This is a genomic window from Salicola sp. AFF1, from assembly GCF_056783195.1.
This window is the reverse complement of record NZ_JBXAYL010000016.1, coordinates 1-57,671: the sequence shown is the minus strand read 5'-3', so window position 1 is coordinate 57,671 and position 57,671 is coordinate 1. Positions and strand designations below refer to the sequence as shown.

General features: G+C 60.7%; 55 protein-coding genes (1 of these 55 running past the window's edge). 7 read left to right on the top strand and 48 right to left on the bottom strand.

Translation table 11 applies throughout. From position 1 onward, the window contains the following. Together AC1RQI_RS11690 and AC1RQI_RS11685 are read left to right on the top strand one after the other, a co-directional pair. A protein-coding gene (locus tag AC1RQI_RS11690) for a response regulator (protein WP_481904912.1) crosses the window boundary here: on the top strand, positions 1-669 show its 3' portion. It extends 372 nt beyond the left edge of the window; the window shows 669 of its 1,041 coding nt (coding positions 373-1,041); its start codon lies off the left edge, out of view; it ends in the stop codon at positions 667-669. After that, positions 666-1,643, top strand: a complete 978-nt coding sequence (locus AC1RQI_RS11685) for a GGDEF domain-containing protein (protein ID WP_481904911.1) — start codon at positions 666-668, stop codon at positions 1,641-1,643. The genes AC1RQI_RS11690 and AC1RQI_RS11685 overlap by 4 nt, the downstream gene beginning before the upstream one ends. On the opposite strand, the gene AC1RQI_RS11680 is transcribed toward AC1RQI_RS11685, so the two are convergent. Further along, positions 1,633-6,498 carry an NAD-glutamate dehydrogenase gene (locus AC1RQI_RS11680; RefSeq protein WP_481904910.1) on the bottom strand — a complete coding sequence of 1,622 codons (4,866 nt, stop codon included), beginning with the start codon at positions 6,496-6,498 and terminating at the stop codon, positions 1,633-1,635. The two genes, AC1RQI_RS11685 and AC1RQI_RS11680, sit on opposite strands and share 11 nt — an antisense overlap. Positions 6,499-6,724: 226 nt before the next feature. Between AC1RQI_RS11680 and AC1RQI_RS11675 the strand changes: the two genes are divergently transcribed. Beyond that, positions 6,725-8,389: a BatD family protein gene (locus AC1RQI_RS11675; RefSeq protein ID WP_481904930.1), complete on the top strand. Its 1,665-nt coding sequence runs from the start codon at positions 6,725-6,727 to the stop codon at positions 8,387-8,389. Here the strand turns inward: AC1RQI_RS11675 and ccmI are convergent. Genes ccmI through ccmA form a run of 9 tightly spaced genes read right to left on the bottom strand, consistent with a single transcriptional unit; the run spans position 8,386 to position 15,168 of the window. Next, a complete protein-coding gene (gene ccmI, locus AC1RQI_RS11670; RefSeq protein WP_481904909.1) occupies positions 8,386-9,318 on the bottom strand; it encodes a c-type cytochrome biogenesis protein CcmI in 933 nt (310 codons plus the stop codon). The two genes, AC1RQI_RS11675 and ccmI, sit on opposite strands and share 4 nt — an antisense overlap. A 21-nt stretch (positions 9,319-9,339) precedes the next feature. Next, on the bottom strand, positions 9,340-9,810 hold the full coding sequence (locus AC1RQI_RS11665) for a cytochrome c-type biogenesis protein (protein WP_416634251.1): 471 nt from the start codon (positions 9,808-9,810) through the stop codon (positions 9,340-9,342). After that, complete coding sequence (locus tag AC1RQI_RS11660) at positions 9,785-10,318, bottom strand: DsbE family thiol:disulfide interchange protein (protein ID WP_416634250.1); 534 nt, start codon at positions 10,316-10,318, stop codon at positions 9,785-9,787. The genes AC1RQI_RS11665 and AC1RQI_RS11660 overlap by 26 nt, the downstream gene beginning before the upstream one ends. Next, positions 10,315-12,318, bottom strand: coding sequence for a heme lyase CcmF/NrfE family subunit (locus AC1RQI_RS11655; protein ID WP_481904908.1), 2,004 nt, complete (start codon positions 12,316-12,318; stop codon positions 10,315-10,317). Before AC1RQI_RS11655 ends, AC1RQI_RS11660 begins: the two co-directional genes overlap by 4 nt. Positions 12,319-12,354: 36 nt before the next feature. Further along, positions 12,355-12,843 carry a cytochrome c maturation protein CcmE gene (gene ccmE / locus AC1RQI_RS11650; RefSeq protein ID WP_481904907.1) on the bottom strand — a complete coding sequence of 163 codons (489 nt, stop codon included), beginning with the start codon at positions 12,841-12,843 and terminating at the stop codon, positions 12,355-12,357. Next, the gene (ccmD, locus tag AC1RQI_RS11645) at positions 12,827-13,042 is read right to left on the bottom strand and encodes a heme exporter protein CcmD (protein WP_416634247.1); all 216 of its coding nucleotides are present in this window, start codon (positions 13,040-13,042) and stop codon (positions 12,827-12,829) included. The genes ccmE and ccmD overlap by 17 nt, the downstream gene beginning before the upstream one ends. Positions 13,043-13,059: 17 nt before the next feature. Beyond that, entirely contained in the window at positions 13,060-13,797 is a 738-nt protein-coding gene (locus tag AC1RQI_RS11640; RefSeq protein ID WP_416634246.1) for a heme ABC transporter permease, read from the bottom strand. 20 nt (positions 13,798-13,817) lie between these two features. After that, positions 13,818-14,543, bottom strand: coding sequence for a heme exporter protein CcmB (gene ccmB / locus AC1RQI_RS11635; protein WP_416634245.1), 726 nt, complete (start codon positions 14,541-14,543; stop codon positions 13,818-13,820). Next, the gene (ccmA, locus tag AC1RQI_RS11630; protein ID WP_481904906.1) at positions 14,533-15,168 is read right to left on the bottom strand and encodes a cytochrome c biogenesis heme-transporting ATPase CcmA; all 636 of its coding nucleotides are present in this window, start codon (positions 15,166-15,168) and stop codon (positions 14,533-14,535) included. Before ccmA ends, ccmB begins: the two co-directional genes overlap by 11 nt. A gap of 115 nt (positions 15,169-15,283) precedes the next feature. Between ccmA and fliK the strand changes: the two genes are divergently transcribed. Both fliK and AC1RQI_RS11620 read left to right on the top strand, forming a co-directional pair. Next, positions 15,284-16,726: a flagellar hook-length control protein FliK gene (fliK, locus tag AC1RQI_RS11625; RefSeq protein ID WP_481904929.1), complete on the top strand. Its 1,443-nt coding sequence runs from the start codon at positions 15,284-15,286 to the stop codon at positions 16,724-16,726. After that, on the top strand, positions 16,719-17,015 hold the full coding sequence (locus AC1RQI_RS11620) for an EscU/YscU/HrcU family type III secretion system export apparatus switch protein (RefSeq protein WP_481904905.1): 297 nt from the start codon (positions 16,719-16,721) through the stop codon (positions 17,013-17,015). Before fliK ends, AC1RQI_RS11620 begins: the two co-directional genes overlap by 8 nt. Here the strand turns inward: AC1RQI_RS11620 and AC1RQI_RS11615 are convergent. From AC1RQI_RS11615 to AC1RQI_RS11440, 36 genes are all read right to left on the bottom strand, one after another. Continuing rightward, positions 17,012-17,434: a DUF2802 domain-containing protein gene (locus AC1RQI_RS11615; RefSeq protein WP_416634242.1), complete on the bottom strand. Its 423-nt coding sequence runs from the start codon at positions 17,432-17,434 to the stop codon at positions 17,012-17,014. The two genes, AC1RQI_RS11620 and AC1RQI_RS11615, sit on opposite strands and share 4 nt — an antisense overlap. A gap of 23 nt (positions 17,435-17,457) precedes the next feature. Continuing rightward, positions 17,458-17,952, bottom strand: a complete 495-nt coding sequence (locus AC1RQI_RS11610) for a chemotaxis protein CheW (protein WP_416634241.1) — start codon at positions 17,950-17,952, stop codon at positions 17,458-17,460. Positions 17,953-18,044: 92 nt separating this feature from the next. After that, entirely contained in the window at positions 18,045-18,998 is a 954-nt protein-coding gene (locus tag AC1RQI_RS11605; RefSeq protein WP_481904904.1) for a chemotaxis protein CheW, read from the bottom strand. A 21-nt stretch (positions 18,999-19,019) separates the two neighbouring features. After that, a complete protein-coding gene (locus tag AC1RQI_RS11600) occupies positions 19,020-19,829 on the bottom strand; it encodes a ParA family protein (protein WP_481904903.1) in 810 nt (269 codons plus the stop codon). Between the two features lie 155 nt (positions 19,830-19,984). After that, positions 19,985-20,719: an OmpA family protein gene (locus tag AC1RQI_RS11595; RefSeq protein WP_481904902.1), complete on the bottom strand. Its 735-nt coding sequence runs from the start codon at positions 20,717-20,719 to the stop codon at positions 19,985-19,987. A 10-nt stretch (positions 20,720-20,729) separates the two neighbouring features. Then, positions 20,730-21,473 carry a flagellar motor protein gene (locus AC1RQI_RS11590; protein ID WP_416634237.1) on the bottom strand — a complete coding sequence of 248 codons (744 nt, stop codon included), beginning with the start codon at positions 21,471-21,473 and terminating at the stop codon, positions 20,730-20,732. Further along, positions 21,473-22,663 carry a protein-glutamate methylesterase/protein-glutamine glutaminase gene (locus tag AC1RQI_RS11585; RefSeq protein WP_481904901.1) on the bottom strand — a complete coding sequence of 397 codons (1,191 nt, stop codon included), beginning with the start codon at positions 22,661-22,663 and terminating at the stop codon, positions 21,473-21,475. The genes AC1RQI_RS11590 and AC1RQI_RS11585 overlap by 1 nt, the downstream gene beginning before the upstream one ends. A gap of 63 nt (positions 22,664-22,726) precedes the next feature. Next, entirely contained in the window at positions 22,727-25,033 is a 2,307-nt protein-coding gene (locus tag AC1RQI_RS11580; protein ID WP_481904900.1) for a chemotaxis protein CheA, read from the bottom strand. A gap of 11 nt (positions 25,034-25,044) precedes the next feature. Continuing rightward, the gene (locus AC1RQI_RS11575; protein ID WP_481904899.1) at positions 25,045-25,830 is read right to left on the bottom strand and encodes a protein phosphatase CheZ; all 786 of its coding nucleotides are present in this window, start codon (positions 25,828-25,830) and stop codon (positions 25,045-25,047) included. A 16-nt stretch (positions 25,831-25,846) separates the two neighbouring features. Then, positions 25,847-26,218, bottom strand: a complete 372-nt coding sequence (cheY, locus tag AC1RQI_RS11570) for a chemotaxis response regulator CheY (protein ID WP_481904928.1) — start codon at positions 26,216-26,218, stop codon at positions 25,847-25,849. 110 nt (positions 26,219-26,328) lie between these two features. Next, positions 26,329-27,060, bottom strand: coding sequence for an RNA polymerase sigma factor FliA (locus tag AC1RQI_RS11565; protein WP_481904898.1), 732 nt, complete (start codon positions 27,058-27,060; stop codon positions 26,329-26,331). A gap of 46 nt (positions 27,061-27,106) precedes the next feature. Next, positions 27,107-27,913: a MinD/ParA family protein gene (locus tag AC1RQI_RS11560; RefSeq protein ID WP_416634230.1), complete on the bottom strand. Its 807-nt coding sequence runs from the start codon at positions 27,911-27,913 to the stop codon at positions 27,107-27,109. A 61-nt stretch (positions 27,914-27,974) separates the two neighbouring features. Next, complete coding sequence (gene flhF / locus AC1RQI_RS11555; RefSeq protein ID WP_481904897.1) at positions 27,975-29,267, bottom strand: flagellar biosynthesis GTPase FlhF; 1,293 nt, start codon at positions 29,265-29,267, stop codon at positions 27,975-27,977. Between the two features lie 26 nt (positions 29,268-29,293). Further along, complete coding sequence (gene flhA / locus AC1RQI_RS11550; protein WP_481904896.1) at positions 29,294-31,471, bottom strand: flagellar biosynthesis protein FlhA; 2,178 nt, start codon at positions 31,469-31,471, stop codon at positions 29,294-29,296. Between the two features lie 104 nt (positions 31,472-31,575). Then, positions 31,576-32,712: a flagellar biosynthesis protein FlhB gene (flhB, locus tag AC1RQI_RS11545; RefSeq protein ID WP_481904895.1), complete on the bottom strand. Its 1,137-nt coding sequence runs from the start codon at positions 32,710-32,712 to the stop codon at positions 31,576-31,578. A 15-nt stretch (positions 32,713-32,727) separates the two neighbouring features. Further along, entirely contained in the window at positions 32,728-33,507 is a 780-nt protein-coding gene (fliR, locus tag AC1RQI_RS11540) for a flagellar biosynthetic protein FliR (protein WP_481904894.1), read from the bottom strand. Positions 33,508-33,511: 4 nt separating this feature from the next. Further along, entirely contained in the window at positions 33,512-33,781 is a 270-nt protein-coding gene (fliQ, locus tag AC1RQI_RS11535; RefSeq protein WP_416634225.1) for a flagellar biosynthesis protein FliQ, read from the bottom strand. 15 nt (positions 33,782-33,796) lie between these two features. Continuing rightward, positions 33,797-34,549, bottom strand: a complete 753-nt coding sequence (fliP, locus tag AC1RQI_RS11530; protein ID WP_481904893.1) for a flagellar type III secretion system pore protein FliP — start codon at positions 34,547-34,549, stop codon at positions 33,797-33,799. Between the two features lie 11 nt (positions 34,550-34,560). After that, positions 34,561-35,031 carry a flagellar biosynthetic protein FliO gene (gene fliO / locus AC1RQI_RS11525; RefSeq protein WP_481904892.1) on the bottom strand — a complete coding sequence of 157 codons (471 nt, stop codon included), beginning with the start codon at positions 35,029-35,031 and terminating at the stop codon, positions 34,561-34,563. Continuing rightward, complete coding sequence (gene fliN, locus AC1RQI_RS11520) at positions 35,028-35,561, bottom strand: flagellar motor switch protein FliN (protein WP_481904891.1); 534 nt, start codon at positions 35,559-35,561, stop codon at positions 35,028-35,030. The genes fliO and fliN overlap by 4 nt, the downstream gene beginning before the upstream one ends. Then, entirely contained in the window at positions 35,554-36,552 is a 999-nt protein-coding gene (gene fliM, locus AC1RQI_RS11515; RefSeq protein ID WP_416634221.1) for a flagellar motor switch protein FliM, read from the bottom strand. The genes fliN and fliM overlap by 8 nt, the downstream gene beginning before the upstream one ends. A 33-nt stretch (positions 36,553-36,585) precedes the next feature. Next, a complete protein-coding gene (locus AC1RQI_RS11510; protein ID WP_481904890.1) occupies positions 36,586-37,083 on the bottom strand; it encodes a flagellar basal body-associated FliL family protein in 498 nt (165 codons plus the stop codon). Between the two features lie 95 nt (positions 37,084-37,178). Next, complete coding sequence (locus AC1RQI_RS11505; protein ID WP_481904889.1) at positions 37,179-38,387, bottom strand: flagellar hook-length control protein FliK; 1,209 nt, start codon at positions 38,385-38,387, stop codon at positions 37,179-37,181. Between the two features lie 87 nt (positions 38,388-38,474). Further along, positions 38,475-38,822, bottom strand: a complete 348-nt coding sequence (locus AC1RQI_RS11500; RefSeq protein WP_481904888.1) for an Hpt domain-containing protein — start codon at positions 38,820-38,822, stop codon at positions 38,475-38,477. Positions 38,823-38,842: 20 nt separating this feature from the next. Further along, positions 38,843-40,561, bottom strand: coding sequence for an ATP-binding SpoIIE family protein phosphatase (locus tag AC1RQI_RS11495; RefSeq protein ID WP_416634217.1), 1,719 nt, complete (start codon positions 40,559-40,561; stop codon positions 38,843-38,845). Next, positions 40,551-40,859: an STAS domain-containing protein gene (locus tag AC1RQI_RS11490; RefSeq protein ID WP_416634216.1), complete on the bottom strand. Its 309-nt coding sequence runs from the start codon at positions 40,857-40,859 to the stop codon at positions 40,551-40,553. The genes AC1RQI_RS11495 and AC1RQI_RS11490 overlap by 11 nt, the downstream gene beginning before the upstream one ends. Before the next feature lie 83 nt (positions 40,860-40,942). Beyond that, on the bottom strand, positions 40,943-41,398 hold the full coding sequence (gene fliJ, locus AC1RQI_RS11485) for a flagellar export protein FliJ (protein ID WP_416634215.1): 456 nt from the start codon (positions 41,396-41,398) through the stop codon (positions 40,943-40,945). 10 nt (positions 41,399-41,408) lie between these two features. Further along, positions 41,409-42,788 carry a flagellar protein export ATPase FliI gene (gene fliI, locus AC1RQI_RS11480; RefSeq protein WP_416634214.1) on the bottom strand — a complete coding sequence of 460 codons (1,380 nt, stop codon included), beginning with the start codon at positions 42,786-42,788 and terminating at the stop codon, positions 41,409-41,411. After that, on the bottom strand, positions 42,775-43,644 hold the full coding sequence (locus AC1RQI_RS11475) for a flagellar assembly protein FliH (protein ID WP_481904887.1): 870 nt from the start codon (positions 43,642-43,644) through the stop codon (positions 42,775-42,777). The genes fliI and AC1RQI_RS11475 overlap by 14 nt, the downstream gene beginning before the upstream one ends. Beyond that, a complete protein-coding gene (fliG, locus tag AC1RQI_RS11470; RefSeq protein WP_416634212.1) occupies positions 43,645-44,679 on the bottom strand; it encodes a flagellar motor switch protein FliG in 1,035 nt (344 codons plus the stop codon). Then, on the bottom strand, positions 44,672-46,396 hold the full coding sequence (gene fliF, locus AC1RQI_RS11465) for a flagellar basal-body MS-ring/collar protein FliF (RefSeq protein WP_481904886.1): 1,725 nt from the start codon (positions 46,394-46,396) through the stop codon (positions 44,672-44,674). The genes fliG and fliF overlap by 8 nt, the downstream gene beginning before the upstream one ends. 52 nt (positions 46,397-46,448) lie before the next feature. Next, positions 46,449-46,826: a flagellar hook-basal body complex protein FliE gene (fliE, locus tag AC1RQI_RS11460; RefSeq protein WP_416634210.1), complete on the bottom strand. Its 378-nt coding sequence runs from the start codon at positions 46,824-46,826 to the stop codon at positions 46,449-46,451. 219 nt (positions 46,827-47,045) lie between these two features. Then, positions 47,046-48,491, bottom strand: coding sequence for a sigma-54-dependent transcriptional regulator (locus AC1RQI_RS11455; RefSeq protein WP_481904885.1), 1,446 nt, complete (start codon positions 48,489-48,491; stop codon positions 47,046-47,048). A 27-nt stretch (positions 48,492-48,518) separates the two neighbouring features. Continuing rightward, complete coding sequence (locus AC1RQI_RS11450) at positions 48,519-49,760, bottom strand: sensor histidine kinase (protein WP_481904884.1); 1,242 nt, start codon at positions 49,758-49,760, stop codon at positions 48,519-48,521. A 153-nt stretch (positions 49,761-49,913) separates the two neighbouring features. Then, positions 49,914-51,347, bottom strand: coding sequence for a sigma-54 dependent transcriptional regulator (locus AC1RQI_RS11445; protein WP_416634206.1), 1,434 nt, complete (start codon positions 51,345-51,347; stop codon positions 49,914-49,916). Positions 51,348-51,486: 139 nt separating this feature from the next. After that, entirely contained in the window at positions 51,487-51,774 is a 288-nt protein-coding gene (locus AC1RQI_RS11440; RefSeq protein WP_481904883.1) for a hypothetical protein, read from the bottom strand. 131 nt (positions 51,775-51,905) lie between these two features. Between AC1RQI_RS11440 and AC1RQI_RS11435 the strand changes: the two genes are divergently transcribed. After that, the gene (locus AC1RQI_RS11435) at positions 51,906-52,199 is read left to right on the top strand and encodes a hypothetical protein (protein WP_416634204.1); all 294 of its coding nucleotides are present in this window, start codon (positions 51,906-51,908) and stop codon (positions 52,197-52,199) included. A 14-nt stretch (positions 52,200-52,213) separates the two neighbouring features. Then, on the top strand, positions 52,214-55,075 hold the full coding sequence (locus AC1RQI_RS11430; RefSeq protein ID WP_481904882.1) for an insulinase family protein: 2,862 nt from the start codon (positions 52,214-52,216) through the stop codon (positions 55,073-55,075). On the opposite strand, the gene sbcB is transcribed toward AC1RQI_RS11430, so the two are convergent. Both sbcB and AC1RQI_RS11420 read right to left on the bottom strand, forming a co-directional pair. Beyond that, entirely contained in the window at positions 55,059-56,504 is a 1,446-nt protein-coding gene (sbcB, locus tag AC1RQI_RS11425) for an exodeoxyribonuclease I (RefSeq protein ID WP_481904881.1), read from the bottom strand. The genes AC1RQI_RS11430 and sbcB overlap by 17 nt on opposite strands. 71 nt (positions 56,505-56,575) lie before the next feature. After that, on the bottom strand, positions 56,576-57,439 hold the full coding sequence (locus AC1RQI_RS11420; protein WP_481904880.1) for a DUF6160 family protein: 864 nt from the start codon (positions 57,437-57,439) through the stop codon (positions 56,576-56,578). Positions 57,440-57,671 lie beyond the last annotated feature (232 nt).

The following is a 57,671-nucleotide window of genomic DNA, read 5'->3' as shown; positions in this document are numbered from 1 at the left end:
GCCACCGCAGAAGAAGCGGCGCCGGCAACAACCACTGCTGGCCCGCCCTCCAGCAGCGAGGTTCCCTGGCAGGATGCCCTACAGGAGATTGCCAACGTCGCCATGGGCCAGGCGGGGGACCTGCTCGCCCGGCTTCTGGATGTCTTTATCAAGCTGCCCGTTCCCCGCGTTAACATGCTCGCCGCCTCCGAGCTGAGAATGGCGCTCAATATCACCGAATCCGGCTCCAGCTGGTCGGGGGTCTGCCAGGGATTCATTGGTTCCGGGATCGCTGGGGAGGCGCTACTGCTGTTCAATGATGCCCGGCTGGATACCATGTCCCGGTTACTTGGGCATCCGGAAGAAGAGGATGCGAACCGCGAGCTGGAGGCGCTTATGGATATGTCCAGCATTATGGTGGGCGCCTTTCTCCGGGGCTTCGGTGAGCAGATGGACAGGAAGTTCGGACTCAGCCATCCGGTTGTATTGGGCACTCATGTTGACATCAGCGAGTTGTTGGAGCCCGGCCAATCCTCCTGGCAACACATACTGACGATTGAGCTCAACTACGCCATTGAGTCCCATGACATCAATTGTGACCTGCTGCTGCTGTTCAGCGAGGAATCCGTGACACCATTGCGCGAGGCTCTCAGCTGGCTTTCCGATCAAGGCGCCGAGGTGACGGCATGACCGAATCACAGAATGACATGCATGAGTTCCACTGGCTCATGGACATGCTCCAGACCATTGAGGTTGGACTTGTGGTCCTGGACCGAGAATGCACCATCCGGCTCTGGAACGGATTCATGGAAAACCATAGTGGCCTCAGTGCCACCCGCGTCCATGGCAACTCCCTTTTCGAGATTTTTCCCTCGATCCCTGAGAACTGGATCCGCCGCAAGGTTGAAACGGTTCTGACGCTGAATACGAGGACCTTCACGACCTGGGAGCAGCGCCCCAACCCGTTCCCTTTCCGCAACGCGCGCCCGATCACGGGCACGGAACCCTACATGTACCAGAACATCACCTTCAGCCCCCTTACCAGTGCCTCAGGGGAGGTGGACCATGTGTGCCTGCTTGTCTACGACGTAACGGATTCTGCCACCTCCCGACTGCGGATGGAGCGCACCAACGCCCAGCTGGAACAGCGCAGCCAGACCGATGGGCTCACCGGTCTTCTCAACCGCAGCGCATGGGAGTCGCTGTTGACCAGCGAATTCGAACGGTTCCGGCGCTACCAGAGTGTCGGGACGCTGCTGATGTTTGATATTGATCACTTCAAGCACATCAACGATACATGGGGCCATCAGCCCGGGGATGACGTGATTCGGGCGATTGCTCGCGTGATCATGGAGAATCTGAGGCAGACGGATATTGTCGGGCGCTATGGCGGTGAAGAATTCGCCGTCATACTGCCGGAAACGGACATCACAGGCGGCCAGATCCTGGGAGAGCGGCTCCGGAAGCAAATCAGCCAGATGGAGGTGACCACCGAGGCAGGGGTGCTTGAGTGCACCATCAGCCTGGGCGTTGCCCAGGTCACCGATGCCATGGCCGACCACCAGCAGTGGCTGTCTCAGGCCGACCACGCGCTTTATGCGGCCAAGACCAATGGCCGCAACCAGATCGCACTCGCCGGGAGTGAACAGCCCCTCAGCAGCTGACCCCCAGATAGACGGTACTCTGCGCCAGGTCCAGCAGTTCCCGCAGGGCCACGGAGAACATAGCGTACTCGGGAGCATTGTGACTGCGCAGCTCCCCCAGAATGCTATGCCAGCGTTCAATCAATCCCGCATGCTCATTCATCCACGTCTGGAGAGTGGTTTCCAGATCCACGCCCGAGGTCCGAGAACGCAGGATACCGGTGGTCAGGGCCCGCTGCTGCCAATTGAGGTCCTCGCGGAAGCTTTCCCGGGCCAATGCCTCCCAGTGGCTGTGCGGCACAAGAGCGGATATGGCGCCGGCGAACCAGTCGAGCTCCAGCTCGTCCCCAACCGCGAAGTACAGATGCGCCACCTCCCTCAGGTCGAGGCCGGTCTCTTCACGGGCATCAATGATGCCAAGACCGGAAAGCAGGTGCCCGCTGCCGGCTACCACGCCCGCCAACGCCTCCGGCACGCCCTGGTCCACCAGACGATCCCTTTCCTGCTGCCATCCGCCCTGGGCGCGTTCGCCGATATAGGACGGCAAATCCTCCACCATGACATCCAGTCTTTCTTGAAAGCGCTCGACCTGGGTCGGCATGTCGATCTCGCTCCGGCGGTTGCGCAGCAGCCAGCGTGTCGCCCGGCGTACCAAACGCATCAGCTCGCTCTGTAGTTCAATCTGCAGGCTGCTGGGGAGGTGATAGTCCAACGCCTCCACCTGCTCCCACCAATAATCCAGCCGGAAAATGGTCTTGGCCGTCAGATAGGCGCGCGCAATGGACGGAAGCGCGGCACCGGTGGACTGCTGCAGGCGCTCCACAAAGGTCATGCCCATGTGGTTAACCAGGTCATTGGCAACACGCGTGGCAATGATCTCACGCCGCAACTGATGGCGCTCAAGCTCGCCACCAAAACGCTCCACCAGTTGTGATGGGAACATGTCCCGGATCACTGGCTTGATGCCGGCATCGTCCGGCAGATCACTGTCAACAAGCACCTGCTTGAGATCCGCCTTGACCACCGCGATCAGCACGGACAGCTCCGGACGTGTCAGTCCCTGGCCCGAGACCTGGCGCTCGCCCAGAACCTCTTCATCCGGCAGATTCTCAAATGCTCGATCAAGGAGCCCCCGGCTTTCATAGCGAGCCATCAGGCGTCGGTACTCCTCAAGCCTGTCAGCGCCTTCCGAGTTCGCAATGGAAATGGCCTGGGCCTGACGGTAGTTGTTGGCCAGCACCAGCCGCGACACATCCTCGGTCATGCTGGTGAGGAAATCGTTGCGTTGCTTGAAGGTCAGATCCCCCTGCGCCACGAGACGGTTGAGCAGGATCTTCATGTTGACCTCGCGGTCGGAGCAGTCCACCCCGCCCGAGTTGTCGATGAAGTCGGTGTTGCAGCGGCCTCCGTTCAGCGCGTACTCCACCCGTCCGGCCTGGGACATCCCCAGGTTGCCGCCTTCGCCCACAACCCGGCAGCCCAGTTCAGCCCCGTCCACGCGCAGGCCATCATTGGCCTTGTCGCCAACATCGCCGTGGGACTCCTGGCGGCTCTTCACAAAGGTCCCGATACCGCCCAGCCACAGCAGGTCGTGCTGCATCCGCAACAGGTGGGAAATCAGCATGTTCGGTGGCATGTGGTCCGAGCGGGTGCCCAGCAGCTCCTTCACGGTCTTGCTCAGCGGGATCGACTTGGCCGCACGGCTGAAGACCCCCCCTCCTTCGGAGATCAGAGACGTATCGTAATCCTCCCAGGAGGAGCCAGGCAGCGCGAACAGCCGCTCCCGTTCGCGGAAGCTGGCCTCAGCATCCGGATCCGGATCCAGAAAGATGTGTTGATGATTGAAGGCCGCCACCAGCCGGATCTTGCGGGACAGCAGCATGCCATTACCAAACACATCGCCAGCCATGTCACCCACCCCGACGACGCTGAACGCGTCGGTGTCCGTGTTCAGGCCCAGCTCGCGGAAATGGCGCTCCACCGACACCCAGGCGCCCTTGGCGGTGATCGCCATCTTCTTGTGATCATAGCCATAGCTGCCTCCGGAGGCGAAGCCGTCCTCCATCCAGAAGCCGTATTCATTCGAGATCTCATTAGCGAGATCGGAAAAGGTGGCTGTGCCTTTGTCCGGTGCCACGACCAGATAGTAATCATCGTCATCATGGCGGATGACGTCGGGGGGCGGAACCACCTCGCCGTCGATGAAGTTATCCGTCACATCCAGAAGCCCCCGGATGAAGCAGCTGTAGGCGGCCCGACCAGCGGCCTGAACCTCCTGGCGGTCGGCCTCCCGTGGGATCTGCTTGGCCACGAAGCCACCCTTGGCGCCCACGGGCACAATCACTGCGTTCTTGACCTGTTGGGCTTTAGCCAGACCCAGGATCTCGGTGCGGTAATCCTCGAACCGGTCCGACCACCGCAGCCCGCCCCGTGCCACCTTGCCACCACGCAGGTGCACCCCTTCGACCTGCGTCGAATACACGAATATCTCATACACCGGCCTCGGGCGCGGCAGATCGGCCAGCTGCGAGGGATCAAACTTCAGACTGATGCAGCCCTTATCGTCCTCATCGCCGCGCTGGTAGAAATTGGTGCGGGTTGTGGCCTGCATCAGTTCCAGGAACAGCCGCAGCACGCGGTCTTCGCTGAGATTCGGAACATCGTCCAGGCTACTGCCGAACTCGATGGCGACCTTTTTCTGGGCCGCCGCACACTGGCGTTCGGTCTGGTAGCGTTCGGGATTGAAGCGGACATCAAAGAACTGAAGCAGCAGCGACACCAGATTGCCATGGCGGGCCAGTGTGCCGGCGATGAAGTTCTGGCTGTTGCTGATGCGGATCTGCTGCATGTAACGAGCATAGGCCCGAAGCAGTCCAATGGAACGCCAGTCCAGGTAATTGGCCAGGGCCAAACGGTTGAACTCATCGTTTTCCGTCTCGCCTTTCCAGACCCGCGTAAACAGCGATTCAAAAATGGGCTTGATGCGTTCAATGTCGATGGGCTTGCCGGAGCGCGATTGCAGCGCGAAGTCATGGATCCACTGGGTGTTGCCGCAGCGATCGGAGATCTCGAACGGATGCTCACCAATAACCCGGAACCCGATGTTCTCGAACACCGGAATCACATCGGACAGCGGCAGCTGTTCCCTCGGGTGAAACAGTTTGAAATGCAGCGTACTGGCCATCTCCTCCGGTTCCCGGTAGAAGCTCATGGCCATCTGACCGTTTTCGCGGATACGGTCCAGATAATCCACATCAATGGCCGCCCGCCGAGCCGAAAACATGTCCCTGTAGCCCGCAGGGAAAGCGTTCTCGTAACACGCGGAAAGCCGTGTTCCAATTTCCTCGCCGTGATGCTCAACCAGCGCCTCATGGAGGGTATTACGCCAGGAGCGCGCCAGCTCCACCAGTTTCTGCTGCAGCTCCTCCACCGGCAGCACCCGGTTTTCCTGGGGCTGCACCCGCACTGTGAACTGGGTCCGCGCCAGAACGGATTCCGAGAAATACGTCGTGAAATCGATGCCTTCCGCATCCAGCGCCTGCACAATGATGTCCTGCATGCTGACCCGGAGCTGGGTTGAGTACAGCTCGCGTGGCACAAAGACCAGGCAGGTCACGAACTGGCCATAAACATCCTCCCGCATGAACAGCCGGATCTTGCGCCGCTCCTGGATGTACAGGATCGACTTGGCCACATTCAGCAGCTCATCGCCTTCAATCTGGAACAACTGGTCCCTGGGATAGACGGTGAGGATCTGATCCAATTCCTTGCCCGCGTAGTCCTCGCGCGGAAAGCCGGACTGGTCAAGAACGTACTCGATCTTGCGCCGCAGCAGCGGAATCTGGTCCGGACGCTCGTGGTAAACGCGGGACGTATAGAGACCCAGGAAACGCCGCTCACCGACAACACGCCCCTCGGCGTCCAGCTTCTTGATGGCGATGTAGTCAGGATACGCCGGCCTGTGGATGCGGGAACGCTGGGCGGATTTGCCAAAGATGAACAGACTGCTGCTGTCCGTCATGGCCTGGCGGGTCTGGCGTGGCATATCCTTCATGCGGATGCTGCTGGGGCGCTCGTTATAGGTCCGCAGAATCCCCAGCTCGGAGTCAGCCACCTGGCGGATTTCCGTGCGTCGGTTCTCGCGCACAAAGTCATACTCGTCATACCCCAGGAAGGTGAAGCGATCGTCCACCAGCCACTCCAGGAATGCCCTGGCCTCGCTGACCTCCTCGGGTGACAGGGTCTGCGGCGGATCCGCCAGCTCCTCCAGGATCGCCGTGGCTTTGTCGCGCATATGCGGAAAATCCGACACCGCAATCCGCACCTCACTCAGGACCTGCTCCACATCAGCACGCAGCGCGCTTAGCGCGGCGCTGTCCGAGTGGCGGTCCACCTCCATCACGATCAACGCTTCCTCACCCGGGACCAGGGGCTTTTTGACCGCTTCGTTGAGCCGGATCAACGCCCCGTTGTCGTCGCGTTCGGGATTGAGGATGGTGTAATGAATGGTGTGGATGTTCAGTTCCCGGGCGTTAACCTCCATCCGCATGGAGTCGATCAGGAAGGGAATGTTTGGGTGCAGCACAAACATCACGGTGTGGCTTGATTCCCAGCCGTCCTTCTCCAGGTCCGGATTGAACACCCATACCCTCGCGGCTTCACCGGCTCCCTTCTGGATGAATTCCCAGGCTGACAGCACCGCCCCGTAGGCATCCATGAAGCGCTGCTGCACCAACTCGTCGAAGGGCATATGTTCGAAATATCGCTGCGCGAAATCGCTGATCCCGTCTGCCTGGTCCGCTGGCAGCCGCTCTCGCAGCGTTTCATCAAGTTTCTGCTGGAACTCCGCCATCGTGGAGAACGTTACGTCATTCATGCTGGCACCCTGTGGCCTTGGTTCTGCGTGTCCTCAGCATAGTCAAAACCTCGTCTTCTGGCCCATGCTTTTGCGGTAACTCCTTATGCCGACCCCATTGAATTACGATTTGGAAATAACCCGCCCCATCCGACGCTGATGCCCTTTTCGGCGCTTGAGCCTCACGTCCGGGTGCGCGAGGATGTGACACGGATTGCCCACCCGGACCAGGAGCTGCTGCGTCGTGATGCGGATCTTTCGGATGACCCTGTACCCCTTTGCTCTAATGGCGATGCTGACCAGCGGCGCCACCGCCGAGCAAGCGCAGCTTAGTGCCTCCGCCAACCCGAAGCGCCTCTACAGCAATGAGCTGGTCACCCTGACACTGGAGACCGAGACTGAGCTGGATTTCAGCCTGGGGTCGCTGCTCAATCCCACGGAGATGGAAATCCCCCATCCGGACACCACACCACTGACCGGTGATTTCCGGATCCTGGACCGCCACCAGCGAATGGCGATCCAGTCCGAGAACGGTGTCAACGAGGGCAAAGTGACCTGGACCTTCCTGTTGGCCCCGAAACACCCGGGGGACGTGACGATTCCGGCCCTGCGGTTCCAGGACATGCAAAGTGAGCCCATCGACGTGACCGTCAGGCCGGGGGTAGCGCCAGCGGACCGCGCAGAGCCGGATGCGAGGCTGGACATCAGCCTGAGCGAGGACGAAGTCTATGTTCAGCAGCAGATCATCCTGACCCAGAGGATCTACTACGCCCCCCCCCTTGTGAACGCAAACCTCTCCACGCCCACCATCCCGGGTGCCATGGTCAAACCTCTGGGCGAACAACGTGAATACAGGGCTGAAAGGGACGGTCGGGAGTGGCAGGTCGCGCAACGGCGCTTCGTGATTGTGCCCCAATCCGCGGGGACCATGATCATTCCTGAACAGCGCTTCGAGGCCCGCAAACAGACCCAGAGCGGCGACCTGGTGCCGGTAATCGCGACCGCGCCCGTCCGGCGCATCCCCGTCAATCCACCACCGGAGTCATTCAGCGGTAACGTCTGGCTGCCTGCCAAGAACCTGGAGCTGAGCGAGGAATGGTCAACCTCGCCGGGGTCCGTGCGAGCCGGGGACAGCATTCGCCGCGATATCCACATCCGGGCCGTGGGCGTCGCTCCCGAGGCCCTGCCACGACTAACCATCGAATACCCGGAAAGCGTCCGCGAATACCCCAGCCCCTGGCAGTCGGAATCGCGCTTGACCGGTGACAGCATTGAAGGACGGCTGCGCAAGCGCTCAAGCCTGGTACCCATTGAGCCGGGCCAGATCACGCTCCCCGTCATACGCATCCCGTGGTGGGATGTTGAGGCGGACCAGCAACGCGAGGCCGTGATCGAAGGCCATGAGATGAAGGTTGAGCCCGCCACTGGCGCCGAAACCAAGGGCGAAGGGGAGGAAAACGTCAAGGACTCACTCTCCAAAATGAATCTTTCCCGCCCAGGCAACACCCTGCCCCCACTGTGGCTTTGGCTGGCCGTCGTACTGGCCTCCGGGTGGCTGATCACGGGCATCGCCTGGTGGCGTAACCGCCGCAGCAACGGCAACAAAGCCGCACTGAGCGCAGAGGAAAAAGCCAACCGGGAACGTTTCCGGACCCTCTGCGAACATGCGCAGCGTGGCGAAGCGGACACCCTGACGCTGCTTCCCCAGTGGGCGGCCATGCATTTCAACCGCCCAGGGCTGCGCACAGTGGGTGATGTGACGGCCTACCTCAATGATCCCCAGCTGACCCGGGAACTCCAGGCACTGGAACGCCACCTCTTTGCCAAGCCGGACGAGCGCGAGCTCTGGGATGGGGATGAGCTGGTAGGGGTGCTGAGACGGCTCGCTGGCCGCCCCCGCAACAGCTCCTAGCCGCCGGTTTCCCCGTCCTTGTTGGCGGATTCCTGGCGCAGCCGCTCCGGCACCGGCTCGCCCAACTTGGAATAGGCGGCGGCGACCCCCTGCCGAATGCTGTCTGCCTGGGGATGGTCAGGCGCGATTTCCAGGATGCGTTCCCAATATTCCAGAGCCTTACGGTAATCCCCATTACGGAAGGCTTCCACGCCCAGGAGACCAAGGCTGTTAATTTCATCCGGGTTATTCTCGCGAGCCCGGCTAATGGCGCTTTGGACCTCCGGCGTCATTTGGCCCTGGTTGGCCATGAAAAGCGCCTGGGCCCGCAGCCCGATAGCGGCCGCGGGACTGCCATCGCCGGAACGCTCAATGGCACTGGCCAACTCCCCGTAGGCGTCAGCCGCCTTCTGGAAGCGCTCAAGCTGCATATAGCTGCGCCCCAGCATGGCCCAGCCTTCCGGGTTATCCGGGTCATTCTCCAGCCGTTCTTTAAGACTCTGGACCATAGCGTCCACGTCAGAGGCATCCATGCCATCCTGCATCATCTGCTGGCGTTTCTGGAACTGGGCCACTGCATCGCTGGCACCCAGCTCGTTATAGAGCAGGAAAGCACCAGCCGGCACAAGCAGGACCAGCGCCAGGGTCGTCGCCAGGATACCGCGGCGCGCACCACGACCACTGTTGCCGGTGTCTTCCTCTTCGGCCTCAACGTCCCGCAGCAGGCGCATCTCCAGCTCGTCCTTCATGGACTCAAACCCGGATTCATCCAGGATCCCCTCATCCCGTTCGCGTTCCAGCTCCTTCAGACGCGCACGGTAGGCAGCGAGGTTTTGATCCCGGTACCGAACCACTGGTTTTGTACCTCGGGCAAACAGCAGCGGATAAAGAACGAAGACCAGTGCAAGGACGATCAGAAGGGCTGTGGCAAGCCAGAAATTGAGAGGCATGGATGCTCACTTGGGTTGGATTCATTCATCGCGCAGCCACTGTTCCGCGCGGCGGCGCTGTTCGTCGGACAACTCGGCCTCATCCAGCTGCTGGCGCGCGCGGTTGCGGGCCACCAGCAACAGAACCACACCGACGCCAATCACAAGCAGGACAAAAGGACCAAGCCAGAGAGCCCAGGTGCGTGGCGAAAACTCAGGCCGGTAGCTCACAAAACTGCCGAAACGCTCCACCATGGCCTGGCGGATCGCCTCGTCGGAGGCGCCTTCCTCCATCATACGGCGCACGCGCTCGCGCATGTCTTCGGAGATGGGCGCACCGGATTCCGCAATGGACTCATTCTGACACTTGGGGCATCGGAGCTCGCGGGTCAGCTCGCTGTAGCGTTCCCGCATCTGCGGATCCTCAAAGCGCTCTTCGGCTATAGCCGGTATGGCAACAGCCAGCACCAGCAGCAACACAACGGTTTCAGCCGTCTTCACGGTAGCGTTCATAAAGCGGCTCAATTTCGGACTCCCAGACGTCTTGGTCCACCACGCCCACATGACGGTGGCGAACGATGCCATCGGCATCAATGAGATAGGTCTCCGGCGCCCCATAGACACCAAGATCAAAACCCAGGCTGCCTTCCGCATCATAGATCACCCGGGTATAGGGATCGCCACGCTCCTTCAGCCACTCCAGGGCTGCCCCTCGTTCGTCCTTGTAATTGAGCCCGACGATGGGGACTCCCTGTTCCGCCAACCGTTTGAGCTGCGAGTGCTCCACCCGGCACGCTGCGCACCAGGTTGCCCAGACGTTGAGCAACTGGACCTTCCCCTTCAGGATGCCGGGCCCGGCAGAGGCCTCGGCATCCCTCAGCATGGGAAGTTCAAAGGCAGGTACTTCATTCCCCAGAAGGGCGGATTCCAGTTCACTGGGATCCTCGCCCAGTCCCCAGTAGAGCACCACCCCCAGAGTCAGCGCCAGAACCAACGGCAGAAAAAGCCAGATCCGGTTCATGTGGCGGCACTCCCGGCCGCGGCATCAGCGGCCCGGGGTTTTTCGGCAACGGTCACGGTTTGGCGCTGGCGGACGCGGTAGCGCCGATCACTGACTGCAAAGGCACCGCCAAGCGCCATCACCAGCGCGCCGCCCCAGATCCAGCGCACCATGGGCTTGTACTGGATGCGCACACTCCAGGCTGTTTGGCCCTCCACGTTCTCGCCCAGTGCCACGAATAAGTCCTTGAGGATGCCCGGGCTGATACCAGCATCAGTCATAACATTGCTGCGCACCGGATAACGTCGTTTCTCGGGAAACAGGGTGGTCACCCGTTCGCCATGGCGATAAACGTCGAACTTGGCCTGCTGGGCCGTGAAGTTGGGCCCCTCCCGCTGTTTGAGATCCGCGAAATGCCATTCATACCCGGCGATCTCAAGACGATCGCCGGGGGCCATCCGCCGATCCTGCTCCACCCCGTGGATGGAGACCATAGTGGCCCCGGCAATCGACATGGCTAGGCCAAGATGGCCCAGAATCATACCGTTATAGCTGCGCGAGAGCCGGCGCAGGCCGTGCCAGCGTCCCTGGCGGGTGGCGGTTTTATCCCAGACATCCCTGAGCGTGGCAAACGCCACCCAGGCGGCGACCATCAGACCAATGACACTGAGGGCATTGATCTCCCCCACCATCAGCAATGGCGTCACCAGAGCAACGATCACACTCAGAACCGCCGGAACCATCAGCTTACGCAGGACCTGATCCACGGGGGTGCGTTTCCAGCGTGTCACCACGCCAAAGCCCAGGATCACGCCTGTCATCAGAGCAATCGGGACAAAGGTGATGTTGAAATAGGGCTCGCCCACCGACAGCGAACCGCCGCCCATGTAATCCAGGATCAGCGGGAAAATGGTGCCGAGCAGTACCACAAAGGTCGCCACCACAAGGAAGACGTTGTTCATCAGCAACAGCGCCTCCCTGGAAAACAGGGTAAACCCGGTCCGCCCCTGAACGGCGGGGGCACGGATGGCATAGAGCGCCAGGGAGCCGAGTACCGTCACTGCCAGCATCATCAGGATGAAGAAGCCACGTTCAGGGTCCGTGGCGAACGCATGCACCGAGGTCAGCACACCGGAACGCACAAGGAACGTACCCAGGATGCTGAGCGCGAAGGTCATGATGGCCAGCAACACCGTCCAGCTCTTGAAGACGCCCCGCTTCTCGGTCACGGCCAGTGAATGAATCAGGGCCGTGCCCACCAGCCAGGGCATAAAGGAGGCGTTTTCAACCGGGTCCCAGAACCACCAGCCGCCCCAGCCCAGCTCGTAATAGGCCCACCAGCTGCCCAGAGCGATCCCCAGAGTGAGAAAGGCCCATGCCACGGTCGTCCAGGGCCGCGACCAGCGGGCCCAAACAGCATCCAGGCGACCGCCAAGCAATGAGGCGATGGCAAAGGCAAAGACCACCGAGAAGCCTACATAACCCATGTAAAGCATCGGCGGATGAACAATCAGACCGAAATCCTGCAGCAGTGGGTTCAGGTCGGCACCGTCCTGCGGCACGTTCGGCAGCATGCGATCAAATGGGTTCGACGTAAGCAGTGTAAACAGCATGAAGCCGACCCCGATCAATCCCATGATGGACAGCACCCGCGCCCGCATTTCATCCGGCAGGTTACGGCTGAACATCGACACTGCCAGGGTCCATGCCCCCAGGATCAATACCCACAACAGCATCGAGCCCTCATGGCCGCCCCAGACGGCGCTGAACTTGTAGTACCAGGGCAGCATGCTGTTGCTGTTGTTGGCCACATACCCCACTGAGAAGTCGTCCACCATGAAGGACCAGGTGAGGCAGGCATAGCTGAGCACCAGCATCACAAACATGCCCGCCACCAGTGGCCGGTCAAAGGCCATCAGCCCCGGGTGGCGGATCGTCGCTCCCGTCATGGGCACCACCACCAGCGCCACTGCCAGAAGCAGCGCCAGGATCAGCGCGAAATTGCCGAGTTCAGGAACCATCGTTTCTCCTGCGTCAGAGTCGCTGCCACCGGCACCTCAGGTGCCGCTGTTGTTACCGTGATCAATGCCTTCCTTCGGGTACTCGCCTCCTTCCTTCAGGCGACCGGATTCCTCCAGGGCCTTCTTGACCTCCGGAGGCATGTAATCCTCGTCGTGCTTCGCCAGCACCTGGTCCGCCTTGAGCAATCCATCCTTGTTCAGTTTTCCCAGGGCAACCACGCCCTGCCCTTCCCGGAAAAGGTCCGGCAGGATACCGTCATAGGCCACCGGAACCCGCCCCTGGTTATCAGTAATCACGAAACGCACCGTCAACGAGTCCGGATCACGCTCAAGACTGCCTTCCGCCACCAGGCCACCGGCCCGGATCCGTTGCTGAAGGGGCGCCTTGCCGCTGGCGATCTCGGCGGGGCTGTAAAACAGGTTCATGTTCTCCTGCAACGCCACCAGCGCCAGCGCCACAGCCACGGCGAAGCCCGACAACAGCGCGAGGATGATGGTAATTCGACGTTTACGGACCGGATGCATCAGGGGCTCTTTCTCCACTGTCTTGGCGTTGTGCCTCACTGCGCATGAGGCGACGATGATGGGCGATGACCTGGCGACGCTGGATCATGGTGGCCAGGATCAGGGCAAGGACCACCAGGATGAAAGCACCATAGCTGAACCAGACGTACACGCCGTGACCGCCCATCGCTATCAGTGCCTGGAATGAATCAAACTGCATATCACCTCCGCGGCGCCCTATTGTGCCAGAACCCAGTCCCGAACCCAGCGTGCACGCCGCTCCCTTAACAGAATGTCATTACGCATGCGCCAGAGAATCAGCCAGGCCACCAACAGATGAAAACCCAGCAGACAGACCAGCAGCGGCAGCCACATGCTCGCGGGCATCGACGGCGCCTCCGTTACCTTGATGGTGGCCGGCTGGTGCAGGGTATTCCACCACTCCACGGAATACTTGATGATGGGGATGTTCACCACACCCACAATCACCAGGATGGCGCTGGCACGCGCGCGGATGTCCGGATCCTCCATGGCGCCGCGCAGAGCCATTACGCCCAGGTACAGGAACAACAACAGCAGCATGGAGGTCAGGCGCGCATCCCAGACCCACCATGTGCCCCAGGTGGGCTTGCCCCAGACGGCGCCCGTCAGCAGCGCCAGAAACGTCATCCCGGCCCCCACGGCGGTGGCGGAGGCGATGAAGGTGTCCGCCATTTTCATTCGCCACACAAGCCCCACCACGCCGGCGACGGCCATGGCCACATAGAGTGACTGGCCGAGATAGGCCGAGGGCACATGGATGAAGATGATGCGGTAACTGTCCCCCTGCTGGTAGTCGGCGGGCGCGAACAGCAGCCCCCAGACCACGCCCACCGTCAGGACAACCAGTGCCGACCACCCCAGCCAGGGCATCAGCCGACCGGCGATGCCGAAGAACCACTTTGGGGAGCCCAACTTGTGAAACCATTGCCACATGTGGCGATCCTCAGTTCATTTCACCCATTGGAAACGCTGATGCGCAGCGCTCCGGCGATGGCCAGCGGTGCCAGCACCACCGCCAGCGACAACAAGGCCCCAAGCAGTGCCAGATGCCCCGTGATCGAGGCGCCCTGCGAAGCAGCCGTCACCGCCCCGGAGCCAAAAATCAATACCGGCACATAAAACGGGGTCATGATCAACACCAGCAGGACACCGCCGCCGCGCAAGCTCACGGTCAAAGCAGCACCGATCGCCCCGACCAGCACCAGGATGGGCGTGCCCACAAGCAGGGTCAGCACCAGAGCCGCCCCAGTCGCAACCGTCAGATGCAGCATGACGCCCAGAACCGGCACCAGCAGGATCAGCGGCAGAACCGTCGTAACCCACACCGCGGCAACCCGGGCCAGCGCCAGCAGCGCCAGCGGCTGGGGTGACAGTACCCATTGTTCCAGATGACCGTCCGCGTAGTCATTGCGGAACAACAAGTTCAAAGACAACAGGATGGACAGAAGCGCCGCCACCCAGACAATGCCCGGGCCCGCCTGGCGCAGGAACTCCGGCTCAGGGCTGACTCCCAGAGGAAACAGGGACACGATCAGCACAAAGAAAACCAGCGGATTGATCAGATCCTGACGGTTGCGGAACGCAATCAGCCATTCCCGGCGAACGGTTTGTACGGCGGCGCGCAGCCAACCGCCTTCCCGCGCTTCAAAACGGACTGCAACCCGGGGTTCAGACCGCATCAGCTACCTCCCCAAGGGTCAGCGTCCGCACCTCGTCCAGACCCAAACGGTGATGCGTCGTCAGTATCACGGCGCCGCCGGAGCGCACGCGGTTGGTGAGCAATGCCTCAAGCTGCGCCACCGCCTCGCGGTCCACGGCGGTGAATGCCTCATCCAGGATCCAGAGTGGCGCGCTGGAGAGGTACAGCCGCGCCAGCGCCACCCGCCGCTGCTGCCCTGCCGAAAGCTGTGCCGCTGGAAGATCCTGATAGCCAGCCAGACCCACATCCACGAGGGCCTGCCGCACCTCTTCCGAAACCACCGGCGCCCGCATGGCCTGCCACCCGGCCAGGTTCTCAAAGGCGCTCAGCGACGGCGAAACCCCAGCACTATGACCCAGGAACAGCAGGTTCGCCTGATACTGGTTCCGGATCCGGTGAACGGGCTCCCCCTGCCATAGAAGTTCCCCCTCGAAGCCAGGGTTAAGGCCTGCCAGTATCCGCAACAACGTCGTCTTGCCCGCGCCATTGGGTCCGGCTATCCGCCACAGCTCACCGCTGCTGACCGTGAGATCAAGGCCGCTGAACAGGGGACGATCATCGCGTTCACAGTGGATTTGCCGCGCTTCAAGCAGGGTACTGGTCATGGTCCATCCGGCCGGCGGGGTCTGTGGGTTGGGTCTGCCCCCGGCGCGCGCCTATTATATAGAAAACGGTCGGCGTTTGCCGCCATCAACGGCCACGGGGAATACTGTCTTGAAAGTGCCTGTCCTTTCTCTGCTGACACATGCCAACGGCAGCCAGTCCCCTGGCAACGATCCCTCGCGGCTGGCGGCACAGCTTGAACGCGCCGGGCTGCGGGAGGGCGAACCCCGGTTGGCCCGGCTATTGACCGCTGAGGGAGGCGGGCGCGCGGCTGGCGATGGGACACGGGCCAGCCCCGGTAGCCGCCTGCTGCTGGAAGTAGGCAACCAGCGCCTGCCTGTTCGCAGTAACCAAACACTGGACACCGGCACCATGGTGAAGGTGATGCGCGCCGGCAACGAGCTGCGCCTTCTGGAAAGCATCCAGCAGCCCGCACGCAGCACCCTGAGCCAGTCATTGGCCAATCGCATTCCTTTCCAGCAGGACCTTGGGCAGGGCCTCAACCGCCTGGTCGGCCAGGCTAACGACCCCAGCCTGCCCCAACAGATCCGACAGGGATTGGCTCAGCTCACCCGGCTCATGCCGAACGCGCCATCCGCCTCAGCCACTAACGCCGGTTCCCAGACCAGTGCCTCACTGAGTCTGGCCAGAGCGGGCGTACAATCCACCTCCGGTTCTGGTGGCAGTCAGTCCCTGGTAACCGGCCCATCCCTCAACAAGATGAACGCCACCCAGGTGCGGGAATGGATCAGCCAGAGCGGTCTTTTCCGGGAAGCCTCGATGCGCCAGCCACCGCCCGCATCTGGCCCCAATAGCCCCACCCAGCCACGCGCCGACCTCAAGACCCAGCTCATTCAGCTTGCCGCCCAGCTTCTGCCACGGGTGACGAACCAGGCCGCGGGAGACAGCGGTGCGAGCCTCCAGAACCTGATCAGCCGCCTTCATTCTGTCACCAATACCGCTTCGGACAACACCGAGGCCCTGCGTTTCCCAACGCCACCATCACCCGCCAGTGCCAACACCAGTGGTTCCGGCTCGGCGGGCAGCAGCAGCTCCATGGGGGCTGGCGAGATGCTGCGACTACTGTCGGGCATGATCAACCGGCTGACGGTCAACCAGCTCCACTCCCAGATCGCCAGCGCGGGCGCTGACGCCAATGCGCCCAACCAGACCTGGATTCTGGAACTGCCCTGGGTGAACGACAGCCAGGAGGTACGGATACTGCAGGGGCGGGTGGAGGAGTACGGCCCCCGGGATACCGAGCCGGATGATGACTCGGGGGAACGGTCGTTCGAACGGGAGTGGCAACTGACGCTGGCCCTGTCATTTGAGGCCACGGGCCCCGTTTACTTTGAGATCAACCTTCGCGGACGCAAACTCCGGACCCAGGTTTGGGCCGAAAGGCCGGCCACTGTAAGCCTGATTGAAAACACCCGGGAGCGGCTTGAAACAGCGCTAACGCAACTGGATCTGGAGGTAGCACCGATCGAGTGCACGGAGGGCCAGCCTAACGCGCGCGTCACCCGGCTTACCCAGCAACTGGTGGATGAACATGCCTGAAAACAACGACCATGAGGCAGCCATTGCGCTGACCTACGACGGCGAAAACGCGCCCTCTGTCTCAGCCACTGGTCAGGACGAACTGGCGCGGGAAATGATTCGCCTAGCAGAGGCCAACGGCGTGCCGCTCTATGAGGACCCGGATCTGGCAGCACTGCTCAGCAGGCTGGACCTTGGCGAAGCCATTCCAGAGACACTGTACCGGGTTATAGCGGAAGTTCTCGCCTACAGCTTCTACCTGCAGGGATTCACCCCGGAAGATTTCCAGGAGGGGGGCAGCATGTCCTAAACCACCTCATCGGTCTGGGGTTGCTCACTGCTGCGTGCCTGCCCCTGGCGCAACGCAGATACCAGTTCCGCCTCCGGCCGGGAGATGCCGCAGGAGTTCATCAGGTCTTCGGTATCCGCGCCCAGCTCAACCAGCTTGGAAGCTTCGTCATAGGGGACACGCAGCGGATCATTCAGCCGCATCTCCTCCAGTGCCCCATTCAACCGGTGCAGGGACTGCTCGCACGCCACCAGGCGCCGCCCAACGCCCATGCTGCCGCTGCTTACGGCATGAAGTTCGCGCCCCAGATCGTCGCAGCGCTTTCGCCAGTGGGCCTCCATCCGATTGATCCGAAGCCGATTAGCGACACCCTGAGCCGCCACGATGGCAATGGCCAGGGCCGTGATGCCCCAGGGAAGGAGTGTATCAATCATCGCCATGCCAGCCTCCTGTTGCCAACCACCTAGAGGGATTCAATCTCCGCCCACTCTTCATCGGTCAGCATCTTTTCGAATGCCACCAGGATTACAAGCTCGCCTTCGCGGTTACACACCCCGTGAATGAAGCGAGCGCTCTCCTCGTTGCCCACGTTGGGGGCGCTCTCGATTTCGCTCTGACGGATATAGATAACCTCGGCCACCGCATCCACCATGATGCCGATAACCTGCTCCTCGGCCTCCAGTACGACAATGCGGGTTGAATCCGTAATCTCGCCATCCGGTAAGCCGAAACGGCGCCGCGTATCGATCACCGTCACCACATTGCCTCGCAGATTGATGATGCCGAGCACATAATCAGGCGCCCCCGGAACCGGCGCGATTTCCGTGTAACGCAGCACTTCCTGAATCTGCATCACGTTGAGACCATAGGTCTCCTCCGCGAGCCGGAACGTCACATATTGCAGCACCGGGTCATCACTGCTCTGCTGGGCCGCGTTCTGAATGCTTTGGGTCGCCATATCCGCCTCTCTATCCGGGCAACTGTCAATATTTCATCGCTGCGTACCCTGCACTATAGAACAGAGCACAAAGTGTGCCACTCCCCGCCTCACTATCGGTCCAGATCCGGGTTCCTTTCGGTTTCCGCCTTCTGCAGCAGAGCCGCCAACTGTGACACATCCAGCAACGCACACATCTCTTTCTTGATTGTGCCTGCCAGCCACTGCCGGCGGCCACCCTCACTACGCCATTTCACCTCATCCGGCTGAACAAGGAAAGACTGGGCCACTTCATCGCAGGCCAGCCCCCAGGCACTGTCCCCAAGCTGAATCACAAACCGGTACCCCTGGCGGAAATCATCCCGGTAACGCTCCGGCATTACCCAGCGCGCGGTGTCAGCCACCCTTATCGTTTGGTCACCAACCCGCAGCAACCCAAGGAACCAGTCCGGTCGCCCAACCAGCGGCGTCAGCTCGTGCTCCAGACGGTGCACCTGCCCCAGCAGCACCAATGGTACCGCCAGCTGCAATCCAGCCACCCGGAAAATGAGGCACTCAAACCCTTCCTGGGCCCAGGGTGGACGACCGTTGCGCCAGCTCCCCTTTTGCATTCCGGGTTCAAGCTCTGGCTCACGCCCAACAGCAGGCTCAGGCTCAGGCTCAGGCTCAGGCTCAGGCTCAGGCTCAGGCTCAGGCTCAGGCTCAGGCTCAGGCTCAGGCTCAGGAACAGTCTGTGTTTCTGGGACCGCGTCAACCGGGTCTTCAGACTCGGACTCGGCTTCGGCCTCCGGCTCAGTCGTGGTGACCTGCTCCAGACTGCGAATCGCCGGGCTCAACATCCCCGGCCTCAGCGTTGATTTTTCCGCTTCCGCAACAGGACGGGACGCGGCCCGCTCCTGGCGCGCATGCGCCTGTCTCCGCGTCAAAGGGGCACCGGAACGACGAGCGCTTTCGTCGCTGGCAGGCTCATCGTCCTCTGCCCAGGGGCTTTCATCACCTGACGACAGAAGCTCATCAAAATAATCCCCGAGGATCGAATCAGGCTTATTACTGCCACGCCCTGCCACTGTCCAGTCTCCTCTGCGGGCCTACCGCGCCTGCGCGCCCTGCCGGGGGCGCCCGTCGTCACCCAGTTTGATCTGCAGATCCGAGAGCAGACGACGATAAGCCCGTATTCCCTGGGAATCCGAGCTGATCGCCGTCGGCACCACCCCCTTCTGGCTGGCATCCCGGAGTCGTGTGTCTACCGGAATGGCGAAGCGCCAGAGTTCATCTCCGTAATCCCGGCGCAATTGATTCAGGCTTTGAACCGAGGCCTGCGTCCGCCGGTCGTACATGGTCGGAACGATGGTATAGCCGAGGTCGTTTTTCTGGCTCTTCATCACCATCTGAAGGGTATGCAGCATCCGCTCCAGCCCCTTGAGGGCCAGGAACTCGGTTTGTACCGGCATCACCAGGTGCTGTGCCGCGGCCAGGGCATTGATCATCAGCACTCCTAGGGACGGCGAATTGTCCATAAGAACGTAATCGTAGTCATCCCAAAGCGTGGAAAGCGACCGCGAGATGACGAGCCCCATCCCTGCAACACCGACGCTGTGACGCTCAAGCGTGGCCAGTGCGCTTGATGCGGGCATCAGGTGAAGCCCAGAGTGACTGGTCTCGGTGATCAACTGCGCCGGAAGCCCCGGCGGCACCTTACCCTCGTGCTGAAACAGGTCGTATACTGAATGCTCAATGCCATCAGGGTCATGGCCAAAATAGGTCGTTACTGAGCCGTGGGGATCCAAATCCACCATCAGCACCCGATGGCCGGCATCCGCGAGCAAGCCACCCAGCGCCACGACGGTGGTCGTCTTGCCGACGCCCCCTTTCTGATTCGCCACTGTCCAGATCCGCACGCTTGACTCCCCTGATGTTGATGGGCCTGCCCCGGCCAACTCTTGCCGCCAACAACCACTGGCGGCGATGCTGTGCCGACGGCGCTCGTCTCTCTCCCAACGCCACCGCCGCCCTTTTGACGGCTACCAGCCACGAAGCAGTTTCCATGCCACTTTCAGCGCTGACCTGGTGCGGCCGGCGGGCTCCCCTCCGCCCCAATCACCAGCGTTACCCGGCGGTTGCGAGCCCGCCCACGCTCAGTGTCATTACGGGCCACCGGGTGGTTATCCCCATAACCCAGGGCGGCAAGGCGTTCGGGCTCAATCCCATTGGCTTCCAGCAAGCGTACCACCGCGCCCGCGCGGGCTGCGGAAAGCTCCCAGTTGGAAGGGAAACGGCTGGTACTGATCGGAAGGTTGTCCGTATACCCCTCCACCACAATGGCATTATCATTCGAGGCTAACACCTCCGCGATGCGCACAATGGCGGCCTTCGCCGCCTTACCGGGGCGGACCCCGCCACTGCTGAACACCAGATCCCCCGGCAGGGTCACCTCCAACCAACGCTTGCCTTCCCGGAAACGGATCCGTTCTCCCTCTGCCACGCCGTCCAGGGCGTCTCCCAGCGCGTCCCGGAGTTCAGGCTCCGAAAAGCGGGGCGGGCCCGTCCCCGAGCCCTCGTCCGGAGCCGTAATCGGTTCCCCGATGGGGATGGGATTGATGGTGCGCGGTTTTCCCGAGAAAACACCCTGAACGGCCTCGGACAAACGCTGAACCTCAGCGTGTTCCGCATTGGAAAGCGCGTAAAGGAAGACGAAAAAACCGAACAGAACCGTGACGAAATCCGCATAGGACACCAGCCAACGGTCGTTGCTGGGGCCTTCCTCATCGTCGGTGCGGCGGCGTCTCATGCTTGGATCCTCAGCGGTGCATGAACCCCTGCAGCCGCAGCTCAATGGTATTGGGGTTCTCGCCTTCCAGTACGCCCAGAACCCCGTCGATCATCATCTCCTGATAGCGGCTGCGATAATGGACAAGACTCCGGAGCTTGCTGGCCACCGGAAAACACAACAGGTTCGCCAGCGCGATGCCGTAAATGGTGGCCACAAACGCGGTGGCAATCCCTGTGCCCACCTGAGCCGGGTCCTCAAGGTGTGTCATCACCTGGATCAGCCCCATAACCGCCCCGATAATGCCGATGGTGGGAGCATAACCCCCCATGGACTCAAACACACGGGCGGCTTCAAGATCCCCTTTTTCGCGTGATTCAAGATCCGTTTCAAGCATGGTGCGGATCGTCTCCGGCTCAACGCCGTCCACCAACAGCTGTAACCCCTTGCGGGCGAAGGGTTCGGTTTCCTGTTCGGCCACCGACTCCAGCCCCAGGATCCCGTCTTTGCGGGATTTCATGCTCCAACCTACCACCTTCTCAACACCATCCCCCATGCTGATGTCCGGAGGCGAGAACACCCAGCGCAGCAGCACCATGGCGCGGCGCAATACCGAACTCGGCGTCTGCAGGGTGATGGCGGCGAGTGTCCCGCCAATGACGATCACAACAGCGGGCAGGTTGAGCAGCGAGCCGAGGGTGCCCCCTTCGAGAACAGTACCACCGAGCAGCGCCGCAAACGCCAGTATGACCCCCAGCAGACTCAGTGGATCCATCAGGTCACACCTTCGGTCAACCGGCTCCCGATCCGATCCAACGCCAGCACCTCGTCAGTCAGTCCCGCCTTGGCCACGGCCATGGGCATACCGTAGATCACCGAGGTTTTTTCATCCTGGGACCAGACAACGGAGCCCGACTGTTTCATCAGCCGGCACCCCTCCTTGCCGTCCGCGCCCATGCCGGTGAGGATCAGGGCCAGGGTCTTTCCCGGGAAATTGCGGGCAATGGAGCCAAAAGTGACGTCCACGCAGGGCCTGTAATTGAGTCGACCGTCGTCGGGAATAACCCGGATGCGACCGGTTCCGCCCTTCTTCTCCACCAGCATCTGCTGCCCTCCGGGCGCCAGCAGCGCAACCCCGGGTTCCAGCACATCGCCATCCTCGGCCTGCCGAACCCGGATGCGGCAGAGTTTGTCGAGCCGATCCGCAAAGGCGAGCGTGAAACTCGCCGGCATGTGCTGGACGAGGATGATGGGGGCCGGGAAGTTGGCGGGCAGTTCAGCCAGCACTTTCTGCAGTGCGATGGGGCCGCCGGTGGAGGTACCGATGGCCACCACATCGTAATGCCGCGCGGCCGAACGCCGGGACGTATCACCGCGACCGCCCGCAGAGCTTTCAGGGCGCTCGGCCGGCGCGCCGGAGCGACGCGGCTCGGGCTGCTGCCTGCGCTCCGCAGTGGCCGGGCGCGAGGAATCCTGCCGCCGTTCCGGGGTGGAGGGCGCCGATGCCCCGCCTCCCGATGCGGGCGCCTGTTTGCCGGCACTCCCTCCGGAGCCACCCCGTCCGGGATGGCTCCGCGCCACCTCGAGCAAGCGCTTGCGCAGAATCTCCTGAAGCCGGCTGGAAGAGCGCGCAATTTCCTCAAAATTCTTGGGCAGGAAGTCCACGGCCCCCGCATCAAGGGCGTCCAGTGTTACGCGCGCGCCCTCATAGGTCAGCGAGGAAAACATCAGCACCGGCGTCGGGCGGCTCTCCATGATCTTGCGGACCGCGCTGATGCCGTCCATGACCGGCATTTCGTAGTCCATGGTAATCACGTCAGGCCGGTGCTTCTCGACCAGGCTCAGCGCTTCCTTCCCATTGCTGGCGGCCGCCACGACCTCCAGTTCACCGGTAGCAGAGAGAATTTCCGTCAGACGCTTGCGGAAAAACCCGGAATCATCAACAACAAGGACGGAAACCGTCATCCAAGACTCCAATCACTGGGGTCCGGTCCGCGGTGCAGCTGCTCCGATGACACGGACCGGTTATCAAGCGTAATGCTGGAGAAGGCTGGGCACGTCGAGGATCAGCGCAATGGTGCCGTCCCCGGTGATCGTAGCGCCCGCCATACCAGGTGTCCCCTGTAACATCTTGCCCAGAGGCTTGATGACTACTTCCTCCTGGCCAATCAGCTGGTCCACCACGAACCCTACCCGTTTGGTGCCAACGGCTACCACCACGACATGGGCATCCGTGTCCTCAGTATCTATGCTGGCGCCTTCAACCAGCCACTTCTTGATGTAAAACAGCGGATACACGTGGTCCCGGACCACAATGCATTCGCGCCCATCCACAATGTTTTTCTTGCTCAGGTCCAGGTGGAAAATCTCCACCACGTTCACCAGCGGCAGAGCAAACGGCTGCTCCTCCAGCTTGACCATCAGCGTCGGCATGATCGCCAGGGTCAGCGGTACCTTGATCACGATGCGCGAGCCACGCCCGAGCTCGGAGTCAATATTAACCGAGCCGTTAAGCTGATTGATCTTGGTTTTGACCACGTCCATGCCAACGCCGCGCCCTGAAACATCAGAGATCTCGGTATTGGTGGAAAAGCCCGGCGCGAAGATGAGCTGATAGCACTCATCCTCAGAAAGACGATCAGCGGCCTCCTGCTCGTAGACCCCTTTCTCCACCGCTTTACGGCGCAGGGCCTCCGGGTCCATGCCACCACCGTCATCCTCGATCATGAGCTGGATGTGATCCCCCTCCTGCTCGGCAGAAAGGGCAACGCGCCCGACACGCGGCTTGCCATTACGTTCGCGCTCATCCGGCATCTCGATGCCGTGATCCACGGCATTGCGGACCAGATGCACCAGCGGATCGGATAGTGCCTCGACCAGGTTCTTGTCCAGGTCGGTTTCCTCACCGCTCATGCTCAGGTTCACTTCCTTCTCCAGGCTCCGCGCCAGATCCCGAACCACCCGGGGGAAGCGGCCAAACACTTTCTTGATCGGCTGCATCCGGGTCTGCATCACGGAAGACTGCAGATCTCCGGTCACCACATCCAGATTGGAGACCGTCTTCTGCACGCGCCCATCGTCCAGTTCATCACTCAGGCGCTTGAGCCGGTTCCGGATGAGCACCAGCTCACCCACCATGTTCATGATGTCATCAAGACGCCGTGTATCCACTCTCACGGTGGATTCAGCAGCGGCGGCCGCCTGGTCTTTGCCGCCGCCGCCACCACCGCCACCGCCGGCGGATTTTGCATCATCCCCTGTCTGGCCGCCGCCAGCGCCACCACCACCCGACTGGGGTTGCTTGGACGCCGGCGCTGATTGGGAGGCGCTCTTTTGGGGGGCGGTCGCCTCCGGTTCATCTGGCTCGCTGCTGTTGTCAGCCTGAGCGGCAGCGGGGACGGCCGGTTCAGGCGCCTCAGCAGCGCTACTGGATGGTGTTTGTGGCGCAGCAGCGGGTTCCCCGTTACCGCCCACTCCCGAGGTCTCCGCTGTATCCGGTACGAATTGCCCTGGCCCGTGGAGTTCATCAAGCAGGGACTCGAACTCATCCTCAGAGATTTCATCATCATCCCCGGACTGGGCTTCACCGCTGCCCTCAGATGCGTTGCCCTGGGTTTCGCCGGAGCCGGCTTGACCGTCACCGCCTACCGCCTCGGACGCGGGCGGCGCACCGGCATGCTTGCCTTCACCATGGAGTTGATCCAGCAGGGCCTCAAACTCGTCCTCGGAGATTTCGTCGTCATCACCGGAAGCCTGGGATTCGGACGCCTGTCCCCCACTGCTGGACGCTACCTCTCCAGACTCACTCTGATCCTCGGGTTCGATGGCATCCAGAAGCTGTTCGAATTCATCGTCGGTAATATCGCCTTCCTCGCCACCCCCCTGCGGCGCTTTTTCCTCGGTCTGGGCCGGCTGTTCAGCCGCGGCGGGCGTGCTGTCCTCGCTTTCCGGCTTGGCAAGCCCGGCGAGTTGCTCCAGAAGCTGGGGATCGGCGGGCGTCGGCGCTTCGCGGCTTCGGACCTCGTCAAATTGGGAATTGACAACATCCAGGGCTCTCAGAACCACGTCCATCAGGTTGGAGTCGACCGTCCGTCCGCCGTTGCGCAGCGTATCGAACACATTTTCGGCCTTGTGGCAGCAATCGACCAGCGCATCGAGCTGCATAAAGCCGGCACCGCCCTTGACGGTATGAAAGCCCCGAAAGATGGCATTGAGCAGGTCCGTGTCCCCGGGGTTGTTCTCCAACTGAACCAGTTGTTCGGAGAGCTGCTCCAGTATTTCACCGGACTCAACCAGGAAGTCCTGAAGGATCTCTTCGTCCGCATCCAACGCCATGCAACGTCTCCTTAAAAGCCGAGACTGGACAGCAGGTCGTCAACATCGTCCTGCCCGGAAACAACATCCTGCTGCGACTCGTCGATCTGGGGGCCCTCGCCTTTGCTGCCCGCCTCGCCTTCCTGACTGTCGTCACCATAGTCATGGACCACACCCGCGATTTTGTCCACATCGCTGGCCATAACCATCAGGTTCACCAGATGATCCTCAACCTCCTTCACCAGAGAGGTCACCCGCTGGATGACCTGGCCGGTGAGGTCCTGGAAGTCCTGTGCGAGCAGGATCTCGGAGAGATTGCCGTGCAGCCGGTCTGAATCAGAAGTGATGCGATCCAGGAAGGAGTCAATGCGGCGATAGAGTTCACGGAATTCAGAGGGTTTCATTTCCCGGCGCCGCAGCCGTCCCCAGTCATCACGGATGGCGTTGGCTTCCTCACGCAGGTTCGAGGCAATGGGCATGGTTTCTTCGACCAGATCCATCGTTTTATTCGCCGACCGGCTGGTCAGGTGCACCACATAGTCCAAACGGTGCGAGGCATCCGCCATCTTGGACAGTTCTTCCTGCTGCTCGCGGTTCTCAGCCTTGATCTCAAAATTGCGCAGGGCCTCATGCAGGCTGCGGGTCAAGCGGCCCACCTCCCGATACAGGCTGCGGTCACGGACCTCCCCCAACTCGGCAATGCGTTGCATTGCATCACTGATATTCCCCTGATCCAGGGCGTCTTTCAGGGCAGTAGCATGCTCTTTGAGCTCCGCTGCCACTTCCTCGGTAATGTCTTCCCGGTTGAGCTCACTCATGCGATCGGCACCCGGTTCACTCGATACGTTCAAAAATCTTCTCGATTTTGTCTTTGAGTACGGCGGCAGTGAACGGTTTGACCACATAGCCGTTCACTCCCGCTTGGGCCGCAGCCACGATCTGATCCCGCTTGGCCTCCGCGGTCACCATCAGAATGGGGAGACTCTTCAGATTCTCGTCGGCCCGAATCGCCTGGAGCAGCTCCATGCCGCTCATTCCCGGCATGTTCCAGTCCGTTATCAGAAAGTCGAATTTGCCGTTACGCAACATCGGAAGAGCGCTATTGCCATCGTCCGCCTCTTCGATGTTGTTAAAACCGAGGTCGCGCAGCAGGTTCCTCACGATCCGTCTCATCGTGGAGAAATCATCCACAACAAGAATCTTCATGTTCTTGTCCAAAACAGCCTCCAAACACGTCGGTGTTGTAACGTTGGCCTGAGTGGCGCGTGCTACAACGCTTATTCAAACAGTCTAGACGTTTGTGCCAATCTCACCAGTCAGCCGCCCAGACGCTCACGCATGCGCGCCCTGAGCCGGGCCGCTGCCTGGCCATGGATCTGGCTCACACGGGATTCGCTGACCTCCAGAACCGCACCAATCTCCTTGAGGTTGAGCTCGTCCTGATAATACAGCGAGAGCACCAGCCGTTCCCGTTCGGGCAGCTGGTCGATCTCCGCGGCCAGAGCGCTTCGAAAATCCGCTTCCTGAAGCTCACCTTCGGGCCCCTCACTGGGGGCCTGATCATTGATGTGCTCATTCCTGTCGGTGAGCTCATCCAGGCTGAACAGTCGACCGGTGGTCGCGTCACTGGCGCGGCTGTGGTAATCGGCCAGTGACAGCCCAAGCTCCTGGGCGACCTCCGCATCCCTGGCGTCACGGCCTTCCCGCGCTTCAATGGTCCGTATTGCTTCCGAAATACGGCGGGCGTTGCGGTGCACTGAGCGCGGCACCCAGTCGCCACGACGGATCTCATCGACAATGGCCCCGCGGATGCGGATCCCCGCGTAGGTCTCGAAGCTCGCTCCCTGACCGGACTCATACTTACGGGCCGCCTCCAGCAGCCCAACCATCCCCGCCTGCATCAGGTCTTCCAGCTGTATATGGTCGGGCAGCCGCGCCATCAAGTGCAGCGCAATCTTCTTGACCAGAGGCATGTGGGTCTCGACAAGTGCGTCCACATCGGCCCGGTGGGTCTGTGTATAGAGCTCAAGCGGCCCGGACTGCGTCATGGTTTGGCCACCCCCGTAACCCCCTGCTCAAGAATGAACCCCCAAGTCAGTCCTGTACAAGCCGTTCCACGAAGAACTCCAGGTGACCCCGTGGCGACGACGGCAGCGGCCATTGGTCAACCTTCTTCGCCAGCTCCCGGAACGCTCCAGACGCCTTGGCATTCGGGTAGAGCTCCATTACCGCCTTCTGGCGCCGTACCGCTTTCTTGACCGCATCATCAAGAGGGATTGCTCCCACATATTGTAACGCAACATCCAGGAAGCGCTCAGTGACCCGGTAAAGTTTATCGTAAAGCGCCTTACCATCCTGCTCGGTGCGAACCATGTTCGCCAATACGCGGAACCGGTGGGTATCGTAGTCCCGGTTCATCAGCTTTATGAGAGCGTAGGTGTCGGTTATCGAGGTAGGCTCATCGTTGACCACCAGCATCAGCTCCTGGGAGGCCCTGAGAAAACTGACAACGGACTCCGAGATCCCCGCCGCTGTATCCACAATGAGCACGTCAATGTCATCGCCCAGCTCACTGAAGGCGGAAATCAGACCCGCATGCTCCATATGGCTGAGATTGGTCATCCGCTGAGTGCCGGACGACGCAGGCACGATCCGGATGCCGCCAGGACCATCCACAAGAATATCCGTGAGCGAACACTCCCCGGCGAGCACATCGGAAATATTGTAACTGGCGCTGATCCCCAGCAGCACATCGATGTTGGCCAGACCCAGGTCGGCATCAAGGACCACGACCCGTTGCCCCATCTCACAGAGGGCAATGCCCAGATTCACCGCCACGTTGCTCTTGCCAACGCCGCCCTTGCCACCGGTGACCGCGACCACCTGTACCGGATTACTCATGCGGAATGGGCTCTCCCGTCCTGATTGCTTGACCGTTGTTAAGGAGACGCCCGATTCCCGATCAGGCGCCTTCGACCATGGCGCTTTCGCCGCGATTGAGCGCCTGATGTCGACGCACTGCCTGTTTGACCAGATCCGCCGCGCCCGCGCGATGCAAGTCATCCGGGATTTTCTGGCCATTGGTATAGAATGCAACCGGCAGCCGGCTTTGGGCTGCAAATCCTACCACCTCACCCAGGGTCAGGGCTTCATCGGTCTTGGTCAGAATGCAACCCGCCAGCCCAACCGCATTATAGCAATGCCACGTGGATTGCATAATGCGCGGCTGACTGGTGGCTGAAATCAGCAGGTAGGGCTGTACCGGATGACGGCTGTTAACCAGTTCATCAATCTGCTCCTCCCAGCCACGATCCGCCGCCGTCAAACCTGCGGTATCCACCAGGATCAGCTTGCGGTCCGACAGGTCATCGAGGATGGCATCCAGGCTGTTAGCCTCATCCACGACCCTTACAGGCACCTTCAGAATCCGCCCGAATACGAACAGCTGCTCATGGGCCGCCACACGATAGCGGTCTGTGGTCACCAATGCCAGCTGTTCCGCGCCATGACGCAAAACAAACTGAGCGGCCATCTTGCCGATGGTGGTCGTCTTGCCGGAACCAGTGGGGCCGAGCAGCGCATGGACACCACCGCGCTCCAATGGATCCGTCCGTATTGTATCCAGCCTCGCCGCCAGCGCCTTGAGCGCACTTTTCCACCCTGCGTCCAGACGCCCCTGGCCGTGCTCTGCTCCCAGCTCCCGGGCCTGATCGCGCGGCAAGCCCAGGTCCTGCAGCCGGTCCGACAGGCGCTGCTCAACCACTCCCTGGGTTTTCTCGCCCGGTTTGGCGGCGTTGTGCTGGCCATTCATCTGCTGGAGCATGTCACGCAATGAATGGATCTCGGCCCGCATGGAACTCATGGCATCGTCGGATTCAGGAACCGTTTCGCTGGCAGCATCGACACCCGCTTCCTGCTCTCCGGAGCCCACCGTGGCCGGCTCCACCGGCTCCTGGCTGTGGCGTGAACGCTGTTGAACCTCGTTGATATGAGCCCTTGATTTCGCCTTGGCCTCTTCCAGCTTACGATGCTTTTCCGCCTGCAGTTCGGCCAGCTGAGAGGCATTGGCCTTTTCTTCGTCCGCCACGCCCAGCTGGCTGCGGACCTCACCTTCATCGTAATCCAGGGCCGTCACGATTTCGACGCCGTTGTCCACCCGCTTGCTGGACAGGATGACCGCGTCATCACCCATTTCGCTGCGGACCATCCGCAGCGCCTCGGGCATGGTGGGAGCAAAGAAGCGTTTGACTTGCATGGCAGGGAACCTCCGCCGCCGTCAGTTTATTGCCCTATGGACGACACAATCGTGACCTGCTTGTTCTCCGGAATCTCCTGATAGGAAAGAACGTGCAGCCGTTCCACTCCATACCGGACAAACCTTGCCAGCACCGGCCGCAGGGGAGCCGATACCAGCAGGATGGCGGGTTTGCCGACCGCCTCCTGTTTCTGGGCCGCATCCGAGAGTGAGCGCTGGAGCTTTTCGACCATGTTCGGCTCCAGGATCATGCCGATGTCGTCGGCAGTGCCGGATTGTTGACCCTGCTGCACAGACTTAAGCAACATCTGTTCCAGCTGAGGGTCCAGTGTGATCACCGGAATCTCTGTCTCGTTGCCGCACAGCTTCTGGACGATCATGCGCTTGAGCGCCTTGCGGGCCGCCGTGGTCAGCACACTGGGGTCCTGGCTGCGTGGCTGAACATTGACAATGGCCTCGGCAATGCTGCGCATATCGCGGATCGGCACTTCCTCCAACAGGAGGTTCTGGAGGACCTTGAGCAACAGGCTGATGGAAACGGTATTCGGCACGAGCTCCTCGGCCAGCTTGGGCGATGCCTTTTCCAGCTGATCCAGCCACTTCTGCACCTCCTCGTGACCGAGCAGCTCGTGGGCATGTTCCTGGAGCACCTGGTTCAGGTGGGTGGCCACGACGGTGGAGGCATCCACAACCGTATAGCCCAGCGTCTGGGCCTGGTCACGCTGGGACGTTTCGATCCAGGTTGCCTCCAGACCAAAGGCCGGATCCTTGCCGGCAATTCCCTCAACCTTGCCGAACACCTGACCGGGGTTGATCGCCAGCTCCCGGTCCGGATGAATTTCGGCTTCCGCCAGGGTTACCCCCATCAGCGTGATGCGGTACACATTGGGCATCAGGTCCAGGTTGTCCCGGATATGCACGGACGGCATGAGAAAGCCCAGATCCTGGGACAGTTTCTTGCGCACCCCCTTGATCCGGGCCAGCAGCTGCCCTCCCTGGTTCTTGTCCACCAGCGGGATCAAGCGGTAGCCCACTTCGAGCCCCACAATATCCACGCTGACCACATCTTCCCAGCCCAGCTCCTTGGTCTCACCGGTGCCACCGCCGGGCAGGGCCTGCTGCTGATCCTCGCTGAGGGTGCGCTGCTCGGCGCCACCCTCGCCACCGGCTGCCTGGCGCGCCACCGGCGCGGCGCCTTCTTCCACCACCTGCTGGCTCCGCTTCCAGATCAGCCAGGCTACCCCGGCAGCCATGCCACCCAAGCCCATGAAAGCCACGGTGGGCATCCCCGGAATCAGGCCAAGGCCAATCAGGATGCCTCCCGCAATGCCAATGGCGTGCGGGGTGGAAAACATCTGCTCCACCACCTGGGCGGTCATTTCCTGGGACTTGCCCACCCGGGTCACGATAATGGCGGCAGAGGCGGACAGAAGCAGCGAAGGGATCTGCGCGACCAGGCCGTCACCAATGGTCAGCAGCGCATAGTTCTCCACGGCCTGACCAAAGGCCAGCCCATGCTGGAACATGCCAATGGCGACCCCACCGACAATGTTGATGAACAGGATCAGCAGACCGGCAATGGCATCACCGCGCACGAACTTGGAGGCACCATCCATGGAGCCGTAGAAATCCGCCTCTCCGGCAACCTCGGCACGGCGCTCACGGGCTTCATCCTGATTGATCAGCCCCGCGTTCAGATCCGCGTCGATGGCCATCTGCTTGCCGGGCATTGCGTCCAGAGTGAAGCGAGCACTGACCTCGGATACCCGGCCCGCGCCCTTGGTCACCACAATGAAGTTGATGATCATCAGGATGGCGAAGACCACCAGGCCCACGGCATAGTTACCGCCGATCAACACCTCGCCGAAGGATTCGATCACCTTACCGGCGGCCGCGCCCCCCTCGTGGCCGTTCAAAAGCACCACCCGGGTGGAGGCTACGTTCAGCGCCAGCCGCAACAGGGTGGCCACAAGCAAAACCGTCGGGAAGGCGGCGAAGTCCATGGGCCGCATGGCATAGATGGCGACCAGAATGATCACCAGGGACAGGGCGATATTGAAGGTGAAGGCCACGTCCAGCAGAAAAACCGGAATGGGCAGCGTCATCATGCCCAACAGCACCATGAGCATGAACGGTATCGCCACATTCCCGCTCATGATGGCCTTCAAGCCCCTGAGCTGGTCGATTGCTACCGCCCGATCCATGACCCGCCCGGTACCCCCTGCGGCTGAGTGACTGATTCAGGCGCCATTTTTTCGGCGCCATTCCAGGTTCTCAGTTTGGGGTTGCAAGCGCCGTACCAGCTCCGTTACTCATCGCGCTTGAGATCATCAGGGATGGGCAACCTGGGCATGACAGGCTTCTTACCGCCATTGCGCCGGTATTGGCGAAGCTGGAACAGATAGGCCAGGACCTGGGCCACTGCCATATAGAGCCCCTCGGGGATGGTCTCGCCTATCTCCGTACTGTGATAGGCAGCCCGCGCCAGCGGCGGGGTGCGCAGCACATCCACCCGGCTCTCACGCGCGATCTCCATGATCTTGGTTGCAATCTCATCGGCACCCTTGGCAACCACCACCGGCGCCGCCATGTTATTGCCGTCATACTTCAGGGCCACGGCGTAATGCTCCGGGTTGGTAATGACCACATCCGCGCTGGGCACCTCTTCCATCATGCGCCGCTGGGTCATCTCCTGCTGCAGCTGGCGCACCTTCTGCTTGACCTCGGGCTTGCCTTCGGTCTCCTTGTTTTCGTCCTTCACCTCCTGCTTGGTCATGCGCATTTTTTTCTGGTGATCGTAGATCTGAAAGGGAACATCGATCACCGCTATAATGATGGTTGAGCATGAAAGCAGGAAGAAACTCCAACCAAGCGTCCAGAGCGTGTGCTCGGTGGCACTGTTGGGCGATTCACTGGAGATGGCCAGCAAGTCTTCCGTGCGGATATTGAGGATCGCCACGGCGATGACCAGAACGAGCGATACCTTGGCCACGCTCTTCCCCAGTTCCACCAGGGAGCGCAGGCCGAACATCCGCCCCAGTCCCTTGATCGGGCTCATGCGGCTGAGCTGTGGCGCCACGGCCTTGCCGGATATCAACCAGCCCCCAAGCATGACCGGCCCCAGGAAAGCCGCTACCGCCAACACAGCCAGAAGCGGTGTCAGGGCATAAGCAGCCGTCGTGGCGGACTGCCCCAGGTGCTGGAGCATCTGGGACGTGTCAAAAATCTGACCCCGCTCCAGGGCAAAGTTGAACTCGAACATATTCTTGAGGGCATTGCCGATGGCGCCACCGAACAACAAAAGCCCGCTGGCCCCCGCCATCAGCACCAGGGCGGTGCCAAGATCCTTAGACTGGGGAACCTGCCCCTCCTCCCGGGCCTTCTCCAGCCGTCTGGGAGTCGGATCCTCCGTTTTTTCCTGACTGTCGTCACCACCCTCAGCCATGAAACCCCCTCCGGATCAGGTCCGCTGCATCTCGCGCAGGAAGATGAATGTCTCCCGGCTGAACTCCTGGAAATGCGGCGCCAAATCCCGCACCAGCACCCAATTGGCAAAGAGCCCGAACAACAGCGCAATGGGAAAACCGATGGCAAAGATGTTCATCTGCGGTGCCGCGCGGGTCATAACACCAAAGGAGATGTAAACAATCAGAACCGCCGCCATGGCCGGCAACGCGAGCAGCATCGCACTGGCGAACAGCCAGGTCATCCGGTGGGCGAGCTCACGAAAGGATTCGATGGCGAGGCCATCAGTGGCAACGGGCACTGTATTGAAACTCTCGATCAGGACATCAAACAGCACCAGGTGCCCATTCATGGCCAGGAACAGCAAGGTAATGCCGTTAAGATAGAACTGGGACAGCACCGGCACATTGACCCCGTTGGCCGGATCCACCATGGAGGCAAACCCCAACCCCATCTGCATGGCGATCATCTGGCCGGCTACAACAAACAACTGGAAAAGCATGTAGACCGCAAACCCCATGGCACTGCCGATCAGCACCTGCTGTATAGCGATCAGGCCCATTTCAGGCGAAATCGAATCCAGAACCGGCACATCCCCCATCATGGGCATGATCATCACCGTCAGCGCCAATGCCAGCCCCATGCGGATGCGCATGGTGACCAGCTGGGTCCCGAATATGGGGATCACCATCAGGAAACTGCCAATGCGGAACAGCGGCCACAGGAACTGGCCAAGCCACTGCCCGATTGCATCCGGTCCCAGCTCAATCGGCATGGCGCTACCCGATCAGGTTCGGAATGTTTTTGATCAGCTCATTGGTGTGATCCAGGAGCAGGGTCAGCAGCCAGGGGCCCCAGACGATCAACACCAGCAGCGTCACGATCAGCCGTGGCAGAAAGCTCAGTGTCTGCTCGTTGATCTGGGTTGCCGCCTGGAAAGTGGAAACCACCAGCCCGACCATCAGCCCGGGCCCGATGATTGCCAGGGCCATGGTGACGATCAGCCATAACGCATCGCGCATCAGATCTATGACCACTTCTGGAGTCATTGCCTTACCCCCTGTCTATATCCCATAGCTGGCCGCAAGCGTACCCATGACCATGGCCCAGCCATCGACCAGCACGAAGAGCATAATCTTGAACGGCAGCGAAATAATGATCGGGGACAGCATCATCATGCCCATGGCCATGAGCACGCTTGCCACCACCATGTCGATGATCAGGAAGGGAATAAAGAGCATGAACCCGATCTGGAACGCCGTTTTGAGCTCACTGGTCACAAAGGCTGGCATCAGGATCCAGAACGAAACCTCCTCCGGGTTTTCATAGCTGCCCTCCTTGTCGGCGATCCGGACGAACATGTTCAGGTCGGTCTTGCGCGTCTGGCCAATCATAAACTCGCGGAAGGGCTGGCTCGCGGCTTTGACCGCTTCCTGGGCCCCGATCTCCTCATTGAGGTAAGGCTGAAGCGCCTGCTCGTTCGCCCGCTCCAGGACCGGCGACATGATGAAGATGGACAGAAAAAGCGCGAGCCCAATAAGAATCTGGTTGGAAGGCGTTTGCTGCAGGCCAATGGCCTGGCGCAGGATGGCGAAGGTAACGATGATGCGGGTGAACGACGTCATCATCATCAGCGCCGCCGGCAGAAAGCTCAGCGCCGTCATCAGCGCCACGATCTGCAGGGTCACGGAGTACTGCTGCTCACCATCCTCGGTCGTGGTAAGCGATAGCGCCGGAATGCCCTCAGGCGCCGCCTGAGCCAACAGGGGCGCGGCGAGCAGCAGTGCCCCCGTAATCCAAGCGCACCTCGATGTCATGGATGATCCCCCTACACGTCATTGGAACCTCCCGTTGTGCTCCGCCCCATCACCTGCTGGAGCTTGCGGGCAAAGTCACTGGTGCCCGCGGATTGCGAGCCCGTGACAACGGGTTCCTCAAAGACATGCAGGGTTCGTACCGATTGTGGCGTTACGCCGATAAGTATCTGTTTACCACCGACTTCCACCAGTGCCACACGCTCTTTCTGGCCTACAGACAGTACCGCAACCACCTTGAGCGCCTGAGTATTGACGCCCCCCAGACCCTGAACGCGGCGGGCGATCCAGCCACTGAACAGAATGAAGGCAAGCACGACCAATAGTCCCGCACCCAGCGTGAGGGCGGTTGTCATGGTGTCCGGTGCGCCGGCACCAATGCCCTCACCACCGCTTTCCTGCTGGGCTTCCTGAGCCTGAACCAGCAACGGCAGCAGGCCCGCCAGGGCCAGAACAGACTGCCTGAACAACGCCAGCCGGATCATTTGGAGAGCTTGCGGATACGTTCGGAGGGACTGATCACGTCCGTAAGACGGATCCCGAATTTCTCATTCACCATCACCACTTCGCCATGCGCGATCAGCATGCCGTTAACCAGCACATCCAACGGCTCGCCGGCCAGCCGGTCCAATTCGATCACCGAGCCCTGATTAAGCTGGAGCAGGTTGCGGATCGGGATGCTGGTATTGCCCACCTCCATGGAAATGGTCACCGGGATGTCCAGGATGACATCCAGATCCGGATGCTGCTCCCCACCCGGCTCCGGCTCATGACTGAAATCCTGCATCGGCGCTTGGCGCACATTCTCACCACCACCCTTGTCACTAGCGCCGCCATTGCCACCACTCGCTTCCGCCATGGCAGCGGCCCACTCATCAGTGCGTTCCCCCTCACCACTGCTCGCCTCGTCGTCCTCTCCCTGACCGGCCTCACCCATGGCCTGCTCCCATTCAGCGGCGAGCTTTTCCTCCTCTGTCATTTCCTCGCCATTGCCGTTGTTCTCGTCTTCAGCCATTGTTTTCAACCTTCAGCTTGTTGTTGGTCTCAGGCCGCTTGATCTTTTCCGTAACCCGCAATGCCATATTGCCGTCACGTGTTCCGAGTTGCCCCTTATAGATCGGGATACCATTGGCCGTCATGGTGGCATCATCAGGCATGTCGATGGGAATGACATCCCCCGCCTCGAACTGAGCCACCTCCCGCAGGGAGATCTGGCGCTCAGCCACGGTTACATTCACGGGGACATCGATCTCCTTGATGTCCTCCTGCAGGGCATTGACCCAGCGTTCATCCACTTCATCCACGTCACTCTGTACGCCCGCATCCAGCAGTTCGCGGATGGGTTCGACCATCGAATACGGGATGGCGATATCCATCTCGCCACCGCCTCCATCCAGCTCAATCTGGAAGGTGCTGACGATCACCACCTCGCTGGGGCTGACGATGTTGGCCATCGACGGGTTGACCTCGGAGGACAGATACTCGAAATCCACCTTGAACACCGCGCTCCAGGCCTCCTTCATATCCTGGAAGACCTGTTCAAGTACCATCTGAACAATCCGGGTCTCGGTTGGTGTGAACTCCCGGCCCTCAATCTTGGCATGGCGGCCCTCGCCGCCAAAGAAATTATCCACCAGCTTGAACACCAGCTTGGCATCCAGTATGTAGAGCGCTGTCCCCCGCAGTGGCCGCATCTTAACCAGATTGAGACTGGTGGGCACGAACAGGGTATGGATGTATTCCCCGAATTTCATGATCTGGATGCCGGCGGCCGCCACATCCGCATTGCGACGCAGGAGATTGAACAGGCTGATCCGGGTATAGCGCGCGAATCGCTCGTTGATCATCTCCAGCGTCGGCATGCGACCGCGGACGATGCGGTCCTGGGTCGCCAGATCAAAGGTCTTGGCCTCACCCGTATCCTCTTCGTCCTCGGTGTCCACGTCGCCATCATCAACACCATGAAGCAGCGCGTCGATTTCATCCTGCGACAGCAGATCCTGCATGATTCTTCCCCAGCCCGGATTGTTTCTACCGGGTCACTGCATGACAAAGTTAGTGAACAGTACCCTTTCGATCGGTTTTTCGTGTTCCGATTTCAACACCTTATTCACGACCTTGAGCATATCCTTCTGGAGCTGTTTCTTACCCTGGGTCGTGCGCAGTTCCTTGTAGGACTGCTTCTGGAGCAGCGTCCTGAGACGGCTGCGCACCGTGGGCAGGTGGCGCTCAAGCGCCGAGGACACATCATGTTCGCGCATCACGAACGCCAGATTCACCTGCAGATAGCGCTGCTTCTTGCTGTCCACGGAGACAACCAGCGCATCTTCAAGCTTGAAGTAACTGGCTGGCGTGTGCGTTTCCGCCTTTTCGGCCTGGCCGTCCGCGGTGTCCGCGCCATCGCCACCGCTATCGCCGGACCCACCCAGAAACCAAAGGGTGCCGGCCACCGATAGACCGATCGCCAGAATCAGCGCCACCGTTACAATGATGATGGTCTTGAGCTTACCACCTTTATTGCCGTTGTCTTCGGCCATGCTGTCTTCCCGTTGCTCCGTTAAAGCCGCCCCAAGGCAGCAATTCGTATGCCATCAATATAGATGACCGGCACGGGGAAGGACCACCCCCGACCTCACGCATAGAGATCGATGCCTTCATTCAGGGTAATGGTGGTCTCACCAGTGGTGACGGAGTCACCTTCACGGCTAACGGCCGTGGGCCCTTCACCCTCACCAGGGTCACTGTTATCAGCGCCGCCGTCATCACCATCAGCGGTCTCACCGGAAACATCAAAACCAGCCAGATTCAGCCCTTCCTGCTCCAGCATGTCCCGCAGCCGACTGCTGTTCAGCTCCAGCATCTCGCGCACCTGGGAGTTCTGGGCATTAACCGCCACCTGCGCCTGGTCATTGTGCACCTGAACCCGCACGTCAATCGGGCCCATGTCCGGGGGATTCAGCTGAATATCCGCGGACTGGATATTGCGGCCGGCTAGCCAGGCGATCTTGCCCGCCACCTGCTCACTCCACTGCTTCTGCTGCTGTACTGGTGTGTCCACGGTGGTCGTGTACTGGCGCAGTGTGGCATCCCGGGCTGCTTCGCCACGCGTGAAGGTCTGCTGGAGCAGTCCTGATGGGTCAGTGCTCTGGCTCCCCTTATCCTGGCCACTACTGTTTTCCAAGGCTACCAAACGCAGGCCCTCAAAGCGGAGCTCTGTATTGCCGGACTCACTGTTCTTGACCTGGGATTCCGAGGCCATACCGGAGAGCAGGTTCTGAAGAAAGTTACGGGTGCTATTACGGATGCCGCCATCAGGACCACCCTGGCCCAGGAGCTCCGCCAGCGGCAAGCCGTTGCCTCCTTGATTCCCCAGCGCCAGATTCCCGTTACTGCCCTGAGTCCCACTGAGACCAGTAAGCGCAGCCAGAACCCCCTGCTGCTCCCCACTGGTCAGGTCTTGCAGTTGCTGGAGCCAGTTAGCCTGCTCTCCCGCTTCCGGCTCGAATTCGCCCGAGAACAGGGCCTGAAGGGTTTCCAGGCCGTTTCCACCCTGTTCCTCAAGCAGGCTCGATAACTCTTTGAGAGGAATCCCCGGGCCTTCATGCCCTTCAAGGGCGAGGCGCAGCTCGCCGCCTTCACCTTTCACAATGCGCCCCACGGCGTTGCCTTCCGCATTACGCACCACATCCCCGGGAGCCAATCCACCACGACCGGCACCGCTATCCATCAGATTCCGGTGAAGTTCGCCGAAGGCGGAGCCATCGGCCCCCTTACCATCAGCACCATTACCGGAGCGACCGGAAACGGAAGCGAGATCGGAGAGAATATCGGGCGTTTGCATGGCAGAACCTTGCCTCCTGAATGGATCAGATCAAGACTTAACGCCATGCAAGCAATTTGAGGGCCAGAATGGGTGGAAGGGCCATCATCAACTGGTTTGGAACTGCTCCAGCGCTTCCCGGACCGCGCTCAGCTCCTCGTCTATGGACCTGATACAGGCCTCTATGTCGGATAGGTCCTCGTCACGACCACGCTGCTCCGCAACCCGGCAACGATCAGCCAACTCCGGAGCACCGATATTGATGCAACTCCCCTTGAAACTGTGCGCCGCCTTCCTGACCTCTTCCGGATTTCCTGAGGCCGCACTGTCGCGCAACTGTTCAAAACGGTCCCCCGCATCCTGGAGAAAGGTGTTCACCAGTATGAGAAACTCTTCCCCCATGACATCGCGCAGCTCCGCCAGGGCATCATGATCAATGTGTTGATGGTCACTCATTTAAGACTACCGTATCAGCTCTATCCCGTACGCCACACGTACTCGGCCTGCACGCAGTTACCTGCTTCATTCCAGCCTAGATTACGGCACAACGCCTGTACAAGCGCGATGCCACGACCGGAAAGCTGTTCATGCCCCAGTGACGACACCCCCTCCTGGCGCTCAAACCCCGGCCCGCTATCGGCAACGGTCACAAAGAGGTCACCGCCAGCCCCATCGTCATGGGCACGGTGGTCCAGCGTGATGGACACCCACCCCCTATCAAGCTCACGCAGAAGCCGTTCGCGTTCGCTATAGTAATGCGAGAAGCCACTGGGCGAATCCTTGAGGCCAGAGGGAAGGCGGAGTACGCCATGCTCCAGGGCATTGTTGAAAAGCTCGGCAATGATGGTATAGACGTCGCCACTGACCAGGCGCAGGCCCGGTACTTCCATGCACACGTGGAGTAGTAGCGGCACCGGATTGAACTTCGCCAGTGTGCGGTCTTCGAGCTCATACTGGAGCCGCCACTGCTCCGGTCCGGCACCGGTATCCGGCACCACCTCCTGCTCCAGCTCCCAAAGCGCCGACTCGGAAACCAGTGCCACATCCAGAATGGTAATATCGTCATCGCTGACCACGCCCTCACCGAAGCTATGAACCGCCTGCCGGAGGCAATCAAAGCCGTCACTGGGCAAGGAGCGCTGCTCGATGGCGGCAACCGCTCGCCCTTCCCCAAACATCTCGCCTTCGGTATTCGAGCTCTCAATCACACCATCCGTTGCCAGCAGCATGTGTTCGCCCAGCTCCAGGCTGTGGCGCTCACAGGCTGCCGAGAACCGCTCCACTGGCAGGATTCCCAGTGGCAGGTGGCGCGAGGGCAGTTCGTCCTGGGTGCCGTCGTGGCGTAATATCCAAGCTGTGGGCAATCCCCCGTTCCATACTTCCGCATGGCCGGAACGCAAATTCAGATCCACCATAGCTGCACAGCAGAAAAACCCCGTGGGGAGGATACCCTGAAGCTTACGGTTCATTTCCCGCAGGATATCGCTGATGGCAAACCCCTTGATCGTCATGCCGTAGAAGATTTCGGACAGTGGTAGCGCGCCAATGGCTGCGGGCAACCCATGCCCCGTAAAATCCCCCACGAACAGGTGCATGCCGCCGGAGGGCTTGGGCGAGGCAAACAGCACATCCCCATTGAAAATGGACATTGGCGATGCTTCAAACCGGATATTGTCCGCGCTGAGGCAACCACGGTCGGCGATGTTGTCGAAGACCCGGCGAGCCAGCGCCTGCTCATGAACCATCTGACGATTACGCTGGTCGGTACGGTCACGCTCCTGCTGCAGACTCTGGTGCAGGTCCCGCATGCGCTGGAACGCATTGATCTTGGCCCGGAGAATCACGCGGTTGTAGGGCTTGGACAGGAAATCGTCGCCGCCCACCTCAAGGCAGGAGGCCAGCGATTCGGCATCACTGAGTGACGTCAGGAAAATAACGGGTATGAGGTCCTCACCGACCGCGCTCTTGATCCGCTTGGCCGCCTCCAGGCCGTCCATGTTGGGCATAAGCACGTCGAGCAGCACCATTTGCGGGCGCTGCTGTTCAAATGCCTCAACGGCCTCGGCACCGTCCGCCGCTGTAATGACCTCATGCCCCTGACGCGTCAGGATGGCGTTGAGGATCATGCGGTCGCTCTGGTTGTCGTCCGCAATCAGTATCCTGAGCGGGTTGGCGGTGCTGATGTCAGTCGTCAATCTGGAACAGCTGCTCAAAGTTGGAAACGGTCAGAATACGGCGCACATCCTCGTTGCAGTTCACGATACGGACATCGGCATTCTCACCACCGGCATAATCCCGCAACAGCAAAAGCATACCCAGAGCCGAGCTGTCCAGATAGGTGGTATCCCGCATATCGATCACGTACCGGCCTGTACCCTGCCCTTCAGCCTCGTACGCATGACGGAATGCCTGATGTGAGCTGAAATCAAACCGCCCTTCAATACGAATGGTGAGCTCGGCACCATCCTCGGAACGCTCAGTGGTAATCGACATTATCCCCCCTGTCGTGCATGACCACGTCATCCTCAATCAGAGCATAGACCAACATGGCGTAATGTCACGCGAACGAGGTGCCGCTACCCCTCACGCTGCATTGAGCGTGCAAAACGCTGGTTAGCGGCTTCATCCAGGGCTTTCTGCTCCTGGCGTTCATCCTCGCGCGCTTCACGCTGGCGGCAGGTCTCAATGTAGCGCTTCATCCCCTCGCGCCGTTCACGCGCCTGCTGCCACTGCTGCCGGGCCTGCTCCACCGTCTCCTTGTGGCGGTCCACCTGCTGTTGCTGCTGGGCGATTGCCGCGACCAGCTGGCTTATGAACTGCTGCCCCGCCTGGAGCCTGGCCGCTGTGGTGGTACCAGAGGCCTCGGAACGGATCTGGTTCTGGTATTCCTCATGGTAGCTCTCCAGCTCATCCAGGCGCTGCTGCTGTTGCGCCAGCTCCTGCTGGGCCGCCTGGAACCGCTCCCGGGCTGCCTGTTCCTTGCGGTCCTCCATGTCGAGGACCACCTGTAACCGCTGCGAACGCCGCTTCATGAGTCACCCACTACGTAGTCGCTGATCCGGTATCAGCACTGTCCCCGTTGTTGCGGGCGTTGTTGTCTTTAACGCCGACGATAGCCTCAAGGGCCTGCGCGGACGCCTCAAAGCTGGCGCTTTCATTAAGGCCCTGCTGAAGAAATTGACGCATTTCCGGCATTTTGTCGATAGCCAGATCCGTCTCTGGATCCGTCCCCTTCTGATAGGCGCCGACACTGATGAGATCCCGTGACTGCTGATAGCGGGAGTAAAGCTGCTTGAACCGTTGCGCCTGACGCACGTGCGCGTCCGACACCACATGCGGCATGACCCGGCTAACGGAGCTTTCCACATCAATAGCCGGGTAGTGACCTTCATCCGCCAGCTGGCGGGAAAGCACCATATGGCCATCAAGAATGGCACGTGCGGCGTCCGCAATCGGGTCCTGCTGATCGTCGCCCTCCGTCAGGACGGTGTAGAAAGCGGTGATGGAGCCCCCCTCCTGTTCTCCGTTGCCGGCACGTTCCACCAGCTGGGGAATGCGGGCGAACACCGATGGCGGATAGCCCTTGGTCGCCGGAGGCTCACCCACGGCCAGCGCGATTTCACGCTGCGCCTGGGCATAACGGGTGAGCGAATCCATCAGCAGAAGTACCTTGTGGCCCCGATCCCGGAAATGTTCGGCGATACGGGTGGTCAGCATGGCCGCGCGCAGCCGCATCAGCGGGGAATCGTCCGCGGGCGCGGCCACGACCACGGAACGGGCGATGCCCTCCTGGCCAAGGATCTCTTCAATGAATTCCTTGACCTCCCGGCCCCGTTCGCCGATGAGCCCCACCACGATAATGTCCGCTTCGGTAAAACGGGTCATCATGCCCAGGAGCACGGACTTGCCCACGCCACTGCCGGCAAACAGGCCCAGGCGCTGGCCTTCCCCCACAGTCAGAAGGCCATTGATGGCGCGGATGCCGACATCCATGCGGCGGCGTATGGGAGTACGATTGAGAGGGTTGATCACGGTTCCGGTAAAGGGCACGTAGTGGGTAGCCTCAAGCGGACCACGACCGTCAAGTGGCTCCCCGGATCCATCCACAACCCGGCCCAGCAGCCCTTCACCTACCGGTACCCGGCTCGCGCTCTCCACCGGAGTGACAAGCGCTCCCGGGCGCAGACCGCTGACAACGGTCAGCGGCATGAGGTAGAGGCGGTCGTTTTCAAAGCCAACCACCTCGGCTTCCACTTCCTTGCCATCCTCGGCTTCGATCAGGCAGCGGTCCCCCACCTCCATGGGGCAGCCCACACATTCCAGAGTCAGCCCGACCATCCGCGTGAGCCGTCCGCTCAGCTCCGGGCCACAGGCATCAGGAAGTGCTTCTGCGAACCGGTCCAGCCGTTCAGACAGGGTCATCGCTGTCACCGTTTCCGGCTCCAGGCTCCTCGCCTGACTCCAGCACATCCCGGTGATAGTCGCTCATCTCGCCCATAACCGCATCCAACTCCCCATGCCCGGTGTCTTCAGTGTCGCTGAGTTCGGCTTCGAGCATACGCTGGACCTGCTTCTGGAACCGCTTCTCCACAGTGTAGTCCACCAGGCTGCGATTGTTCTCCACGCTACATCCGCCGGGAAGGATCTGATCGTCCGGTGCCACTGTGGCGTGACTCGCGACCCCTTCGATGGCCTGGCGGACCATTTCCGCGTCATCGGGATGCACCCGGATACGCATGTCACTGTCGCTATCCGGCAGGCTGTGGATGGCGCGGCGCACGATACTGCCAATCTGGGCGCTATCGAGCTGGAGTTCCCGATGGATCACGGACCGGCTCAGGGCCATGACCAGATTCAGAAGGGCCGCCTCGGTTGCCTCCTCTTCCTGGCGGATGGGATGAACCAGGGTGTCCATGATCTGCTGCAGCCGTTGCTCTTGCTGACGCACCTGCTCACGGCCTTCCTCCAGGCCCTGCTGCTCACCCGCCTCCCGACCCGCGGCATGGCCCTCGTCATAGCCCACCCGGTAGCCTTCTCGAGCGCCCTGGTCCATGCCTTCGGTCTTGCCGGATTCAAAGCCCGCGTTGTAGCCCTCCTCGCGCGCCTCATTATGGATGGCCTCCAGCTGCTCGGCCGTCAGCGGCTGAACCGCCTCTTCCTCAACCTCTTCCACCGCCGCCCGCCGCTGGCCGTTTTCATCAAGCAGCGGCATTTCCCAGCGTTCATAGGCGGTAAGGTCCTCGGACGGTATCCGGTCGCGATGCGAGTAGCGGGTCATCTAGAGCATTTCCTCGCCGGAACCACCCAGCACAATGTCGCCGCTTTCGGCCATGCGCCGGGCAATGGTGATGATTTCCTTCTGCGCGGCCTCCACCTCGGAAACCTTGACCGGCCCCTTTGCCTCCAGGTCGTCTTTCAGGAGCTCGCCGGCGCGCTTGGACATGTTCTTGAAGATCTTCTCCTTCACTTCGTCCTCCGCACCCTTGAGCGCCACCACCAGAACGTCGGAGGAGACCTCCCGGAGCAGCGACTGGATGCCCCGGTCGTCCACGTCCTTGAGGTTGTCGAAAACGAACATCAGATCCTCAATCTCACTACCAAGATCCGGATCCATGTCCTTCACGGAATCCATCAGCTGGCCTTCAATGCTGCGGTCCATGTAGTTCATGATGTCCGCTGCACGCTGGATCCCACCGATACGGCTGGCCTGACCACCAGCGCCGCCCGAAAACTGTTTCTCCAGAATGGTGTTGAGTTCCTGAAGCGCCTGTGGCTGTATGGATTCCAGCGACGCCACGCGCATCATCACATCGAGCCGGACTTTGTCGTCCAGCGATCCCAGGATTTCGGCGGACTGGTCCGGATCCAGGTAGGACACCACGATCGCCTGGATCTGCGGGTGTTCGTAGCGGATGATGTCCGCCACCGCTCGGGGCTCCATCCACTTGAGGGTGTCCAGCCCGGTGGTGTTACCGCCGATCAGGATGCGGTCAATCAGGCTGCCGGCCTTTTCCTCGCCCAGGGCATTGGTGAGCACCGAGCGGATGTAGTCGTCGGCGCCCACGCCCAGACCAGTCTGCCCCCCAACCGCTTCGAAAAACTCGCCCACAACGTACTCCACGTCGTTCTTGGGGACATCCTGAAGCTGGGACATGGCCATCCCGACCCGCTGGACCTCCTTCGGCCCCATGTGCTTGAGGATCTGGGCAGCGTCCTCCTCGCCCAGTGTCATAAGCAGTATCGCGGCCTGTTCGACCCGCCCCAGCTGGCGCGAGGGCTGGGCACGACCGCCTGAGTTCTGTTCATCACTCATCCGCGTTCACCCACTGACGGACTACCTGGGCCACCCTGGCGGGGTCTTCCGCGATCAACCCTTTCACGGCGTTCAACTCCCTATCATAGCCTTCACCGGTATCCGGCAAAAGCCGATCGTCGCCACTGCCCATTGCTGAACGAATTGATTCACTGCCCTCAATATCCTCCAGACCACCCAGTCCTTCAAGGTCGGACTCACCGGCTTCGCCACCCTCGCCACCGCCCTTGCCACCCGCTGCGAGTGTCTTGAGGGTGGGCCGTACCAGCAGAAGGGCGAGCGCAATAATCACCAGGCCCGCAATCACCGGCCGGATGCTTTCCTGGAACCAGGGCTGCTTGTAGAAGGGAGGAGGCTCTATCTCGGGCTCTTTCTGCTCCGCAAACCCAGTGTTGACAACGGTCACGCTGTCACCGCGGGCCGCGGAAAAGCCCACAGCATCCCGGATGAGCCGTGTGAGGCGTTCCAGCTCGGCCTTGGGCCACTCAACCTGGCTTACTTCCCCGGTTTCCGGATTCGTGCGCTTGAGATCATCCACCGCTACCGCCACGCTTAGACGATTAAGGGAGCCGGGCTCTTCACGCGTAAAACTAAGCAGCCGATCCACTTCATAGTTCCGGGTGGCAGAGCTCCGGGAACTGCGGGAGCCACTGCCACCTTCACCGCCCTCCTGGCCGCCAGCCTGCTCCGGGGCCTCGGCTTCGCCTGGCGGCTGATTGGACAATGCTCCGGGAATACCGCCTGTCTCGCCCTGGGCATTAACCTCCTCTACGGTCTTTTCGCTGCGCAGCGCCTGTTGTTCCGGGTTGAAAACCTCCTCAGCCTGCTCAACCGCCTTGAAGTCCATATCCACCGAGACTTCCGCATTGAACCGGTCACGCCCCATGATCGGCGCCAGAATGCCTGCCACCCGTTCCTTGAGCCGCTTCTCAACCTGCCGCTGCATCTGCAGCTTTTGGGCCATCTGTTGGGCATTCTCGTTGGTGGCATTCGCGGAGAGATGGTGCCCTTTCTGGTCCACGACCGTGACATCCTCGCGACTCATCTGGGGCACACTGCCAGCCACCAGGTTGATGACCGAACGAACCTGCACTTCGCTCATGCGGCGACCGCCACCCAGGTTCACCATGACCGATGCCGTCGGGTTGCGGTTGTCATTAACAAAGACGGAATCCTCGGGAATGGCCAGGTGAACGCGCGAGCTACGTACCGAATCCATGGCTTTGATCGTGCGCGCCAGCTCACCTTCAAGGCTGCGGTGGAAGCGGGCCTTCTCCATGAACTGGGATGTGCCCAGCCCCTGGTCCTGCATGATGATCTCAAAGCCCATTCCCTGGTCTTTGGCCACCCCCTCGCGAGCCAGCGCCAAGCGGGCGTCATGGATATCACTCTTGGCAACCAGCAGGGCCCCGCTGCGGTGTTCGATGCGATAATCCACCCCGGCACTGTCCAGTACGTTCGTCAGCTCCTTGGGGTTGTAATCACTCATATCCCCCACAAGCGGCTGGTAATCCTCCCCCTGCGCCCAGAGTACAAGCGTCACGGCCAGGGCCACACTGGCAGCCAGGCCAACAATCAACCCCACCTGACGCAGCAGCCCGACGCTGCTAGCACTCAGCCGGAAGGTGTTGGTGCCGCCAGTACCGCCTTCGGTGTCTCCCTCACCACTGCTGGCCGGCGGGTTGGTCTGTTCCGTTTCAGCCGGTACGTTCGCCATTGTGCGCTCCTGTTACCGCACACCGCCGCGGGGCGGATCCCGTTGAACCGAATCAGATCGGCATATTCATGATATCTTCATAGGCCTTCACAACACGGTTGCGCACCTGAACAGTCGCGTCGAAGGCCACCGACGCCTTTTCGCTTTCCACCATCACGCGGGTGATGTCAACATCCGGATCGCCCTGTGTGTAACGGGTTTTAAGATCCGATGATGTCTGCTGAAGCTCGTTCACGTGGTTGACCGCACCCTGAAGGGTTTCCATGAAGCTTGTCCCTTCGCCCTGTTGCGCTTCGCCAACCTTCTGGCTCGGCTGCATCTGCTCCGGCCGAAGTTGCTCGGGCTGCTGTGCCTGCTGGCGCTGCTGCATCTGTTCACGCAGCGCGCGGATATCGGACAGCACGGAGTTCACATCAGCTCGTTCCACCATTGGCCTTCTCCCGGTGCTCTGGCATACGCCATGGACGGTTTCGTCTTAAGGTACCAGAAGCAATTACCGGGCCAGATTCATTTTCCCCTTTAATGACAAAGCCTTGGAATCCGGAACTGGAAACGGCCAGCCCAATGAGCGCAACACCCCGCATGGCTCGACGTGATTTTGACACAAAAAAGCCCGGACCGGAGTCCGGGCAGGCAGGAGGAAGGGGAGTCAGATGAGCGCCAACTCCTCCTCAGGGTTGATTCCGTAATCACGCATCTGGGCCAGCTTGTACCTCAGGGTCCGGGGGCTGATGCCAAGCCGCTCGGCCGCCTGCTTGCGCCGTCCCCGTTCATCGCGCAGCGTCTGCAGGATGATCCGGAACTCGCGCTGGCGCAGGTCATCCCCAAGGGACCCATCCTGAGCATCCCCTTCGTCTTCCGTTGAAGATTCCGGCGCTGAAACCACAGACGCCACCACCCCCTCATCAGGCTCAGAATCTCCGGGCTGCGGCATGGATGACCGGGGCGGCTGGGCGGCCCCGGTGATGCTTTGGTCCAGGCTCAGATCGCGGTCAGTAATGACCTGTCCCTGCTGCAGAATCAGGGCACGCTGGATGGCGTTATCCAGCTCCCGCACATTACCGGGCCAATCGTATTCATGAATAACGCGGCGCGCACTCGGGTCCAGCGTGACCCCGGTCAACTGCATCTGGCGTGCATGCTTTTCCAGCAGGTGCTCGGCCAGCGGCAGGATGTCATCCCGGCGCTCACGCAGCGGTAGCCACTGCAACGGGAACACGCCCAGGCGGTAGTAGAGATCTTCCCGGAAGCGGCCCGCGGCAACGTCCTGCTGTAGATCCCGGTTGGTGGTGGCGATCACGCGCACATCCAGCTGGATGCTGCGCCGGCCGCCCACCCGCTCCACTTCCCGCTCCTGCAGTACCCGAAGGAGCTTGGCCTGAAGACCGACCTCCATCTCCGAAATTTCATCCAGCAGCAGCGTTCCGCCGTTGGCCTGCTCAAACTTGCCCGGAGAGGCCTGGTGGGCCCCGGTAAAGGCCCCCTTCTCATGGCCGAAAAGGATCGCCTCCAGCATGTTCTCGGGAATCGCCGCACAATTGATGGCTACAAAAGGCTGGGAAGCCCGGCTGGACTCATCATGAATGTAACGGGCGAGCACTTCCTTGCCGGTACCACTTTCGCCACAGATGAGCACTGTGGACTCCGTGCCCGCAACCTTCCGGGCAAGCTGAAACATTCGCCGACTGGCCGCATCCTCGGCAATCGCCTTGCTGGTATTGCCGGCCGTGGCACCGCCCAGAATCCGCGCTACGATGTCCGTCAGCACCTGTGGCTCAAAGGGTTTGGCCAAATAGTCCACCGCCCCGGCCTGCATGGCAGAGACCGCTTGCTCAATCCGGCCATAGGCAGTCATCAGCAACACAGGGATGCCCGGATGATGACGCTGGATCTCCGCCAGAAGGGTGATCCCGTCCATCCCGGGCATCTGCACGTCACTGATCACCAGATCCACGGGGCCAGCCGCCAGTTTTTCCAGGGCCTCCTCGCCAGTGGCCGCCTCGCTTACGCGATAGCGCTTAACCTCCAGCGTGGTCACCAGTGCCTCTCGCAGCTCCCCGTCGTCTTCAACAATCAATATCTTCTGTTTCGCCATGACTACCTCTCCGATGAAACCGCGGGATCACTCATTGTGTGGCCCGGCCAACGGCAGCGTCATGATGGCGCTCGTGCCGTTTTGCCCGTCGGATGCCAGCTCAAACCGTCCCTTGTGGGCCTGGGCTACCGCATTGACCACCGCCAGCCCCAGGCCAGTGCCATGGGATTTGGTGGTGACAAACGCCTCCGTTACGCGCTCAGCTTCTTCGGCAGACAGACCCGGCCCGTTATCCTTAAGACAGAAACGGACTTCTCCGCCCTGCTCGAAAACGCTCAGCGCCAGTTCGTCCGCGCCCGCTTCAAGGCTGTTGTTGATCAGGTTCAGGCAGGCGCCAACCAGCGCCTCCCGATTGCAGGCGATGACGCCTTCGGGCAGCTGCTCAGGCACGGTCAGCGTAGCGCGACGCGTCTGGAGCGACGTTTCCGCATTCTGGACGACCGCCTCCACCCACTCACCAATACGCAGCTGCTCTGCCAGCCGGATATCCCCCCGGGCAAAAATCAGCATGTCCCGAACCTGCTGCTCCAGATGTTGCAGGCGTGCCATCAGCTTGCCGGCGCATCGCTCACGCATCGCCGCATCCAGATCCTCTTCGTAGAGATGGCCTGCATAGAGCATGGCCGCCGAAAGCGGCGTCCGGATCTGGTGGGCGAGAGAGGCGACCATGCGGCCCATGGAGGAAAGGCGTTCGGAACGTGCAAGGCGCGACTGCAGCTCACGGGTTTCAGTGAGGTCGGTGAGCAGGATGAGCTGGCCGGGCTCGTTGTCCATGGAACGGATCTCGATGTTCACCCGGCGACCGTCGTTAAGGGAGACCTCATGGCCATCATCACGCCGCGGCGCAAAAGCCCTCTGGATAACATCCACCCAACGCTCGCCTTCGAGGGGCTCATCCAGCAGCTCCACGGCGGCCGGGTTGCACTGGCTGATGACGCCCTGGCTGTCCAGAACCACGACACCAGCGGGCAACACATCCAGCAGGGTCGAAAGCCTGTTGGCGACCTTCTCACGCTCTTCCAGCTCATCACGACGACGCCGCTCTTCGCTGCTGAGGCGTCCCGCCAGTTCATTGACCCGTTCCTCCAGAGTCCGGTAGGAATCCGTGATCTGGCGTGACATCTGATTGAACAGGTCAAGCGCCTCATCCACCGGACCAGTCTCGGGCTCCTGGCGGGCACCGAAGAGAGAGGTCACCTTGTCGTTGGCATCCGCGGCCGCATTGTCAGCGGCCGCGGCCTCGTTGCGCTCGGATGTCTGCTGGCTCATGGGAGTCTCCCGTACCGACGCCACGCCCCATGCGCGGCTTCCCGTTCAGTTCAGGGAGACCTCTGCAGATTTCATGCCACCGTTAATTTTTCCTTTATAAATCGGCAGATAAAAAACATCCGGTCACACGGAAGCCAATTTTTTGTCACGGCTTCAGGACTCGGAATCCTCTCTGAGCCCGTACTTGCGAACTTTCTCGACCAGCGTGGTGCGGCGGATCCGGAGCTTTTCGGCCGCCCGGGCGACCACCCCGTCTGTCTCGTTCAGCGCCTGCTCGATCAGGGTCTTCTCCAGGTTCGAGAGATAATCCTTCAGGTCCAGGCCGTTGACCGGCAACAGCGCTGGAGCATCCAGGTTGGTCAACCCTTCAATGCCTGAAGGCATACCGGAATCCTCGGTTTCACGGGATTCATCGAAGTCATCGACATAGCGGAACTTGCGGGGCAGCTCCTGCACCCCCACCACACCGTAGGGATGCATGATCGCCAACCGCTCCACCAGGTTCGCCAACTCCCGGACATTGCCAGGCCAGTCATGACGGCACAGGCTCATGATGGCCGCGGAGTTGAGCCGGATGGAACCGCGCTTCTCCTTTTCCATCCGCGAGATGAGTTCATTGATCAGCAACGGAATGTCCTCCACGCGTTCACGCAACGAGGGCATCTCCAGCGGGAAGACATTGAGCCGGTAGTAGAGATCTTCACGGAACTCGCCGTTGTCGATCATGGTTTCAAGATTCTTATGGGTGGCGGCAATCACGCGCACGTCGGTGCTTATGGTGCGGTTGCCGCCCACCCGCTCGTAGGTGCGCTCCTGAAGCACGCGCAGGATCTTCACCTGCATGCTCAACGGCATGTCCCCAATCTCATCGAGAAACAGGGTGCCCCCCTCGGCAAGCTCGAAGCGCCCGGCGCGGGAACTGATTGCGCCTGTAAAGGCGCCTTTCTCGTGACCGAAAAGTTCACTCTCCAGCAGTTCACCGGGAATGGCACCGCAATTGACGGGAACAAAGGGCTTGTCCCGGCGTGGTGAATGGTAGTGAAGGTTGCGCGCCACCACCTCTTTGCCAGTGCCAGACTCACCCGTAATCAAGACACTGACTTCCTTATCCGCGACCTGCGACATGAGCTGGCGCACATGCTGGATCCGGCGACTCGTGCCAACCAGGCTGCGGAAAAGCTGTACCTCCCGCTGCTGCGCCCGCTGGCCGTTGCGGGCATACTGCTCCCGGTACACCTGGGCCCGATAGAGCGAATCCACGAACTTGGTGTAGTTCGGCGGCCACGCGATACGCGCGATCACCCGGGATTCGGCCTCATCGCTGAGCCCTTCCAGACCGTGCTCGCCAATCTGCAGAAAGGGCACCCCCTCCTGACGTTGCGCCATCTCATTGAGATGCGCCACCGCCGCCTCGCTCTCACCATCCACAATCACCGCACCCAGATGATCCGTCTGCTCCAGGGGATCAACCCACTGGTCGGGGTCGGCGGCGTAGACCTCCTCCCCGATGAATTCCAGGATCATGCGGAGGTCGTGTCGACGCTGTTCATCGTCCACGACGAGAAATACAACGGCAGTCTCGGACATCGAATCGGCAGCCTCGGGGGTTCAGGCGTTAATAACAGCTCCATGAACGTGTCGTCATGGGATTGTCACGTATTTAAGACGCTGAGGCCGCTTGAGTCAATTTAATGACGGTGTTTTTATCAAACCCGCTCCCAAATGGTTACTGATTGTCCAGATAGGCCCTGGCCGCCTTCTGCGTCCGATTGGTTGAACGCAGCGCTTCGGCCGCTTCGTCGCGCTCTTCCTCGGACCCCTGACGGGCCTGATCGTAAAGCGCCTCAAGACGCTGGATCGCCTCCCTGACCCGTTCATGACCGAGTTGGTCCGCTTCCGCCACTGCCTCACTCACACACTGGCGAACCTCGTCATCAATCTCCGCCAGTGACGCCCAATCCTGGGCTGCTACCAGTGATTCCACCTGACTGACGATTGCTTCAAGTGCTGCCATCCCACCTTGCCTCCAATAACGTGACCCACTTGGCCCCAGAATAGCCTGTTTCCTTTGAAAATGGGCCGGAATGCCATTAATGTCGAACCCGTCACCCTGTCTTCCCGAAAAACACGCGACCGTAAACGACCATGCAAGATCAGCAGAATGATGCCTACATTGCCATTGCCCGAGCCTGCCTCAAAGCCATCAACCAGGCAGCCGACGACGGGCGTGACCGCGCCGAACAGATCCAGATGGTCTACCAGGCCATCGACGATGCCTTCCAGGCGCAGCTTGAGCCCTACCAACAGCAACTGCGTGATTACCGCAACGTTATCCAGCGTATCGCCAGCGGCAACCTTAACGCCCAGCAGATGATCGAACTGGCAGACGCCGCCGTTGCGGACAGTAGCGAACGCGATCAGGATGATCCCCTGCACTGACACGGAGCCCCGATATGACCACTCGCCCCAACCTGCGACCGGCCTCCCTGCTGGCACGCTTAGCCCTCGGCGCCACGTTGAGCCTCACAGTGTTTTGCGCCAATGCCGACGTTGCCCAACAACTGACGCCACAGACCGGGCCCGACGCCTCAGCCCAATACCGTTACCTGACGCTGGACAACGGCCTTGGGGCACTGCTTGTGTCCGACCCGCGCGCCGACAAGGCCGCCGCCGCGCTGGATGTCCACGTGGGAGCCGGGGCCGACCCCGAAGATCGGCCGGGGCTGGCGCATTTCACCGAGCACATGCTGTTTCTCGGCACTGAAACCTATCCAGACCCTGGCGAATACAAGTCCTTCATCAACAGTCACGGCGGCTCACACAACGCCTACACCAGCGCCCTCGATACCAACTACTTCTTCAATGTTGAACCGGAGTTCCTGGAACCGGCACTGGACCGTTTCTCAGAGCAGTTCCGAGTGCCAACCTTTGCCGCGGAATTGATCGACCGTGAACGCAACGCCGTGAGCTCTGAGTTTTCCGCGCACCAGCGCAGCGACGGGCGCCGCTTCTGGTCAGCCCTCAAGCAGACGTTCCCCAAGGGCCATCCCTTGGACCGATTCACCGTGGGCAACCTGAACACGCTCTCCAATGACAAGGGCAAGCTGCGCGATGACACCGTCGCCTTCTACGAACAGCACTATTCCGCCAACCTGATGGAACTGGTGGTCATTGGCCCGCAACCGCTGGATAAACTGCAACCGCTTGTGGAACCGCGTTTCTCACCCGTGGCAAACCGTGGCCACAACGCACCGCGCTATACCCAGCCATTTCTGGACAGCGATCAGCTGCCGCGACTGTTGGAGGTGGACGCGATCCGGGACACACGCCGCCTGCAGCTGACGTTCCCCATACCCTCAACGGAAGATGACTACCGGAATAAGCCACTTTCCTACCTGGCCCACCTCATTGGCCATGAAGGATCAGGCAGCCTGCACGCGGTATTGAAAGACGCCGGGCTTGTCGACAAGCTCTCCGCGGGCCAGAGCATGGACACTGGCGATCAGGCCATGATGAACATCAGCATGTCGCTAACGCCAGAAGGGCGTGAGCACTGGCGGGACGTGGTGCGCCTGACTTTTGACTACCTGGACCTGATCCGTAACCACGGCATCCGTGAAGTGTACTTTCAGGAACAGCAGCAGCTCAACGACATCGCGTTGCGCTTCCGCGAACGGGGCAAGCCGATCCGTGAGGCGAGCACACTCGCCAGTCGCCTGCACCGGGTGGACCCGGAGGACGCGGTAATCGCCCCCTGGCTCTATGAAACCTATGAACCATCGGTTTACCGCGAGCTGTTGACGCACCTTCAGCCGGATAACGTCCTGGTTTCGGTACAGGCGCCGATGGATGAAACAGACAGCTTGCCGACAACGCCCTATTACGAGACCCCCTACCGACTAACCGAGCTTCATGCGGAAGGACTCATCGGCAACAGCAAGCAGACCAAGCACCTGGAACTGCCAACGCCGAACCCCTTCATCCCCGAAGATCTATCCCTGGTGGCTGGCGAAGACATGCCCCAACCCAGGGCCATGGGCAACGACACTCTCGAGCTCTGGTATGCACGCGACACCCGGTTCGAGGCGCCACGCGCCAACGTCTACCTGTCTCTGCGTTCACCTGCGGCAACCGGCTCGCCACGCAACGTTGTGCTAACCCGCCTTCTAGCGGAAACCGTCAAGGACGAACTTAATGCCCTGACCTACCCGGCCAAGGTGGCGGGCCTTAATTATCGCGTCTATAGCCATCTCCGGGGCATTACCGTCAGGATCAGCGGTTACAGCGACAAGCTGCCGCGCCTCATGGGCAATGTACTGGAACAGCTGCGCCACCCCGACCTGAAAACGGAACACGTCCGCACCCGGCTACAGCAGCTCCGTGATGACCTTGCCAATGCAGCGGAACGCCGCCCCTATGAGATCGCGTCAAGCCGGATCCAGGAGGCGCTTCTGGACAACGTATACCCCCACGCCAGCCGGCTTGAGGCCGCCCAATCGCTCACGCCGAAAGACCTGCAAGCCCACACCGACACGTTCTATCAGGCTCTCGACCCCGTAATGCTGGTGCACGGCAACATGACAAGGGCCGCGGCACTCAATATCCGTTCGCGCGTCTCAAGCCTCATCATGAATGACTTGGCATCCGTCGAGGTCCCCAGGCCGCAGGTTCACCGCTTGGCTCGGGACGAACAGACAATGGACGTCAGTGTGCGCCACACCGACCAAGGCTATCTACGCTACATCCAGGGGAACAGCAAGGACTATGCGACCCGGGCGCAGTTCCGGCTGCTCGCCCAACTGCTGTCCGCCCCATTCTACGAAAGGCTGCGTACGAACCAACAGATGGGCTATATCGTCAAGGGAACGTACTACCCGGTGATGGACACACCAGGCATCGGGTTCATTGTTCAATCACCAAAGAACAGCTTTGAGAGCATCAATAAAAGCGTCACCACCTTCCTGAAGAAGCAGGAAAAGCGGCTTGCCGGGCTGGACGCAGAAACGCTGCAACGTGAAAAACAGGCCGTCATAAGCCGCCTGGAGCAGGACGATACCCGTCTGAGCGAAGTCGCTGACCGCTACTGGCAGGAAATTGACCGCCGCAATCACGACTTCGACCAACGCGAACAGCTTATCGAAGCCGTGAGCGCCATCGATCACCAGGCACTGATGGCAACCTTCCGGGAAGCAGTGTTGAACCAGCCTAGATCCCTGGTGATCAACGCCCGTCAGGATGTTCCCAAAGACGCTGAATCACTCCAGGAGCCGGCATTCGACGGCTCGTTCCGGAGTACGCTTACAGAGACGGAATAAGCGACTCGCCATAGAACTGGAGATCCTGCAACAGCAACTGGTCCCGCCGGCTCAGGGAGGGGTCGGCCATACGCTGCTGCAGGTCCTCAAAGAATCCCGGAAGACTACGCCAACCATCGCCCGGCTCCATGAGCCGCTGGTGCCGGAAGCGCTCCCAGCGCTCCTGTTCGTCAGCGCTGAGACTCTGCGGGTAGTTACGCGCACGGTACCGAAAAAACAACTCCGGCAAGCGTGGATCCTCAAAATCCGGCTCCAGTTCCCCCAACAGCCCAGGCGGTGTATCCAGAACCTCCTGTAGACGCCGGCGATCCGAATCACCGATGAACCCGCCCGAATACAGCGCCTCATCCGGATCCCGAACGCCCCCTTCCGGGCTTTCTCCATAGACCCGTTGGAGCCGCTCTGCCAACCCTTCCATTCGCCTCAGTGCATCAAGGTTCGCTCGGAGTTTCTCACGATCAAGCCCGAAACGTTCAAGCCGTTCTTGGGGCAATTCCTTGAGCATAGCGGCCGGCGCCACCACCGGGCAGGTGTTAGCGCGAATCTCCTTCAGCGCGGGTCTGGGTTCGTCTCCTTCCGACCGTTGGTCCGAAGGCTTGAACAGCCGTTCCCGGAGCGCATCCGCCGATACCCCCTCCAGCATACGCGGGTCCTGGCGCAGATCGAATACAATCACCGAGTTGCGGTTAACCGGATGCGCCGCCACCGGCGCCACCAATGCGCAGCAGCCCTGCTCGGAAGGATACATGGCGGATATATGGAGCACGGGCTTGATGTTGCCGGTGTCCAGCATCGACAGCACAGACCGTTTATCCCGATGCCGTAATACATAGTCAAAGAGCTTGGGCTGGCGGTCGCGGATCAGGCGGGCCACCTCAATGGTCGCGTAAACATCCGCCATGGCATCGTGGGCCGCACCATGCTCAATACCGTTGGCGGCGGTCAGATCCTCCAGCCGAAACGAAGGCCGACCGTCCTCATGCGTGGGCCACTCAATCCCCTCGGGCCGGACCGCATGGGCAAGCCGCACCATATCAATAATGTCCCAGCGCGAGTTACCGTTCTTCCATTCACGGGCATAGGGGTCGCGGAGGTTGCGGTACAGGGTGTGCCGGGTTACTTCATCATCGAAGCGTAGACTATTGTAGCCAACGGCACAGGTCCCGGGTTCCAGGAATAGATCATTGATCCTCTGGATGAATTCCGCTTCCGGAAGGCCGTCATTCAGGCAATCCTGGGGGGTTATGCCCGTCACCATGGTTGCCACGGGATCCGGCACATAGTCTTCCGCCGGGCGTGCGTAGAGCGTGACGGGCTCCCCAATAATATTCAGGTCCGGATCCGTTCGAACGCCCGCGAACTGCGCGGGCCGGTCATGTACTGGATCCGCACCAAAAGTCTCGTAGTCGTGCCAGAAAAAGGATTGCAAACCGGTTTCTCCTGCTCAGCGCGGCAGCCGGTCAGGATAACACCGTAGCATGCAGGAGCCGAATGGCGGACTCAGAACAGTCCCTCACCCCGATCAATGTATTCTGTGCGCTTACGGGAAGACACGACGTCTTGCGTAAGCTTCTGGAGCTTTACCCGCATCGCGGTTGGCACATTCATGAACACCCCCGCGTCGGCCTGAACCGAGCCATTCGCGTCGGGCGTTTGCCATTCGAGTGGCTTATCCTGAAAGGAAATGAAGAAATTATTGGTGAAATCAGCATTACCATTAGCATTGCGATCACCAATCTCGAGGGTCTCGAACGCACTCAGCGCCGCACAGTCCTCGCCGCCACTACTGCAGTCCGCGGAATCCGCCAAACCGTAATGAGTCGCCCGCTGGTTGTTGGCGGTACCATCCGACTGCAGCAGTTGTCCCTGTTGGACATTACCACTGTCGTCCTCCAGCTCAATGCCGAGACGCCCAGTCAAGGTGCTGATATCCCCGGACAGCGTTCCCCTGGCTTCGATGAAGCCAAAACGGAACCCAACGACATCGCCATCGTTTTCGGCCAGTTCCAGGTAGGGGTCACGACCGATGAAAGGAACAATGTCATCCTCGGAATAGTCATTGCCGTCAAATTGCTGGCCATCCTGGCGAGCAATGTGGCCAAAGGAAAGATGGTCTACCGCCACATCAGCGCCGTTATCGGTTTCTCCCACTGCAAGCTCTTCCATATTCATCTGGAAGTCCGCTTCCATGCCAACCGTATAACGGGTGAAATCCGCCTCGGAGGTCTGAGCGACATCCAGTCCAAGCATGGATTGACCGGTCACCTCTCCCATCTCCTGGTCACTCATCGCTTTCATCTCGGCATGAGCAACCGGAAGCGCGGCCAACAACAGCAAACCGATAACGCTTTTTCTGGTCCGCATTGGAGGCCTCATGGCTGAATGGTGCATGGCGATTGTCATGTCGCCAATCTAGACCTTCACTCAACGCTGTACTGTGACCCTGATCATGCGACGGAATCCCCCCGCAAACCCAGTTGTCGAGCTGTGATACGGGTCACGGTATTGTGAGTATCCATAAAAAAAGCCCCGACACGCTGTGTGACGGGGCTTGGGTGTAGGAGCCTGACGATGACCTACTCTCGCATGGGAGACC

Coding starts and splice junctions, on each gene's coding strand:
- AC1RQI_RS11685 (WP_481904911.1), top strand. CDS start 666: ATGACCGAATCACAGAATGACATGCATGAGTTCCACTGGCTCATGGAC.
- AC1RQI_RS11585 (WP_481904901.1), bottom strand. CDS start 22,663: ATGACGGTTTCCGTCCTTGTTGTTGATGATTCCGGGTTTTTCCGCAAG.
- AC1RQI_RS11575 (WP_481904899.1), bottom strand. CDS start 25,830: ATGAGTGAGCTCAACCGGGAAGACATTACCGAGGAAGTGGCAGCGGAG.
- AC1RQI_RS11510 (WP_481904890.1), bottom strand. CDS start 37,083: ATGGCCGAAGACAACGGCAATAAAGGTGGTAAGCTCAAGACCATCATC.
- AC1RQI_RS11655 (WP_481904908.1), bottom strand. CDS start 12,318: ATGGTTCCTGAACTCGGCAATTTCGCGCTGATCCTGGCGCTGCTTCTG.
- fliM (WP_416634221.1), bottom strand. CDS start 36,552: ATGCAGGATCTGCTGTCGCAGGATGAAATCGACGCGCTGCTTCATGGT.
- fliE (WP_416634210.1), bottom strand. CDS start 46,826: ATGGTGGAACGAGCTGATGTGAACTCCGTGCTGTCCGATATCCGCGCG.
- fliP (WP_481904893.1), bottom strand. CDS start 34,549: ATGACATCGAGGTGCGCTTGGATTACGGGGGCACTGCTGCTCGCCGCG.
- cheY (WP_481904928.1), bottom strand. CDS start 26,218: ATGAAGATTCTTGTTGTGGATGATTTCTCCACGATGAGACGGATCGTG.
- AC1RQI_RS11620 (WP_481904905.1), top strand. CDS start 16,719: ATGCCTGAAAACAACGACCATGAGGCAGCCATTGCGCTGACCTACGAC.
- ccmI (WP_481904909.1), bottom strand. CDS start 9,318: ATGCCTCTCAATTTCTGGCTTGCCACAGCCCTTCTGATCGTCCTTGCA.
- AC1RQI_RS11475 (WP_481904887.1), bottom strand. CDS start 43,644: ATGACCCGCTACTCGCATCGCGACCGGATACCGTCCGAGGACCTTACC.
- ccmE (WP_481904907.1), bottom strand. CDS start 12,843: ATGCATCCGGTCCGTAAACGTCGAATTACCATCATCCTCGCGCTGTTG.
- AC1RQI_RS11505 (WP_481904889.1), bottom strand. CDS start 38,387: ATGCAAACGCCCGATATTCTCTCCGATCTCGCTTCCGTTTCCGGTCGC.
- AC1RQI_RS11445 (WP_416634206.1), bottom strand. CDS start 51,347: ATGTCCGAGACTGCCGTTGTATTTCTCGTCGTGGACGATGAACAGCGT.
- AC1RQI_RS11565 (WP_481904898.1), bottom strand. CDS start 27,060: ATGACGCAGTCCGGGCCGCTTGAGCTCTATACACAGACCCACCGGGCC.
- AC1RQI_RS11440 (WP_481904883.1), bottom strand. CDS start 51,774: ATGGCAGCACTTGAAGCAATCGTCAGTCAGGTGGAATCACTGGTAGCA.
- AC1RQI_RS11590 (WP_416634237.1), bottom strand. CDS start 21,473: ATGGATCCACTGAGTCTGCTGGGGGTCATACTGGCGTTTGCGGCGCTG.
- AC1RQI_RS11500 (WP_481904888.1), bottom strand. CDS start 38,822: ATGAGTGACCATCAACACATTGATCATGATGCCCTGGCGGAGCTGCGC.
- AC1RQI_RS11490 (WP_416634216.1), bottom strand. CDS start 40,859: ATGTCGATTACCACTGAGCGTTCCGAGGATGGTGCCGAGCTCACCATT.
- fliN (WP_481904891.1), bottom strand. CDS start 35,561: ATGGCTGAAGACGAGAACAACGGCAATGGCGAGGAAATGACAGAGGAG.
- ccmD (WP_416634247.1), bottom strand. CDS start 13,042: ATGCAGTTTGATTCATTCCAGGCACTGATAGCGATGGGCGGTCACGGC.
- ccmB (WP_416634245.1), bottom strand. CDS start 14,543: ATGCGGTCTGAACCCCGGGTTGCAGTCCGTTTTGAAGCGCGGGAAGGC.
- AC1RQI_RS11450 (WP_481904884.1), bottom strand. CDS start 49,760: ATGAGCCAGCAGACATCCGAGCGCAACGAGGCCGCGGCCGCTGACAAT.
- AC1RQI_RS11680 (WP_481904910.1), bottom strand. CDS start 6,498: ATGAATGACGTAACGTTCTCCACGATGGCGGAGTTCCAGCAGAAACTT.
- AC1RQI_RS11560 (WP_416634230.1), bottom strand. CDS start 27,913: ATGAGTAATCCGGTACAGGTGGTCGCGGTCACCGGTGGCAAGGGCGGC.
- flhB (WP_481904895.1), bottom strand. CDS start 32,712: ATGGCTGAGGGTGGTGACGACAGTCAGGAAAAAACGGAGGATCCGACT.
- fliI (WP_416634214.1), bottom strand. CDS start 42,788: ATGACCCTGTCTGAACGGCTGGACCGGTTCGCAGAAGCACTTCCTGAT.
- flhA (WP_481904896.1), bottom strand. CDS start 31,471: ATGGATCGGGCGGTAGCAATCGACCAGCTCAGGGGCTTGAAGGCCATC.
- ccmA (WP_481904906.1), bottom strand. CDS start 15,168: ATGACCAGTACCCTGCTTGAAGCGCGGCAAATCCACTGTGAACGCGAT.
- AC1RQI_RS11660 (WP_416634250.1), bottom strand. CDS start 10,318: ATGAACCGGATCTGGCTTTTTCTGCCGTTGGTTCTGGCGCTGACTCTG.
- fliO (WP_481904892.1), bottom strand. CDS start 35,031: ATGATCCGGCTGGCGTTGTTCAGGCAGTCTGTTCTGGCCCTGGCGGGC.
- AC1RQI_RS11455 (WP_481904885.1), bottom strand. CDS start 48,491: ATGGCGAAACAGAAGATATTGATTGTTGAAGACGACGGGGAGCTGCGA.
- flhF (WP_481904897.1), bottom strand. CDS start 29,267: ATGCAAGTCAAACGCTTCTTTGCTCCCACCATGCCCGAGGCGCTGCGG.
- AC1RQI_RS11675 (WP_481904930.1), top strand. CDS start 6,725: ATGCGGATCTTTCGGATGACCCTGTACCCCTTTGCTCTAATGGCGATG.
- AC1RQI_RS11430 (WP_481904882.1), top strand. CDS start 52,214: ATGACCACTCGCCCCAACCTGCGACCGGCCTCCCTGCTGGCACGCTTA.
- AC1RQI_RS11665 (WP_416634251.1), bottom strand. CDS start 9,810: ATGAACGCTACCGTGAAGACGGCTGAAACCGTTGTGTTGCTGCTGGTG.
- AC1RQI_RS11615 (WP_416634242.1), bottom strand. CDS start 17,434: ATGGCGATGATTGATACACTCCTTCCCTGGGGCATCACGGCCCTGGCC.
- AC1RQI_RS11420 (WP_481904880.1), bottom strand. CDS start 57,439: ATGCGGACCAGAAAAAGCGTTATCGGTTTGCTGTTGTTGGCCGCGCTT.
- AC1RQI_RS11580 (WP_481904900.1), bottom strand. CDS start 25,033: ATGGCGTTGGATGCGGACGAAGAGATCCTTCAGGACTTCCTGGTTGAG.
- fliR (WP_481904894.1), bottom strand. CDS start 33,507: ATGCCGATTGAGCTGGGACCGGATGCAATCGGGCAGTGGCTTGGCCAG.
- fliJ (WP_416634215.1), bottom strand. CDS start 41,398: ATGAAGCGGCGTTCGCAGCGGTTACAGGTGGTCCTCGACATGGAGGAC.
- fliG (WP_416634212.1), bottom strand. CDS start 44,679: ATGAGTGATGAACAGAACTCAGGCGGTCGTGCCCAGCCCTCGCGCCAG.
- AC1RQI_RS11595 (WP_481904902.1), bottom strand. CDS start 20,719: ATGAGACGCCGCCGCACCGACGATGAGGAAGGCCCCAGCAACGACCGT.
- fliQ (WP_416634225.1), bottom strand. CDS start 33,781: ATGACTCCAGAAGTGGTCATAGATCTGATGCGCGATGCGTTATGGCTG.
- AC1RQI_RS11435 (WP_416634204.1), top strand. CDS start 51,906: ATGCAAGATCAGCAGAATGATGCCTACATTGCCATTGCCCGAGCCTGC.
- fliF (WP_481904886.1), bottom strand. CDS start 46,396: ATGGCGAACGTACCGGCTGAAACGGAACAGACCAACCCGCCGGCCAGC.
- AC1RQI_RS11610 (WP_416634241.1), bottom strand. CDS start 17,952: ATGGCGACCCAAAGCATTCAGAACGCGGCCCAGCAGAGCAGTGATGAC.
- AC1RQI_RS11640 (WP_416634246.1), bottom strand. CDS start 13,797: ATGTGGCAATGGTTTCACAAGTTGGGCTCCCCAAAGTGGTTCTTCGGC.